Source organism: Hymenobacter cyanobacteriorum (assembly GCF_022631375.1).
In the GTDB taxonomy this organism is placed as follows: domain Bacteria; phylum Bacteroidota; class Bacteroidia; order Cytophagales; family Hymenobacteraceae; genus Hymenobacter; species Hymenobacter cyanobacteriorum.
This window is the reverse complement of the sequence record NZ_JALBGC010000005.1, coordinates 284,029-340,859: the sequence shown is the minus strand read 5'-3', so window position 1 is coordinate 340,859 and position 56,831 is coordinate 284,029. Positions and strand designations below refer to the sequence as shown.

Sequence of the window (56,831 nt, the reverse complement as noted above, 5' to 3'; positions counted from 1 at the left end):
GCCGCTGCTGCTGTGGCGGCGGGTGCGCGGCTACGAAGTGGGCCTGGGCCTGATTACGATGGTGGGCCTGTACCTGGTGAGCCAGGCCGAGCTTGACCAGCTGCTGGGTTTGGGCGTGGCGGTGCTGTCGGCAGGGTTGTCGGCGCTGTTCAGCGTGCTGAACTCGAAGCTGATTAAAACGCATCCGCCGCTGCGGCTCACGTTTTACGAGATGGCGGGCGCATGTCTGAGCATCGTGTTATTCTTCCCGGTGTATAGCCATTACTTCACCGAGGGCCAGGGCCTGCAACTGGCCTGGCACGGCTACGACTGGCTGTGGCTGCTGCTGCTGGCTGGCGTGTGCACGGTGTACGCCTTCTCCACGTCGGTGGAATTGATGAAGCGCCTCTCCCCTTTTGCCGTGAACCTGACCATCAACCTAGAGCCGGTGTACGGCATTTCGATGGCAGCCGCTATTTATTGGCTGCACACCCAAGGGCTGCTGCACGCGCCGCAGTTCAACGGCGAGCGCATGAGCACGGGCTTCTACGTGGGCACGCTGCTCATCGTGCTCAGCGTGCTGATTCATCCGCTGGTGGCCCGGCTGATGAAGGACAAAGCACCGGATTTGGAGCCGGCCGTACCGGTTTGATTTTTAAGTTAAAAGTGAAGAGTTAAAAGTTAAGGCAACTGGTTTAACTTTTAACTCTTCACTTTTAACTCTTACAGCATGCCCTGCCAAACCGTGTACTCAGCCGGCCACGTTGTAGCGGCCGGCTCCCCACTTTCCCACAGGCCGTACACCGCCGAGCCCGAACCCGACAGGCTCGCATAAGTCGCGCCGGCATCATAAAGCTGCTGTTTGATTTCGGCCAGTACCGGATGGCTGGGCGTAAGAGCCGTTTCGAAGTCGTTGCTAATGGTGTTGCGCCAAGTGCTCATCGGCTGGGCCAACGCCGCGCGCAGCGGGTGCTGCGGCAGCTGTGGAGCGATGCGCGCATACGCCTCGGCCGTGCTGATGTGCAGGTTGGGATACACCACCACGCAGCCGACACCATTCAGATTCAGGTCAATTTCCTCGAATACGTCGCCTTTCTCCACCGCCAACACGGGCTTATTCCGGATGAAAAAGGCGCAGTCGGAGCCTAGTTGCCGGGCGTAGCTTTCCAGCGCTTCCGTCGAAAGATTAAGGCTGAACAGTTCGTTGGCAGCCTTAAGCGCAAACGCGGCATCGGCTGAGCCGCCGCCCAGACCGGCCCCGATGGGCACGATTTTGTGCAGGTACAGCTGCACCGGCGGCAGTTCGGGGAAGTCGGCCTGCAGCAGCTCGTAGGCCCGCACGCAGAGGTTGGTGGCCGGGTCGCCGGGAATGGGGCGGCCGGTGAGCGTGAGGCTGGTGGACTGGCCGGCTACAGCCGGGAGCATTTCGAAGGCGTCCGTCCAGGGCAGGGGTACGAAGACCGATTCGAGGGTGTGAAAGCCGTCGGGCCGGCGCTGGGTAACATAGAGGCCGAGGTTGAGCTTGGCGTTGGGGAAGACGAGCATCCTTGAAGGGTTGAGTTTTGAGGGTTGAATGTTGAGTTGAATTTGAGTGACTCAACGCTCTCCTTACTTTCAGCCAGCAAAGTACCGAGTCCTACCTTTGTTTATGGCTGAGGCAACTCAACATTCAACCCTCAACATTCAAAACTCCTTCTACGCCCGCCACGGCAAGCGCTTGCTCGACCTGACGCTGGCCACGCCGCTGCTGCTGCTCACGCTGCCGCTGCTGGCGGGCGCGGCGGCGCTGGCGGCGGGCCAGAACCGGGGTCGCTGGCTGTTTCGGCAGATGCGGCCAGGCTGGCACGGGCGGCTGTTCACGCTCTATAAGCTGCAAACCATGACGGAGGCCCGCGACGCCACCGGCCAGCTGCTGCCCGATGCGCAGCGCCTGCCGCCGCTGGGCCGCTGGCTGCGGGCCACCTCGCTCGATGAATTGCCCCAGCTCTGGAACATTGTGCGCGGCGACCTGAGCCTGGTGGGGCCGCGCCCGCTGCTGCCCGAGTACTTGCCGCTGTACTCGCCCGCGCAGGCCCGCCGCCACGAGGTACGCCCCGGCCTCACCGGCTGGGCCCAGGTGAATGGCCGCAACGCCATCAGCTGGGAAGAGAAATTCGCTTTCGACGTGTGGTACGTCGAACATCTGTCGTTTAAGCTGGACCTAACCATTTTGTGGCGCACGGCCGGGCGGGTGCTGGGAGCCCGCGGCATCAACGCACCCGGCGAGGCCACGACTACTGCTTTTCGGGGCAGCCCGCCGCCAATTTCTTCGTAAGTATTCGCCTATGACCCAGCTTTTCTTTTCGGATTACGACATCGAATCAGCATCAACCGACGCGCGGCCTCCGCTCGTCATTGTTGGCGCGGGCGGCCTCGGACGCGAGGTGTTACTGCTCATCCAGCAAATCAACGAGGTGCAGCCCACCTGGCAGGTGCGGGGCTTCTACGACGACCGCGCGCCCGCTACGCCTACCGTGGCCGGCCTCCCCTACCTCGGCACTGCCGCCGACCTTAATGCTACCACCGAGCCGCTGGCGGTGGCCGTGGCCGTGGGTAGCTCCGCCGGGCGGGCGGGCGTAGTGGCCCGGCTCACGTCGGCGCAGCTCAGCTTCCCGCCGCTGGTGCACCCGGGCGTGGCGCTGCACCCGCGCCAACGGGTGATGCTGGGAGCCGGCTGCCTCATTCAGCAAAGCTGCGTGCTCACCTGCGACATTACCCTGGGCCGATTCGTGTTGCTGAACCTGGGCTGCACCGTGGGCCACGATGCCGAGCTGGCCGATTTCTGCTCGCTGATGCCCCACGCCAACGTGAGCGGCGCGGCACGGCTGGCCCCCGGGGTGTACCTTGGCACGAATGCCACCGTGATTCAGGGCGTGCAAGTGGGCGAAAACACCATTGTGGGAGCCGGCGCGGTCGCCGTGCGCGACCTGCCGGCGAATGTGACGGCCGTGGGCGTGCCGGCGAGGGCAATTTGATTTGTTAATGAAGAATATTAGACCGTCATGCAGAGCGTAGCGAAGCATCTAGCCCGCCACCAGTAATCATTAACGCTCTCACAATCGAGTTAGTGACTGCGGGCAAAATGCTACGCTCGGCACATGACGTGCAATTACAACCTTTACTACATGCGTAGCCAGGATTACGACCGTCTCTACCTTTCCCCGCCCCACCTCGGCCGCCACGAGCTCAACTATGTGCACAAGGCCATTGAGGACAACTGGGTGGCGCCGGCCGGGCCCAACATCACGGGTTTCGAGGCCGACATCTGCGCGGCGGTGGGCGTGCCGTACGCGGTGGCGCTGACCTCGGGCACGGCTGCCATTCATCTGGGGCTGATTTTGCTGGGTGTAGGGCCGGGCGACGAAGTGCTGTGTCCCTCCTTCACGTTCGTGGCCACGGCTAACCCCATTGTGTACCTCGGGGCCACGCCCGTCTTCGTAGATAGCGAGCCCGAAACCTGGAACCTCTGCCCCGAGCGCCTGCGCGAGGCCATCGTGGACCGCATTGCCAAGGGCAAAAAGCCCAAAGCCCTCATCTTGGTGCACCTCTACGGCATGCCGGCAAAGCTGCCCGAAATCCTGGCGTTGGCGCAGGAATTCGACATTCCTATTCTCGAAGATGCGGCCGAGGCGCTGGGCTCGGAGTGGCAGCAGCAGCCACTGGGCGGCTTCGGCCGGGTGGGGGTGTTTTCCTTCAACGGCAACAAGATTCTGACCACCAGCGGCGGCGGCGCGCTCGTGACTTACGACCGCGCCCTGGCCGAGCGCGCCCGCTTTCTGGCCACCCAGGCCAAGGACGACGCGCCCCACTACCAGCACTCCGAAACCGGCTACAATTACCGCCTCAGCAACATTCTGGCCGGCATCGGGCGCGGGCAAATGGAGCTGCTGCCCGAGCGCGTGAAGCGCCGCCGCCAAATCTTCGACTGGTACCGCGAACACCTCGCACCCCTGCCCGGCATCACGGTGGCGCTGGCCCCCGAGCCGGCAGGCAGCCGCTCCAACCGCTGGCTCACCACCACCCTCCTCAACCCGGCCGACCCCGAAGCCGCCCCCACGGCCCCTGGCGCTACGCCCGAAACCTTGCGCCTGCACCTCGAAACCCGCAACATCGAGAGCCGCCCGCTCTGGAAGCCGCTGCACCTGCAGCCCCTTTTCGCCGCCGCGCCCATGTACGGCGGCGCGGTGTGCGAAGACCTGTTTGCCCGGGGCCTGTGCCTGCCCAGCGGCTCGGCCATGACCGACGGCGACCTGCGCCGCGTGAAAGAGGCGCTGGCCGAGGCGCTGAGCTAAGCCGTGTTATTGGCGGGCTGCTAGCGCATGCGCCAACTGAATTTTCGAGTTCACGAAACCCATCCCCTCGGAGTATTTCGCAAACGTTGATTCGTAGACGAGTTTCGTAAACTTTTACTATCCTGCAACTAGCACGCATCTACTTGGTGCCGAGCGTCAGCCAAGGGTTTGCTAAAAAGAGCGTTTAATGTTCGTCCATGACAGCATTATAGCGAATGTAGGGAGGGTGATAATGCGAATGGCGCAAAAAGGCTTGCCATTGGCGCCCGTGGGTTTCCGTGATGCTGTCGGGTACGGGCAGGTCGTATAAGAAGTCGTTGCCGTCCGGGTCAAAGACGCCGTAGCGCACCACGTACCGCTCCCCCACCCGGGCCTTTTCGTCCCAGGCCCGGCCGCTGGTGTGACGAATGCCGTCCACGTCGTACCAGTAGCCGAAAAGCATCTCCCCTTTGCCGCTGCGGTACACCTTTGAGACATGGGCAATGCCGTATTTCCACCGGGCCAGCAGGCTAATTTCGGAAACGCTGCATTTCACAAAAACCATGGCAAAACCCAGCACGCATACTACCCCGAATACATCCAAGGGCGTGCGGATTTTACACTTGAACAAATTCATATCGTCATGGGCATTGGTTTAAACACCGTATCTGATTTCAATAAAAAGGTGATTTTATTTCTATTCACTTCCTACCCAAATGTAGCTGGCACGCAGCTGTAACGCACACCAACCATACGCCCGTGCCAGCCACCTTCTAAGCATACAGAAGCCGCTTGCAGGCCCGTGCAAGACACTTCGGAAAGCCGTTTTCACGCCCGTGCAGGAGGCTTTCGACATTAGGCCGGCTTGGACACACCCACCACTCTCACTTTGCCGGACTTGTTCACCTTCGCCGCCGGGAAATCAAAGAAGCTGTACACATTCTCCCTATCCTCAAACTTGAGCTCGAGCTGGGCCTTGAGGCGGCGTTGGGCGCGGGCAATGGCGGCGCGGTCGTCGGCCAAGTTCAGTTGAGTATTAGTGACGTCACCATTCTGCTGGTGCGGGCCTTTCCAATGACGACCGGCCACGAACTGACTATCAGCCCCCTCGTAAGAGCACGATTTATTTGGGTTTTGACTTACTCGTTGTGGCGCGAAGCTTGCATTTGCAGCCCGCGCGCGGCGGCAGACCCGACCGTGCCGCGCCTTTTGCCGTTTAAGTCCCAGTCAACTGCTCATTCCTATGAAAAACGTTCCCCTTTTCGCGCTGCTCCTGGCCCTGCCCTTCTCGGCCGCCCACGCCCAGACTAAAACCACCACCACGGCCAAAACCAGCACCGCCACCACCACCGCTAAGCCCGGCACCGAGCAGGTCACAGAAGTCACCGAAGACCTCGACCCCGCCACCGGCAAGGTCATCCGCCGCACCACCCGCACCACCACCGTGCCCGCCGGCACCGCTGCCGGCACCACGGCCCGCCCGGGCACCACGGTTATCAATCCCAGCACCGGCACCAGTACCCCGAGCACGACCGCCACGGTTGCTTCGGGCGTGGCCACCGACACAGCCGTGTCCGACTTTTTCCGCGAGCGCATGACGGTGAGCCGCCTCACTGCCCCGCAGCTGCTCGACACCTACACCCGCTTCCTCGACAAAGTGCGCGAAGACCGCCGCGAATGGACTCCCAACGACTGGACCCGCGCCGCCAACGTACTCAGCGCCCTCAACGGCCGCTACGAGCAGCTGCGTAGCACCTACACCCTCGACGATAAGCTGACCATCCGGGGCGTGCAAGGTGAATTCCAGGCCCTGCGCACCGCCAAGCAGATTTCCGGTTCGGTGTCGGATAAGCTGTAAGGAAGAGGGTACTAACCGAAAAAGAACGTCATGCTGAGCGAAGTCGAAGCATCTCGCGTGCAATAGTAAATGAATTACTTGCGCGGTAGAAATGCTTCGGCTGCGCTCAGCATGACGTTCTTTTTAGTAACATTCCGCCCCTACCCCAGCGCCTGGGCCAAATCCGCCAGCAGCTCCTCCACCGGCTCAATGCCCACGCTCAGCCGCACCAGCCCCACCGAAATGCCCAGCTCGGCGCGTTGCGCATCCGTCAGCGCCCGGTGCGAGGTGTAGAGCGGCGACGAGCACGACGAATCAACCCCCGCCAGCGAAGGCGCGAACGGAAACCGCTGGCTGCGCTGCATGAAGCGGTTGACGAGTTGCTCATCATCAGGCAGCCGAAACGAGAGCATGCCGCCGAAGCGCCCGCCGCCCTGCTCGGACGCCAGCTGGTTCTGCGGGTGCGCGGCCAGCCCCGGGTAGTACACCGCCTGCACGGCCGGCTGCCGGGTCAGGAATTCGGCCACGGCGAGGGCATTTTCGGAGTGGGCGGCCACGCGCAGGCGCATGGTTTTCATGCCGCGCACGCTCAGCCAGCTTTCCATCGGGCTTAGGGTGAGGCCGAATATCACGCCAATCTGGCGCAGGCGGGCCGCATCTTCGGGCGTGCGGGCTACCACGGCCCCGGCCGTTACGTCGGAATGGCCGGCGAGGTATTTGGTCACGCTGTGCAGCACGAGGTCGGCCCCGTAGCCCAGCGGCCGGGTCAGCACCGGCGTCGAAAATGTGTTGTCGACCACCAGCTTCAAGCCGTGGCGGTGGCATTCGGCGGCGGCGGCGCGCAGGTCCACCACGCGCAGCAGCGGGTTGCTCATGGTTTCGCACAACAGCAGGCGCGTGGTGGGCTGCACGTAAGCCGCCAGGTCGTAGAGGCTTTCAAACGGCACGTAGGTTACCGCAATGCCCAGCCGGCTAAGCTCCAGGTTCAGCAGCGCCGCCGAGCCGCCGTAGATGTCGGCCGCGCACAGCACGTGGTCGCCGGCCTGGCAATAGGTCAGCAGCGCCGCAAAAATGGCCGCCATGCCCGAGCCCGTGGCCACGGCGCCCGCGCCGCCCTCCCACTGCGCCACGGCCGTAGCCAGCTCGTCGGAGTTGGGGTTGCCGTTGCGCGAGTACAGGTAGCGGCTGCCCGGCTCGTCAAAGTACTGCTGCACGGCGTCGAGGTCCTCAAACTTGAATACCGACGTTTGGTAGATGGGCGTGATTTTGGGCTGAATGTTGGGCATGAGGAGTCAGGTACGGGTCGGCGACAAAGGTACTCCGCCGCTTAGCCCTCCGATGCCGGGTCGGCGGCCAATGGGGGGCGTACCACTTCTTTTTCCGCCGCCGCCAGCGCCTGCTGGTGCGTGCGGTTCTCGCGCCGGAATACTTCCATCAGTACCAGGAAATACGACACCAGCAGCGGCCCCACCACCAGCCCAATCAGGCCAAAAATCTCCACGCCCAGCACCAGCCCCACCAGCGTGACGAGCGGGTGAATGTCGCCCATGCGCTTGGCCAGCATGATGCGCAGCACGTTGTCCACGTTGATAATTACGATAAAGCCTACCAGCAGAATGCCAATGGCCTGCCCGTTGTTGCCCTGCGAAAATTGGTAGAGGGCTGCCGGCCCCCACACCAGCGGCGTGCCCAGCACCGGCAGAAACGCCATGAAAAACGCCACCACGCCCCAGAACAGCGCATCGGGCACCCCGAATATCCACAGCGTCAGCCCCGTCAGAATGCTTTGCACCAGGGCCACCACCACCTGCCCCAGCACGTTGGCATTCACGTTGTTTTTCAGCGACTCGCCCAGGTCCTCCAGCGTTTCGTTGCGGAAGGGCAGGTAGCGGTGCAGCCCCAATAGAAAATAGGTTTCCTGCATGAACATGTAGTACATCGTGAACAGCATCAAACCCACAATTACCAGAAAGTTGAGGGCGCTGCTGGCCAGCGTGGGCAGCCAGCCGCTCACCTTCGCGCCGGCTTGCAGCAGCAGCTGCCGCACGTTCAGCTGCTCGGCAATTTTGAAGCCGGTGGCTTTTTCCACTTTGTGCACCACGCCCATTATCTGGTCGGGGTTCTGGGCAAAGGCAATGAGCCGGTCGAGCAGCAGCGAGCTGAGCGAGTAGAACGGAATCACCAGCACCACCACCGTAATCAGCAGAATGCCAATTGTGACCAATCGTGCGTTCCAACGCCGCTTGTGCACCAGCGCCACCCACCACGGCCGAAACACCACAAACAGGATGCCCGCCGCCAGAAACGCCGTGAGGTATTGCGCCAGCCCCAGCAGCATCAGCACCGCCAGGCCCAGCAGCGAGGCCACCAGCAGCACATAGCGCTGCCGGGGCGTGTAAATATTCTCAACGGCCGCGAACAGATTAAACGGTTTTTGCATAAGTAAATCGAGGGCCACCGCGGCCCGGTTGCAAGGCTATACGGCCCACGCGCGTTTTGGCTGGCCCCCGCCCAAAAACCAAAAAGCCTTTCCCCAGCAGGGAAAGGCTTTTCAGCATAGCCGCCAGGCAGGTTCTACAGCTTCTGCATGGCGCTGGCGAAGCTGTCGGCCGCCGGGCCACCGTTGGGCAGCTTGCGTAGGCGCTCCTGGTAGGCCAGCGCCTTGTCCTTCTGCTTCAGTTCGATGGCCATGCGGGTCAGGTTCATCAGCGTCGACACATCGTTGGGGTCGAGCGCATCGGCCTGCTGCATCTTCTCGTACGACTCCTGGGTTTTGTGCAGGTGCGCGTAGTACACGCCCATATTGAAATAGCCCAGCGAATTCTGCGGGAAATATTCCTCCATTAGCTCCGCAATGGGCCGGCCGTTTTCCAGGCCTTTGTCGCCCGGCTGCTTCCAGTAGTTGCTGGCAAACGGCTCGATGGCGGCCGGCACAAACGCATTTTCCGGCCCGGGCAGCGGCACGCCGTCGCGCCATAGCCAGGGCTTGCCGCCGTTTTTGCGCGCCTCCAGCGTCTCCCGAATCGTCTGGAGCAGCGGCCCGGGCTGGCCCGCCATTTCGTAGCTTTTGGCCAGGCCCATGCGCATGTCCAGCCGCTCGGGGGCTAGGGAAATGCCCTGCTTCAACACCGCCGAGGCCTGGGCCATGATAGCTGGGTCGTAGCTCACCAGCACCTGCTGCGGGCGCGGCGCAGGTGCGGGCGCGCCCGCCGTTGCTGCTACTGGCTCCGACGGAACCGGTGTGCGCTTGGTGGCCTTGTTCAGCAGAAAGTTGAAGCGGGCCACGTACAAATCGGGGTCTTTCGGCGTGGCTTTCTCCCAGTCGGTCAGCACTTTCTCAGCCCCGGTCAAATCTCCCGCCTTAAAGGCCGCCCGAAACTGCTCCCGAAACCCATCGGCCAGCACCCAACTGCTCAGCCCTACCCAGAGCACCAACACCCAGAAAACTCGTTGTACCATTTTTGCAGTATGTAAAGAAGAATAAATTGTACTGCAAAGTAATGTATTCTATCCGAATCTGCACAAAAAAATCCCCACAATGCCAGGCATTGCGGGGATTTTCATCGGTAAATCAGGCGTTAAGCTGCGGCGAGCTTTACGATACCGTGCCTTCAGCCAGCACAATCACATTGTTGCGCAGCACTTCCACTACGCCGCCTTCGATGCGGATGACCTCCCGGCCACCTGCGCCGCCCGTCAGGGTCACGTCGCCAGCCTTCAGGGCGGCAATCAGCGGAGCGTGGTTGTTCAGCACTTCAAACGAGCCATCGGCACCCGGAAACTGGGCCGACGTCACTTCGCCTTCGAAAACCTTGCGGTCGGGGGTGATGATTTCTAGATGCATGTTTTGGAATGTTGAATGTTGAGTTTTGAGGGTTGAGTTAACGGAACATCCATTCAACACTCAACCCTCAAAATTCAACCCTTCTATCTATTTGGCTTCCGCAATCAGGCGCTCGCCTTTGGCCACGGCATCCTCGATGTTACCAACCAGGTTGAAGGCCGCCTCGGGGAGGTGGTCGTGCTTGCCGTCGATGATTTCGTTGAAGCCTTTGATGGTGTCTTTGATGTCAACGAGCACGCCTTTGAGGCCGGTGAACTGCTCGGCCACGAAGAAGGGCTGCGACAGGAAGCGCTGCACGCGACGGGCGCGGTTCACCACCTGCTTGTCCTCTTCGGAGAGTTCGTCCATACCCAGAATGGCGATGATGTCCTGGAGTTCCTTGTAACGCTGGAGCAACTCCTTCACGCGCTGGGCGGTGTTGTAGTGGTCAGCGCCGAGCACGTCGGCCGACAGGATGCGCGAGGTCGAGTCCAGCGGGTCAACGGCCGGGTAGATGCCCAGCTCGGCGATTTTGCGGCTCAGTACCGTCGTGGCGTCCAAGTGAGCAAACGTGTTGGCCGGGGCCGGGTCAGTCAAGTCATCGGCCGGCACATACACGGCCTGCACCGAGGTAATCGAGCCGCGCTTGGTCGAGGTGATGCGCTCCTGCATGGCACCCATTTCGGTGGCCAGCGTGGGCTGGTAACCTACGGCCGACGGCATCCGGCCCAGCAGAGCCGATACTTCCGAACCTGCCTGCGTGAAGCGGAAGATGTTGTCGATGAAGAACAGGATATCGCGGCCGGCACCGGTGCCGTCGCCGTCGCGGAAGCTCTCGGCAATGGTCAGGCCCGACAGGGCCACGCGGGCGCGGGCTCCGGGGGGCTCGTTCATCTGGCCGAACACGAGGGTGGCCTGCGACTTCTCCATTTCGGCGAGGTCCACTTTCGTAAGGTCCCAGCCGCCTTCTTCCATCGAGTGCTTGAAGGCGTCGCCGTAGCGGATGATGTTGGCTTCGATGAATTCGCGCAGCAAGTCGTTGCCTTCGCGGGTACGCTCGCCCACGCCGGCAAACACCGACAGGCCTTCGTAGGCCTTGGCCACGTTGTTGATAAGCTCCTGGATCAGTACGGTTTTGCCTACGCCGGCACCACCGAACAGACCAATCTTGCCACCCTTTACATAAGGAGCGAGCAGGTCAATCACCTTAATGCCGGTGAAGAATACTTCCGACGAAGTAGCCAGTTCTTCAAACGCCGGGGCGTTGCGGTGGATGGAGAGGGCACCCGCGCTTTTGGGCTGCTGAATGCCGTCGATGGCCTGGCCGATAACGTTGAACAGGCGGCCTTTCACGCCGTCGCCGGTGGGCATCGAGATAGGCGCGCCCATGTCGCGCACTTCGGCGCCGCGGGTCAGGCCTTCGGTCGAGTCCATGGCAATGGTCCGAACCCGGTCCTCGCCCAGGTGCTGCTGGCACTCGAGTACCACTACCTGGCCGTTGTCTTTCGTGACTTCGAGCGCGTCGAGGATGTTGGGCAGCTTCGTGTTTTCGCCCGCGAAGCTCACGTCAACGACGGGGCCGATGACCTGAGTGATTTTGCCGGTATTGGCCATTTGGTTGTATTTATGATGAAGTTAATGCTCTTTTCAGGCCGCAAAATTACGGCCCAAACCCCGGTTTTCCAACCCCAATCCATTGCAGCCGGCGCGCGCGCCTATCGGCTACCCCGGTGCACTTAGCCGGTGTAAATCAGCCTGTAGCATGTATGCGCGGCATTTCGGGCGGTGGGCGACGCATTTTTTTGCAGAAATTTTTTCGCCAAATACTTGCCTCGAATCTTTTCGGCTGTACATTTGCACTCCCAAACGGCACGTAGCCCGCTGGGAAATTGTCCGATGGTGTAACTGGCAACACGCTTGATTTTGATTCAAGAAAGTCCAGGTTCGAGCCCTGGTCGGACAACGACAACGCTCGAGTAAACGAAAAGGCGCTGGCTTCTCCAATTTCCGGAGTGGTCAGCGCCTTTCGCTTTTCTATCCCTTCAAGTTTTCACGGCCTTGCCCTCCGCCACTTTTCGCCCACCCATTCATTCTTAGCACCTTCCCCAATGAAACAGGTCAAAATATTTGCCGGCAGCGCTTCCCGGTCGCTTGCCGAAAGCATTGCCGCCGCCTATGGCACGTCGCTTGGCGACCTCACCGTGCAACGCTTTGCCGATAATGAGATGGGCCCAAGCTTCAACGAAAGCGTACGCGGCTGCGAGGTGTTTCTGGTGCAAAGCACCTTTCCCCCGGCCGAGCATCTCATGGAGCTCATGCTGATGGTGGACGCCTGCAAGCGGGCATCGGCCTACAAAGTCAACATCGTGATGCCCTACATGGGCTACGCCCGCCAAGACCGCAAGGACAAGCCGCGCGTGAGCATCGGGGCCAAAGTGGTGGCCAACATCATTCAGAGCGTGGGCACCGACCGCCTGATGACCTGCGACTTGCACGCCGGCCAGATTCAGGGCTTCTTCGACATTCCCGTCGACCACCTCGACGGCGCGACGGTATTGGCCCCGTACATCAAGTCGCTGAACCTGGAAAACCTGATTTTCGCCTCGCCCGACGTGGGCGGCGTGGTGCGCACCCGCGCCTTTGCCAAGAAATTCGGGGCCGAAATCGTGGTTTGTGACAAGATGCGCATCCGCGCCAACGAGATTGCCTCGATGCAGGTAATCGGCGATGTGAAGGGTATGGACGTGGTGTTTGTGGACGACATGGTGGACACGGCCGGCACCATCTGCAAAGCCGCCGACCTGGTAATGGAGCGCGGGGCAAACTCGGTGCGCGCGGTAATTACGCACCCGCTGCTCAGCGGCCCGGCCCACGACCGCATCCGCGCCTCGCAGCTCACCGAGCTGATTACGACCGACACCATTCCGCAGCGCGAGCACAACGACAAAATCCACGTCATTTCGCTGGCACCGTTGTTTGCGGCCGCCATTCGCAACGTGGTGACGCACGAGAGCATCAGCTCGCTGTTCGTGTAAATACGCACCTGAACGGGCCTTATTCAGAACGTCCTGCTGAGCGCAGTCGAAGCATCTCTACCGCGAAGAGTAATTGGTTACTTCCTCGGTAGAGATGCTTCGACTGCGCTCAGCAGGACGTTTCCTTTTTCGGCGTTACTCCGTCACTGTCCCTAAAACTGGCACAATTTTGTAGAACTGACTTCCCAACTGGAACTTTTTTCTGCAAACGCCATGAACAAACTTTACACTTCCGCTTCCACCCTTTTAGCCGCGCTGCTGCTGAGCGCCTGCGCTTCTTCGGTGCACATTCGGGCGCTGGCCCCGGCGGCGGTGCCAATGCCGGCCAACCTGCAAAGCGTAGCCACCGCCAACCGCATTATCCCGGAATCGCGCCGCGATAAGTTCTTTGACGTGATGGAAGGCGCTTTCACCGGCGAAGGCCCGGGCGTGGACCGCGCCGGGGCCGACGAGTGCGTGAACGTGGTAGGCCAGGCGCTGGCTAACAACAGCTACCGCTTTAAGGTGACGCAGGCGCAACTGCAGCTGCTGGGCCGTAGCCGCGAGTTTTTTCTGCCGCCGCTGGCCCCGCGCTACGTGCAGGATTTGTGCCGCCGCACGCAGGTGGATGGCCTGGTGGTGCTCGAAGCCTTCGACTCGGATATGCTGCTGAGCCACACCAACGGCTTCCGCACTTATAAAGACAAGGAAGGCCACGAGCACAAGGTGCCCACCGTGCACGTAGAAATGGTGATGAAAATTGTGACCGGTTTCCGCACCTACGGTGCGGCCCAAGGCTTCGTACTCGACCAGGCCCGGCAGGAAGACCAGTTGGTTTTCAGCGGCAATGGCGATACCTATCCTGCCGCCCTGCGCCAGTTGCCGCCGCCCGAGGAGTGCATCCGGCGGGTGGCGCAGCGGGCCGGTGATGGCTACGCCCGTCGCATCGCGCCTTCCTACATCGACCTGAACCGGGACTATTTTACTTCGGCTAAAAAAGATGCCCGCATGAAGGAAGCTGCCCAGCGCGCCGAGGCTGGCGACTGGACCGGCGCGGCCACCCTCTGGCAGCAGTCGGCCCGCCACCTCGACCCGAAAATTGCCGGCCGGGCTTTTTACAACCTGGCGGTGGCCAGCGAGGTGCGCGGCGACCTGCCCGGTGCCATTGACTGGGCGAAGAAGGCGGCTTTCACCTGTGACAATGCCCAGGCCCGCCAGTACCTGCGGGTGCTGAACGACCGCATGCAGGCGCAGGCGGTGGTGCAGGAACAACTGAAGAGCGTGCCGACGGTGAATTAGCCCGGCCGGTTTTTCTGCCTAACCCGTTGGCTTTTCGGCCGATTTAGCCCTACCTTTGCGGCCCGTTTGCGACCAACGCCGGTAGCAAACGGGCCATTTTTTATCTTCTCAAAAACCACTTTTATGAAAAGCCTCGAGATTGTAGGGTTTAAAAGAGCGAATCTCGGTAAAACGGACGCCAAGGCATTGCGCCTCGACGCTCAAGTACCGTGCGTATTGTATGGCGGCCAGGAAACCGTGCACTTCTCAGTGCCCGCCATCCTGTTCCGCGAACTGTTGTACACGCCGGAGGCGCACATTGTGGACCTGAACGTGGAAGGCACGCTGTACCGTGCCATCGTGCAGGATGCCCAGTTCCACCCCGTGAACGAAATGCTGCTGCACGTTGACTTCCTCGAGCTGCAGGATGGCAAAGAAGTGAAGATGGAAATCCCCGTGAAATACGTGGGCGTTTCGCCCGGCGTACTGGCCGGTGGCAAGCTGGTGAGCAAGCTGCGCAAAGTGAAAGTGCGTGCTACCGCCGAAAACCTGCCCGACTTCGTGGAGGTAAACATCAGCGGCATGGAGCTCGGCAAATCCATCAAAGTGGGTGCCGTAGAGCCGAAAGGCTACACCATCCTCACCAACCCAGCTGCTCCTATCGCCACCATCACCATCCCGCGTGCGCTGAAAGGCGAAATGGCCGCCAACAAGTAATTCTGAACCGCAGATTGAACGGAGTAAACGGATTGAACCGATTCTTTCATCCAACAATTTGCGCTTCAATCAAAAAGCCGCTCCAATTTTGGGGCGGCTTTTTATTTGCGCAGCAAAAGCATTGCGCAGTGCTACCCACGTAGCAGCAGCTTCTGAGCATTGACGCCGGAATCTGTGCAATCCGTTCAATCCGTTAAATCTGCGGTTCAGATGAAATTTCTAGTTCTCTGCCTGGGCAACATTGGCCCCGAATACGCCGACACGCGCCACAACATCGGCTTCATGGTGGCCGATTATCTGGCAGCTAAATTCGACGCGCCGCGCTTCGAAATTGGCCGCCACGCTTTCACCACCGAATTCAAGCACAAAGGCCACACCTACGTGCTAGTGAAACCGACTACCTACATGAACCTGAGTGGCAAAGCCGCCGCGCACTGGCTGGCCACGCTGAAAATCCCGGCCGAAAACATGGTAGTGGTAACGGATGATTTGGCTCTCCCCTTCGGCAAACTGCGCCTGAAAGGCCAGGGCTCGGCCGGCGGGCATAATGGCCTGAAAGACATTCAGGCCACGCTAGGCACTGATGTATACGCCCGACTGCGTTTCGGCGTGGATGCGAATTTCCCGAAAGGCCGGCAGGTAGATTATGTACTGAACCCGTTTTCGGCCGATGAATTAATAGAATTACCAACGCGCATTGAAAAGGCGGGCGAGGCCGTTTTAGCTTTTGGCGCAATGGGCCTGGAACGGGCAATGAATATTGTGAACGTGAAATAATTCGGGCGCTGCATTGCATAAAAAAAGGCTCGTTCGCACAATGCGAACGGGCCTTTTTTTATGCAGGCAAATAGCGGCAGCTTACGCCACGCCGCTGCCGTTGCGCACGGGCTTGCCGGGCTGCATAAGGGCGAGGCTGCCGTCGGCGTTTTCGGCCATCAGGAGCATGCCCTGGCTTTGGATGCCTTTGATTTCGCGGGGCGCGAGGTTGAGCAATACCTGCACCTGCTGGCCAATGAGGGCTTCGGGAATGAAATGCTCGGCGATGCCGCTCACGATGGTGCGCTCTTCCAAACCTAAATCGACGGTGAGCTTAAGCAGTTTTTTGGTTTTGGCTACTTTTTCGGCGGCGGTGATGGTACCGATGCGCAAATCCATCTGCCCGAAATCATCGAAGGAAATATCAGCTTTGGCCGGGGCTACCGGCGTATTGGCCAATTGGTTTTCCTTTTTGGTATCGAGCAATTTTTGCACCTGGGTTTCTACCACAGCGTCTTCAATTTTGCCGAAGAGCAACGCGGCTTCGCGCAACTGATGGCCGGCGGCAAGTGTGTCGGAACGGCCGGCGCTGGCCCAATTACCCAACTCCAGATTGAGCATGGCGGCCAGTTTTTGGGCCGATTCGGGTAGAAAAGGCTCTAGCAGCGGAGCGAGGCTGGCTGCAATTTGCAGCGCTACGTTCAGCACAGTGCCGGTGCGGGCGGCATCGGTTTTGATGAGGTGCCAGGGTTGGGTTTCGGCCAGGTATTTATTGCCGAGACGCGCCAGGTTAATTACTTCAGCTAGCGCATCGCGGAAACGGTAATTTTCAATCAGTTCGCCAATTTTGGCCGGAAATTCGGCTAATTGTGCGAAAGCATCTTGGTCGATGGGTTGCAATTCGCCCAATTCGGGTACGCGGCCCTCAAAGAATTTATGCGTGAGCACGGCACCGCGGTTCACGAAATTGCCGAGCGTGGCAACTAATTCGTTGTTGTTGCGCGCCTGGAAATCCTTCCAGGTGAAGTCGTTATCCTTGGTTTCGGGGGCGTTGGCGCACAACACGTAGCGCAACACGTCGGCCTGGCCGGGAAAATCGGCGAGGTATTCGTGCAGCCACACGGCCCAGTTGCGCGAGGTGCTGATTTTATCGCCTTCGAGGTTCAGAAATTCGTTGGCGGGCACGTTATCTGGCAAAATAAATTCGCCGTGTGCCTTCAGCATCGTTGGGAAAATAATGCAGTGGAAAACGATGTTATCCTTGCCGATGAAATGCACGAGCTTCGAGCCAGCGTCTTTCCAATACAATTCCCACTCGTTGGGGAAAGCCTCTTTGGTAGCGGAGATGTAGCCAATAGGTGCGTCAAACCACACGTAGAGCACTTTTCCTTCGGCACCGGGTACCGGGACGGGTACGCCCCAGTCAAGGTCGCGCGTCACGGCGCGGGGGTGCAGGCCCTGGTCAATCCAGGATTTGCACTGGCCGTAGACGTTGGTTTTCCAGTCATTTTTGTGGCCTTCGATAATCCATTCGCGCAGCCAGGGCTCGTATTGGTCGAGCGGCAGGAACCAGTGCTTGGTATCGCGCAAAATGGGCTGCGCGCCGCTGAGCATGGAGCGCGGGTTAATTAATTCGGTGGGGCTAAGCGAGGTGCCGCAACGCTCGCACTGGTCACCGTAGGCATTTTCGTTGCCGCAATTAGGGCAGGTGCCCACAATATAGCGGTCGGCCAGAAATTGCTGGGCTTTTTCGTCGAAATACTGCTGGGTGGTTTGCTCGATGAATTTGCTTTCGTTATTCAGCTTGGTGAAAAACCCGCTGGAAACCTCGGCGTGCGTGGCCGACGAGGTGCGCGAATACACATCGAACGACACGTTGAAATCTTTGAACGAATCGCGAATCAGGGCGTGGTATTTATCGACTACCTGCTGGGGCGTAACGCCCTCTTTCTGGGCGCGAATGGTGATGGGTACGCCGTGTTCGTCGGAGCCGCAAATAAATTTTACATCGCGGCCGGCCGAGCGCAGGTAGCGCACATAAATGTCGGCGGGCAAATACACGCCGGCCAAGTGGCCGATATGTACGGGGCCGTTGGCGTAGGGCAAAGCGGCGGTAACGGTGTACCGCTCAGGAAGAACTGACATAATAACGAGTAAGTAGGCAAGCGGAAGCGGGCGAATTATTTTCGATTAAAAAACCGGTGCTGCAATTCCGCTGCACAAAGAAACAATGAAAAAAGAGCCGAACTAAATCAACAAAAAAACCGGGCGAACCGTTTGACGCATAAATGATTTTATATTTGAGCGCGCCGAATTAAAAATAACGCGCTTTGATTGCTTCATCCTTTCTTTCCGTCACCCTTCACTAACCATTTTTTTTCAGATGAAAAAACCTGCTTCCCCGGTTAAAGCCGAAAAAACACCCAAGCGCACGCCGGAAGAAAAAGCCGCGCGCAAATCGACGAAAAAAGCCGGCCGCGCCACCGCTGAACTGAACGACGACCGGGCCAGCAAAAAAGCCAGCCAGAAGAAGTCGTTGAAATCGGCCGCCAAGCAGCTGCAGAAGGAGCTGAACAACCGCATGAACGAAGTGGTGACGCGCATCCGCAAAGAAACGAAAGCCAAGCTGAAGGAAGTGGTGAAGGAAGCAACGCGCCGCCTCGATGGCGACACGGAGCGCATGTTTGAACAAGCCCTGCACACCATTGTGCGCCACTATGATTCGGTAGCGGGCACCTCGGCTGCTGATAATGGCTCGGATGCTAGCGCCCTCAATGCCTCCGCCGGCAAAGGCAAGCGCGGCCGCAAAAAAGGCCAGACGCTGAACAAGGACGGTACTCCGCGTAAGCCCCGCACCTCGCGCGCCGACGGGCCCGACAGTGCTGCCCCTGCTACTACCCCCGGCAAACGCGGCCGCAAGCCCGGCTCGACCACAGCGGCCAAGCCTGCCACTGGCGCCAAGCGCGGCCCCAAGCCCCGTAACCAGGCTGCTCTGGCTACTGACGCAACCACTGCCGAAACCTCGGTAGCTGCGGAAGCACCAGTAGCAGCTCCGGCAACTACGTCGTCTAACAACGCGAAGAAGCCGGCTGCCAAGCCAGCTACCAAAGCGGCGCCCAAGCGCGCTGCCGCAACTCCGGCTGCCGCACCCGAGCCCGAAGCCGGCGGCCTGCTGAATTCGGCCGACAGCGCCAGCACCGGCGAGGTTAGCGAATAGCTCACCAAAGCAACCCGTATAGAAAAGCCCGCTGCCAGCAATTGGCAGCGGGCTTTTTTGTGTCGGCCGGCTGGTATTTAACGGCGGCGCGTGGTATCGAGCGGCACGGGGGCGTTATTGTTCAGGCGGCGCAGGCGGGTTTCGGGCGTGGTATTGTTGGGGTCGTCGGTGTTCACGTTTTCAATGCGCTTTTCGCGGTTGATGTCGGCGGCCTGCTCGCCGAGGCGCACGCGGTTGGGCGTGGCATCGGGCACGGCATAGCCGGTACGACTGGGCGCGCCGTTGCTGTTGTAGAGAGCGCGGCGGTCGGCATCGGTGCGCACTTCAGTGGGCACGGCGCTAGGAGCAGCCGTTTCGGAAGCCTGGTCCGAAACCGAGCAGGCGGCCAAGCTGCCGGCTAGCAGCAACACACCCAAGCTGTTATTCAGGCGAAAAAAAAAGGAGAAAGACATAGCGAAAAGCAAAACAGGCTGCCAGAATGGGCAGCCTGCTTGAAACGCGGGGCAAGGGCCTGGGGTTGGCCCGGTTAGGCGGGCAGGAACGACACGCCCACGGGCACAATGCCATCCCAGAGCACCATGCGGGCTTCGAGGCAACGGATGGCGACCTGTTGGCACTCCTGCCAGCGCGTGGGGTCGTCGCCGCATAGCTCACGCACCATTTGCTCGGCCAGGGGCGCGTGCACCTCTTCATCGAGCTCAATGTGGCGGTCGAGGTAGTATACAAACGTATCGAGCTGGCCGGGAAACCGGTCGCGCAGCTCGCCCACCAGCTGGCGGAACATGGCCGGAATCAAGTCTTCGCGGCCGAAGGTGAAGGCGGCGGCCACGGCGTGCGGCTGGCCGGAATTGATAATATCAAACGTGGTTTCGACGAACTCGCGCACCGAAGCAGGAGCCTGGGCTTCCGTCAGGGCCTGGCCCACGGTGCGGCCGGCCGCAATGGCTGCCACCAGCCGCCGGATGGGTGCGGTGTTGGCCCCGCATTCTTCCATGGCCTGCACGTATAGCTCGAAGTGACTGGTGGGACGCCCCTGGGGGTCCACGTCGGACTCCTCGCCCAGCACAATCTCATTGATGAGGCGGCGCGTAGCCGGGTTGGGCGAGGGCACCCACGGCACCGCCACGCAGGTTAAATCCCGTTGCAGAGCCTTCAGCAACGACATAAAATCCCACACCGCGAACACGTGGTGCTCCATAAAGCGCCGCAGGTCGGCCAGCGTTTCGAGGCGCTGATAGAGGCTGTTGTTGAGCAGCTGCTGGCGCGTGGGCTCCACGGCCTGGTGCAGGTACTGAATGGAATCGGTGGGATTTTCCATGAGTGAAAGAATCAAGAGAAAATAGGACTGTCCGCTACTGCTGCGCGACAGCTGCTAAAGCCGTTTCGCGCAGGTACGGGCGCTACAAACGAAAAGCCCCCCGGGTTGGATTCCCGGGGAGCTTATGAATATGAATTTTCTCAGAAAAGCACCAGGCTTTCTTTTATTTCTTCTCAAAAACCAACGCATTGCCGTCCATGCAGTAGCGCTGGCCGGTAGGCTTGGGGCCGTCGTCGAAGACGTGGCCGAGGTGGCCGCCGCATTTAGCGCATACAATCTCATCGCGGCTCATGCCGAAGCTGTTATCGGAAGCCACTTTCACGCTGGTAGCAGTAGCCGGAGCGAAGAAGCTGGGCCAGCCGGTGCCCGACTCAAACTTGGTATCGGAAGTAAACAGCAGGTTATGGTCGGCGGCGCAGTAGTAGGTGCCGGCGGCGTGGTTGTCGTGGTATTTGCCGGTGAAAGCACGCTCCGTACCCTGCTCGCGCAGGATGTAGTACTGGTCGGGCGTGAGGATTTTCTTCCACTCCGCATCGGTGTGGCGCACCGGAAACTCATTGGGTTTGCCGGTTACGGGCTGGGGCTTGGGGTAGGTTTTGCCGGTGGTGGTGCGGGCCGCGGCGGGCGTGTTGGCCGCTACGTCGCGCTTTTGCGAGCAGGCCGAATTGAGCGAAAGCACCGAAACAAGGAGGAGCAATAGGGAAAAACGCATGGTTGAGGCAAGGTTAATTGACGAGTGACCAACATACGGCGGCGGGGCCCGGTTCGGTCGGTCAGGTAGACGAAAGATGGCCGGGAACCTTACACCCCAGCTAATCGATTTAGGGCGACGAGCTTGGCTGCGCGGCGGGGTGCGGCAGCGGGGCTCGTGTTAATAGTTGAGTACCACAAGGCTTTGCGCCTTTTTATCCGTACCTTTGCACCCGCAAAACCAACCCATATGGCCAACAATATCCGGAACATTGCCATCATCGCTCACGTTGACCACGGCAAGACCACCCTGGTGGATAAGATTATCCACGCCTCTAAGATTTTCGACGCCCACCAGCAGTTCGACGACCTTATCCTCGACAACAACGACCTGGAGCGCGAGCGTGGCATTACCATCGTTTCCAAGAACGTATCGGTACGCTACAACGGCACCAAAATCAACATCATCGACACCCCTGGTCACGCCGACTTCGGCGGTGAGGTAGAGCGCGTGTTGAAGCTGGCCGACGGCGTGCTGCTACTCGTGGATGCCTTCGAAGGCGCCATGCCGCAGACCCGCTTCGTTCTTGGCAAAGCCATTGCCTTGGGTTTGAAGCCCATCGTAGTGGTGAATAAAGTAGACAAGGAAAACTGCCGTCCCGACGAGGTGCACGAGCAGGTTTTCGACCTCATGTTCAACCTCGGCGCCTCGGAAGACCAGCTCGATTTCGTGACCTTGTACGGTTCCTCGAAGCAGGGCTGGATGAGCACCGACTGGAAGCACAAAACCGACAACCTGATTCCGCTGCTCGACGCCGTTATCGAGTCGATTCCGGCTGCGCCGACCCTGGAAGGCACGCCCCAGATGCAGATTACCTCGCTCGACTACTCGTCGTTCGTGGGTCGTATCGCCATTGGCCGCGTGCACCGCGGCACCCTGAAAGAAGGCGGCAACATGAGCCTGATGAAGGCCGATGGCAGCATCAAGAAGGTGAAAGTGCGCGAGCTGCACGTATTTGAAGGCCTCGGCCGCGTGAAGGTATCGGAAGTGAGCAGCGGCGAAATCTGCGCCGTTTCGGGCATCGAAGGCTTCGACATTGGCGACACGCTGGCCGATGCCGACAACCCGGAGGCCCTGGAGCGCATCAGCATCGACGAGCCGACGATGAACATGCTGTTCACCATCAACAACTCGCCGTTCTTCGGCAAAGAAGGCAAGTTTGTGACGTCGCGTCACTTGCGTGACCGTCTGTTTAAGGAAACCGAGAAAAACCTCGCTCTGCGCGTGCAGGCTACCGATAAGGAGGACTCGTTCCTGGTGTTCGGCCGCGGCATTCTTCACTTGTCGGTACTCATCGAAACGATGCGCCGCGAGGGCTACGAGCTGCAAGTGGGCCAGCCCCAGGTTATTTTCAAGGAAGATGACAACGGCAAACGCCAGGAGCCCATTGAGTTGCTCGTGGTGGACGTGCCCGAGGAATCGGCCGGCAAGGTGATTGAGTTGGTGAGCATGCGCAAAGGCGAAATGACCATCATGGAGCCCAAGGGCGACCTGCAGCACCTGGAGTTCATGATTCCGTCGCGCGGCCTGATTGGCCTGCGCAACAACGTGCTGACCGCCACCGGCGGCGAGGCCATCATGAACCACCGCTTCGTGGACTACGAGGACCACAAAGGCACCATCCCCGGCCGTATCGCTGGTTCGCTGATTTCGCTGGAAGCCGGCCCCGGCACGGCTTATACGATTGACAAGCTGCAGGACCGGGGCTCGTTCTTCGTGGACCCGGGCGAGGAAGTGTACGGCGGCCAGGTTATCGGCGAGCATACCCGCCCGAATGACCTGACGGTGAACATTCAGAAAGGCAAGAAGCTGACCAACATGCGCGCTTCAGGCACGGATGACAACGCCAAGATTGTGCCCAAGCGTCAGTTCTCGCTGGAGGAAGCCATGGAATACATCCAGAAGGATGAATACTTGGAGGTGACGCCGAAGTCGATTCGGATGCGCAAGATTCTGCTCGACGAAAACGAGCGTCTGCGCTACGCCAAGCAGGCTGACTAATTATTCAGAATGAATGATTTTGAAGAGGGCGCGGCTTTGGTCGCGCCCTTTTTCATTTCCCAAATGTTGTTTTTTACTTTATGAATCAAGAGAATCTGAGCCGCTTCGTGCAGCTCTTTACCCTGAATGACGCGGAGGCGACCCAGCGCGTGAGCGAGCGGCTGGAACTGGTATTGCGCGACCCGGCTGCTTACCAAAAGCAGTTTGCCGAGGAGTTGGAGGAGCGTGGCATTGTGGCGGCGCTGCCGGCGCAGGAATTGCGCGATTTGGCGCTGATTGATGCGCTGCTAGCCGAAGAACTGCTCTGGGAAAGTGACTGGAAAGACCCGGCCGCCGACTTGGTTTACGGCATCAACGAAACGCTGACGCAGCAGAAGCAACCGATGCGGCTTGCGGAGCCTGCCAGCGGGCGCGCTACTGTAACCGGCCCCGAAGCGTTGGACATTGTGCAGGATTTGGCTGAGCCGGTTGGGCTGGCGGTAGTGCTGTTTACGCTGGATAGCGACTCATATGCCCTGAGCGTAGTGGCTGATGCGCAGGCCGAAGAAGCGCGTCAACTGGCGCGGGAATTGGAATTTGGGATAACCGTGTATTAGCCAGCTAAAGCCGGATAATCGATTGTGTAGCGACGGTGAGCCGTACCTTGCGAGGGCATTCTCCCCTATTCGCTTATGCTGCTGAAAAACCTGCTGAGTGCCACGCTGCTGCTGGCTGCCACCGCCGCCACGGCCCAAAACCGGCACGAATACTTACTCGATTCCAACTGGAAATTCTCGAAGGGCGACGTGCCTAATGCGGCCAAATCGGACTTCGCCGATGCCAAGTGGCAGACGGTGAGCGTGCCGCACGACTGGGCCATTTCCGGGCCATTTGATGGGAATAACGACCTGCAGGTGGTGAAGATTGAGCAGAACCAGGAGCAGAAGGCCACCCAGAAATCGGGACGCACGGGCGGGCTGCCGTTTATCGGCACGGGCTGGTACCGGCGCAAGCTGGCGGTGCCGGGCTTCGGGCCGGGGCAGCGGGCGGTGCTGGTATTTGATGGGGCGATGAGCGACCCCCACGTATTTGTGAACGGCAAAGAAGCCGGCCACTGGGCTTATGGCTACAACTCGTTTTCGCTGGACATTACTTCGCTGCTGAAACCCGGCGACGGCAACGTGCTGGCGGTGCGCCTGCAAAACCAGTCGGAAGCCTCGCGCTGGTACCCCGGCGCGGGCCTCTACCGCAACGTGCATCTGGTGGTGACAGATGACGTGCACATTCCGGTGTGGGGCACTTACCTGACCACGCCCGAAATCACGGCGGCGCAGGCCAAAGTGAACCTGAAAACGACGGTGGAAACGCCGGGCGGCAAGCCCCAGCCGCTGCGGCTGGAAACGGAAATCCGCGATGCGGCGGGCAAGGTGGTGGCTACCACCAGCACGGAACTGGCCAATGGGCTGACGTTTGAGCAGAGCCTGACGGTGCCACAGCCACGGTTGTGGTCGCCGGAAACGCCGGTTCTTTATACGGCTTCGTCGAAGCTGTATGCGGGCAAAGTGCTGAAAGACGTGTACAAAACCACGTTTGGCATTCGCTCCTTCAAGTTTGAGAAAGGCGTGGGCTTTTCGCTGAATGGGCAGGTGCGCAAGTTCAAGGGCGTGTGCAACCACCACGATTTGGGGCCGTTGGGCGCGGCCATCAACACGGCAGCCTTGCGGCGGCAACTGACTTTGCTGAAGGATTTGGGCTGTGATGCCATTCGGACTTCGCACAACATGCCCGCGCCGGAGCTGGTGACGTTGTGCGACGAAATGGGCCTGATGCTGATGGTGGAATCGTTTGACGAGTGGAAAGCGCCGAAAGTCAAGAACGGCTACAGCCAGTATTTTGATGAGTGGGTGGAAAAGGACTTGGTGAACATGGTGCACCACTATCGCAACAACGCGTCGGTGATTATGTGGAGCATCGGCAACGAGGTGCCCGACCAGAGCAACGCCAACGGCCCCATCATCGCCAAGCGTTTGCAGGACATTGTGCACCGCGAAGACCCCACCCGCCCCGTGACAATGGGCATGGACCGCTACGACGACGATTTCAAATACGGCATCGTGAACGTGGTCGACATTCCCGGCTTCAACTACAAGCCTCACCGCTATGGCGATGCCCTGGCCAAACTGCCGCAGGGCTTCCTGCTGGGTTCGGAAACGGCTTCGACGGTGAGCTCGCGCGGGGTGTACAAGTTTCCGGTAGAGAAGGCCAAGCAGAAGCAGTATCCGGACAACCAGTCGTCATCGTACGACCTGGAGGCCTGCGTGTGGTCGCAGACGCCGGACGAAGAATTTGCCGCACAGGATGAAAGTCCCAACGTGATGGGCGAGTTTGTGTGGACGGGCTTCGACTACCTCGGCGAGCCCACGCCTTACGACGAGAAGTGGCCTTCGCACAGCTCCTACTTTGGCATTCTGGATTTGGCCGGCACGCCGAAGGACCGGTACTACCTCTACCGCGCCCGCTGGAACACCGCCCAGCCCACGCTGCACCTGCTACCGCACTGGACCTGGCCCGGCCGTGAAGGCCAGACCACGCCGGTTTTCGCCTACACCAGCTACCCCTCGGCCGAGTTGTTTGTGAACGGCCAGAGCCAGGGTCGCCAGACCAAAGGAGCGTCGAACGAGCCCCAGTCGCGCTACCGCCTGATGTGGAAGGACGTGAAATACGCGCCCGGCACCCTCAAAATCGTAGCCTACGATGCCCAGGGCAAAGCTGTGGCGACGGAAGAAGTAAAAACCGCTGGCGCGCCGCACCACATCAAACTTGTATCCGACCGCACGGCCCTCACGGCCGATGGCAAGGACTTGGCCTTCATCACCGCCCGCGTGGAGGACAAGGACGGCAACCTCTGCCCCGACGCGGCCCAGTCGCTGAGCTTCGCGGTGAGCGGCGCGGGCAGCTTCCGGGCCATCGGCAACGGCGATGCAACTAGCCTAGAATCCTTCCAGAAGCCGCAGATGCGGGCGTTTCATGGGCAGCTGGTAGCTATTGTGCAGGCCGGCAGTAAGGCCGGGGCGGTGCAGGTGAAGGCCAGCAGCGCGGGGCTGCAAGCTGGTGCTGTGACCTTGCAAACCCAAACCGGCTCAGCCGGGAAATAGCCGCGGTTAACTTACGAGGCCGTGCGCTGGCGCACGGCCTCGAAGGCCAGCACGGCCCCGGCCACACTCACGTTGAGCGAGTCGATGCGGCCCATCATGGGGATGATGATGGTTTCGTCGCAGGCGGCGAGGGCAGCGGGCGTGAGCCCGTCGGCTTCGGTGCCGAGCACGAGGGCGGTGGGCTGGCGGAAGTCGCAGTCGAGGTAGGAATGCGCCTTGGGCGTGAGGGCGGCGGCGTAGCTGCGAATCCCTTTTTCGTGCAGGAAAGCGGTTATTTCGGCCATCGGTGCGGCGATGACGGGCACCGAGAACACGCAGCCGATACTGGACCGGATGGTATTGGGGTTGTAGAGGTCGGTGCGCGGGTCGCCGATGAGGACGGCATCGACCGGGGCGGCGTCGGCGGTGCGGAGGATGGCGCCGAGGTTGCCGGGCTTCTCCACGGCTTCGAGCACGAGCAGGAGCGGGTTGGCGGGCAGGCGCAGGTCGGCGAGGGTGCGGGCGGGGGTACGCAGCACGGCCAGCAGGCCGTCGGAGCCTTCGCGGTAGGCTACTTTCTCGAAGACCGGGCGGGTGACTTCGAACCACTCGGGGGCATCTTTTTTTCCAAAAAACAAGCTGCGCAATTCCGTTTCGCCGGTTTCGCCGGCCAGCTCGGGGCAGCTGTAGATGGTAGCTACCGGCACGCCGGCTTCCACGGCAATGGTAAGCTCGCGCAGGCCTTCGACCAGCGTAAGGCCCAAGGCCCGGCGCTCGGCCGATTTCTGCTGCAGCTTGAGGAGCTGCTTGATGCGCGGGTTCTGGGGGCTGCTGAGGCGGTCGAGGGGGGCAAAAGGCATGGGGCAAAGATACCGGCCCGGCGGCCGGGGCCAACCTTGCCGCCGCCCGGGGCGTAGGGCGGGCCATTACCTTCGCACCCGATGACCTTCAAATCGAACACCAAAATCATTGTGGGCTTCGCGCTGGCCGTGGGCGTGCTGCTGCTCACGGCTTCGGCCTCGTTCTGGAGCATTCGCGGGCTGAGCGTGCAAACCGACCGCGTGGAGCACTCCTACCAGGTGATGCAGGAGGTGGAAACGGTGACGGCCGTGCTCAAAGATGCCCAGGCCGGCACGCGCGGCTACCTCCTCACGGGCGACACGGTGTACCTGCGGCCTTATAGCATGGCCACCGGGCAGCTGCCCGAAGCGCTGAAACGGGTGGAAGCCCTGACCGGCGATAACCCCGTACAGGGCGAGCGGCTCGATTCGCTGCGCGGACTGGTGGAGCAGGAATTCCGCATTCTGCGCCCGCTCACCGAAACCGCGCGCAGCCGCAGCCAGGCCGAAATGCAGACGTTGCTCGATACCGACCGCCAAACGCTGCGGCAGGTGCGGCTGCTCTATGCCCGCATCAAGCGCGACGAGTTGAGCCTGCTGGCTGAGCGCAGTGCCCAGCAGGCAGTATTTGAAAAAGCCACGCCCATTGTGGTGCTGGTGTCGGCGGTGCTGGCGGTGGTGATTGTGGTGTGGCTGGTGATGAAAATTGTGCAGGAGCTCGACGACAACCGTCGCCTGCAGGCCGAGCTAGCCGCCGTGAACACCGAAGTGGCCCATCGCATTGCCCAGATTCGGGCCCTGGCCGAGCAGGTGGTGCAGGGCGACTACACGGTGCAAATTCCGGACACGGCCACCGACAACCTCGGCGGGCTGGCCGCCTCCCTCAACCGCATGACGCAGACGCTCGACGCCAGCTTCAGCGCCCTCGAAAAGCGCAACCGCGAGCTCGACCAGTTTGCCTACGTGGCCTCGCACGACCTAAAGGCCCCGCTGCGGGGTGTGACGACCATTGTGAAGTGGATTGAGGACGAGCTGGCTGCCGAACTTTCCCCCCAGCTGCGCACCTACCTCGACCAGATGAAAGGCCGCCTCAGCCGCCTCGAAGACCTGATAAACGGCTTGCTGGCCTACGCCCGCGTGGGCCGCACCACCCAGGCCCGCGAGGCCGTGGACGTGCGCCAGCTCCTCACCGAAGTAGCCGAACTGGTGGTGCCGCCCGACTTCACGCTCTCACTAGCCCCCGACCTGCCCACCCTGCCCAGCACCGACCGCCTGAGCCTGCAACAGGTGTTTACCAACCTGCTTTCGAACGCCGTGAAGTACCACCACCGCGGTGCGGGCCGCCTCGACGTGAGCAGCCGCGACCTGGGCGACTTCTACGAATTCCGGGTGCAGGACGACGGCCCGGGCATTGCGCCCGAATACCACCAGAAAATTTTCCTGCTCTTCCAGACCCTGCGCGACCGGCACACGGCCGAGAGTACCGGCATCGGCCTGAGCATTGTGCAGAAAATTATTAACGAGCAGCAGGGCACAATTCGCGTCGAATCGGCCGCGGGCCAGGGGGCCGCTTTTATCTTTACGTGGCCGAAATAACGAGACGGATTTATCCGAAATCTGACCCGTTTGGCGACTACGTAATTACTTCTGTATTTCTTTTATCTCTCTTGAATGTCGCGCTCTGTTTTATTAGTTGAAGATGATGTGTTCGACACGATGACGGCGGAAAAATCCTTCGCCAAGTTCAGCGTGCCGCACCAGCTGCACACGGCTTTCAACGGCGAGGAGGCGCTGGATTTGCTGCTCGGCCGCAACGGTACCGAGGCCCTGCGCCCGCTGCCCGAAGTCATTTTGCTCGACCTGAACATGCCGCGCATGAACGGCATCGAGTTTCTGACCGAACTGCGCGGCAACGCCGAGCTGCACCACATTCCGGTGTTCATCACCACCACCTCGGCCATGGACGTGGACCGCGCCGATGCCGAGCGCCTGGGCGTAAGCGGCTACATCCTCAAGCCTTTGGACTTTGAAACCGGCGGCGACCTGGCCGACAGCCTGAGCCTGCTGGAGCAGTTGCTGAAGTAGCCAGCCGGACCGGTTAGCATTCACCGGATATTCACGGGAACCGGCCGGAATTTGTGGGAAATAAAGTGCGTTCAGGTGCCGGGCCCACTGCGTTGGGCTTAGCCTGCAGCGTAGTACCTTGCCGGGCCCTTTCACTGCTTTTCCTGCCGTTCTCCATTCTCATGAAAATCCCTTTCGCGTTATCGGTATTGGCGTTGGTGCTGCTGGGCGGTGCCACCGCCCAGGCTCAGCCCGACGGCCCCCGCCAGTTGGGCGGGGCTCCCTCTGTGCCAACGGCACCCCGGCCGCGCCCGGTGCCGGCCCCGCGCCAGCTTGATAGCACGCCCGTAGCCCCGCCCGACAGCACCCGCCGCGCCACGATAACGGCACCGCTGTCGGCCCCTATGCCCAGCGCGCCTCCCGCCCCGGCAGCACCGGTATACGCTCCGGCTCCGGCGGGCCAGCTGCCCGGAGGCAGCCTGCGGCCGACGCGTTTTCAGGTGGGCTTAAAAAACGGCCTGGTATACAGTGCCAACGACGTAGAAACCAAAAATCCGCTCTTTGGCCATTCTTACCTGCTGCTCGATGGCCAACGAAAGTTTGAGCTGGCCGAGGTAGGGTTTTACGAGGATGAAACCGGCCATTACGTGCGCACTACGCTGCCGAATTCGTCGCGTGAGGCCACGCTGCGCCGCGAAAAAACCGGGCGCATCAGCCTGTACTCCATTACTACCACCCAGTATTCCAGCCCCGGCGGCTTTGGCTACCCGGGCTACGGATACGGCTACGGCGGCTACGGCATGGGCGGCTTTGGCTATCCCTACGGCGGCTACCGCACCGTGAAAACCGAATACTTCTCGAAAGACAACGGCCCGATTCAGAACCTGACCAGCAGCAACCTGCTCATGGCTACCCGCGACAATGCCGGGGCCCAGCAGTTGCTGTTCGATTCGCGGCGCTACCAGCACATCACCACGGCCAGCTACGTGGTGGGGGGCGGCTTGCTTGTGGCGGGCCTGCTCCAAACCCTGAGCCCGACCCGGGCCGGAATCTCGCCGCTCACTTTTGCGGCGCTGCCGGTGCTGCTCATTCCGGTGGTGTTGCAGAGCAAGCAGGCCGCCAACCAGCGCCAGGCCATTGCGCTCTACAACGCAACGCAATAGGCGGCGATTGGTGGTTTCTCAAATCGGCCCCGGCCGGCAGTGCGCTGCCTGTCGGGGCCGTTTGGCATCATGGCGGGCGCACCCGCCCGCAACTCTGCCTGCGTGGGTGCGTAGGCCGGTCCATGCCCCCTCCTACCCCGCCCGCCGATACCTCCACTGCGTTTGCCGCTCGCCAGGCCAAGGCGCTGCTGGTGCACGAGCGGCTGTGTGCCGAATACGGGGCTCCGTTCCGCTTTTTCAGCACGAAAGACCCGCTGAGCGAGCTGGTGAGTGCCCTGCTTTCGCACCGCACCAAAAACGCCGACTCGCACCGCGCCTACCAGGAACTGACCGCCACATTTCCCACCTGGGCGGCCGTGCGCGACGCGCCCACCGAGGCGGTGCAGCACGCCATTCGGGCCTGCACCTGGCCCGAGCAGAAGGCGCCGCGCATTCAGGCGGTGCTGCGCGAAATCAGCCAGCGCTGCGGCACCGATGCGCCTTGCTCGCTCGATTTTCTGGCCGAAATGCCCGTGCCCGAGGCCCGGGCCTGGCTCGAAAGCATCAGCGGCGTGGGGCCGAAAACCAGCGCGGCGACGCTGCTTTTCAGCACGCTGCGCATTCCGGCCATGCCCGTCGACAGCCACCACCACCGCGTGGCCCAGCGCCTGGGCCTCATTGGGCCGAAGGTGGGCGAAGGCCCGGCCCACAAGCTGCTCGAAGCGTTGCTGCCGCCCGGCTGGGATGCCCAACAGGTGTACGACCACCACGAGGCGCTCATGTTCCATGGGCAGAAGTGCTGCTATTTCAGCAGCCCGGCTTGCGGGCGCTGCGTGGTGCTCGACCAATGCCCGTTTGGGCAGGCCCGCATGGGCGGCCAGGCGTAGGCTATTTTTGCGGCCACATGGCCATTCTGCACCTCAAAGCCAAACCGGGCAGCCGCGTCAATCAGCTCCAGCTTGGCCCCGACGGCCAGGTAACGGTGCGGCTGAACGCCCCCGCGCAGGAAGGCCAGGCCAATGCGGCGCTACTGGCCTTCCTGGCCACTACGTTCGGCATTGCCAAAACCCGGGTTGTGCTGCTGGCCGGCCACACGTCGCCTTTCAAAAAAGTAGAGTTGCAGGCCATCAGCCCGGAGGAGATGGCCCACACCCTGGCCCGGTTTCGGGCCTGAAGCCACTGGGCGGCGGCTATTTCTTCCGCTTCCAGCGGTAGTAGCGGCGGTACCAGGGCGAGGTTTTCTTGAAGAGGCTGCTGGTCGATTCGTTCGGAAACATGTTTACCCGAAACACTTGCATGCGGTCGGCCTCGATGCTCAGGCCGCCCGTGTCGGTGGCCACGCCGAGGGCAAAGCCGGCGGCGCGCACGGCGTTTTTCACGGCTTCGTTCAGGTCGCCGAAAGGATAGGCGAAGGTGACAATCCCAGTGTTCAGCGCGGTTTCCAGCGCGGCTTTGCTTTGCGCAATTTCGGCAGCAGCCTCGGGCAGCGGCAGGGCCGTAAGCCGGGAATGCGACATGGTGTGCGCCCCGATTTCCCAACCGGCGGCCACGAACGCGCGCTTTTGCTCGGGGTTCATGATGTCGGCGCGCGGCTCGCTGGGGTCGGCCTCCACGTCCCAGCGGTTGTAGCGCACCGCAAAATCGCCGAGCAGGTACATAACGCCGCGGTAGCCGTATTGCTGCATCAGGGGCAGCAGGTTGGTGTAGTTGTCGGTGTAGCCGTCATCGAAGGTGAGGATGATGGGCCGGGCCGGAAAATCTTGCAGCGGCAGCTCACCGCTGGCGTATTTCAGGTAGTCGGCGAAGGTGATGGGCGTGAGCTGGCGCTTTTTGAAATAGGCCAGGTGCTTTGCGAAGTTGTCTTTCGTGACGTAAATCTGGTGCTTGGTGGCCAGCGGTGCATCGGGAATTTTGTGGTACATCAGCACCGGAATGTAGCCAATACCCGCCTTCTGCATGCGCGCTGCCTGGTAGGTTTCGAGTACCCGTGCGGCCACCGAGGTTAGCCTGTACTGCGCCCGCACTTGCTGTTGTAACGCCGCCGCTACCGGCCAGGGCGCCTGCAGAAAAGCCTGCGCATCGGCCAGCAACGCCGTAAAATCGACCGCCGTGCTGGCTTGCCGCGCCGAAATATCGCCGAAGTTGGAAGCCGCCGCCTGCGCAAAATTCGCCTCCGACACCAGCCCGGCGTAGCTGGCCTCGCCCAGGGCCAGCACCGGCCGGCCGGCCCCCAGCGCCTCGATGGCCACGCGGCCAGCCCCAATCACGAGCGTGGTACGGGCCAACCAGCCGGGCACGTCGGCGGTGAACCCAACCACTTCAATTCGCTCGCCGAAATCGGCTTGCAGTTGCGCCAGAGCTGCTTTACCCGCCGCTGGCAGGTGTTCCAGCTCGCCGCCGATGAGCGCCACGCGCAACGCCGGAAACTCGCGCAGCAGCACCGGAAACACCTGCGCCAGCAGGGCGGCCGCCCGCTCGCCCTTGCCGCCATTGAAGCGCCCGATAAATGCTACCCTTATTAAGGAGGAATTATCAATCTCCAATTCCTCATTCCTCACTCGCAATTTCTCATTACGCGACGCAGCAAAGGCCACGCCGTTGGGAATGGCCACAATTTTAGCCGCGTCCATCTTCACTTCCGCGATGAGGTGCTCGCGCAGGTTGTCGCAGATGGCAATCACCTTGTCGCCGTACACATCGAACAACGAAGTGGACGCGTGCAGGTGCTGGCGGCCGTGCACGGTGCTCACCAGCGGCACCGCCAGGCCGCGTAGGGCGAAGTAGCTCACCCAGCTGGCGGCCCGCGAATGGCAGTGCACCACGTCAATTTTTTCCCGCTTGACCACCTGCCGGATAATGCGCGCATTGCGCAGCCGCTGCCGGTAGCTGCGGTTGCTGATGCCGGCCCACACCAGCGTGGCCCCGGTGGGCAGCGGGTCGGCATCGGCCACTATCCATACCTGGTGGCCCTGGGCGCGGTGGGCCTCGGCCAGCTGCACGGCATAAGCCACCGAGCCCGCAAAAAACTCAGCCGAAACAACGTGAAGAATGCGCATGGCGCAAAGGTATTGCCGGGCGCGGAGGATGCGCCAGAAGGAGCACAACAGAACGGTCATGCTGAGCGAAGTCGAAGCATCTCTACCGCGAGAGTAACTTATTACTTCTTCGGTAGAGATGCTTCGACTCCGCTCAGCATGACGGTCTTCTTCCGTTCTCCTATCTCCCCTACCCCCGCGCCCGGCCGGCCACGTTGTCCATGTACTTCTGGCCGTTGCCGGTGTTCAGGAGCAGAATGTTTTCGTGGGGCTGAATTTCGCCGGTAGCCAGTAGCTGGCGGGCGGCGGTCCAGACTGCACCGCCTTCGGGGGCTACAAACAGGCCCTCGTGCTGGCCGAGGTCGCGCATGCCGGCCAGCATGCCCTCCTCGCTCACGCTCACTACCGTGCCGTTAGATTCGTGGAGGACGCGCAGCATCATGGCTTCGCCCAGCGGGTGGGGCACAGCCAGGCCATTGGCCAGCGTGGCGCGGCCCTGGTAGGCGTGGCAGTTGGACTGACGGCCTTCGTAGGTTTCGAGCAGCGGGCAGCAGTTTTCGGCCTGCACGGCCACCATGCGGGGCAGTTTTACCTCGGGCGCAAGCCAGCCGAGTTGCTTCATTTCCTGAAACGCTTTCCAGATGCCGATGAGGCCGGTGCCGCCGCCTGCCGGGTACAGCAGCACGTCGGGCAGCGTCCAGCCGAGTTGTTCGGCGATTTCGTAACCCATGGTTTTCTTGCCTTCGAGGCGGTAGGGTTCCTTCAGAGTCGAGATATCGAGCAGCGCGCCGTTGGCGTTGCGCTGGCGCACCCGCGCCCCGCAGTCGGAGATGAGGCCGTCGACCAGCTCCACCTCGGCCCCGTACCAGTAGCATTCCTCTTTGAAGGCAGCCGGCGTGTGGCGGGGCATCACCACTACCGCTTTGAGGCCGCCGCGGGCGCAGTAGGCGGCCAGCGCCACACCCGCGTTGCCGGCCGTGGGAATGATGCAGCCCTCGATGCCCAGCTCTTTGGCTTTCGATACGGCCATGCTCAGGCCGCGCGCCTTGAAGGAACCGGTGGGGTTCTGGCCTTCGTCTTTGAGCAGCAGGTTGGCCAGGTCGTAGCGAGCGGCCAGACGGGGCAGGCGCAACAGCGGCGTCAGCCCCTCGCCGAGGGTTACTTTGTTTTCTTCGTGCAGCAGCGGCAGCAGTGCGCCGTAGCGCCACATCGAGGTATCGGCCTGGTCGATTACGGCGCGGCTTAGGGGCTCATGTAGGTCGTAATCGGCCACCAGCGGCACGTTGCAGCAGGCCGAAACCCGCTGCAAATCGAAAGCGGAATATTCGGTGCCGCAGGCCGAGCAGTGCAGGGCGGCGAGGCGGGAAAGGGATTCGGAGGCGACCAGTTTCATGGGGCAAAGTACGGAATGGCCTTGCCCGGGGTATGCCGCAATGGGATGGGCATTTGGAATAGGCTATGCCTTTCCGGAATAGTATCGCCGCGTGAATTGCAGGAAATCCTTATACGGCGCGTTGTTTTCGGTGCCCTTGCGCTGAATGAAGTTGAACTCGCGCCGCAGCGGAAAATCCTTGATTTTCACCTCCGAAAACTCGCCCGAGGCCAACTCCTTCAGCACCGCCTGCCGGGGCAGAAAGGCCAGGCAGGTATCGACGCGCACGAAGTTTTTGAGGGCTTCGGTGCCGCCCAGGCGCACCCGCACCGGCAGGGCCGCCAGCTTGATGCGGTGCCGGGCCAGGGCCTCCTCCAGCACGGCCAGCGTGCCCGAGCCGGCCTCGCGCAGGGCCAGCGGCGTGGTGAGCAGGTCGCGCACTTCGAGGGTGCGCCCGGCCAGCGTATTGCCGGCGGCACACACGGCAACTACATCATCCGTCAGCAGCGGCGTGTAGGTGACGTTGCTGACTTTGTGGATGCCTTCAATAATACCCAGCTCAATCTCGTGGTCGAGCAGGGCGCGCAGGATGTTGTCGGAATTGCGGTTTTTGAGGCTGAGCTGGCGGTTGGGGTGTTTCTGCAGGTAGGCCGACACCACGGGCGGCAGCACGTAGAGCGAAATGGTGGTGCTGGCCCCAATGACGAGGTGCTGGCTGGGCGCAAAATCAGGGCTGAGCGCGCTCATTTCCTGGTGCAGCTCCTGCTGCAGCTGCTTGGCTTGCAGCAGTTTCTCGTAGAGCTTGCGGCCGGCCGGCGTGAGTTGGATGCTGCTGCCCAGGCGTTCGAACAGACCGGTTTTGTAGTGCTCTTCCAAGGCTTTCACCTGCTTGCTCACGGCCGACTGGCTGGTGAACAGCGCTTGGCTGGCCTTGGTGAAGCTCAGGCGCTGAGCTACTTCCAGAAACACTTCGTGCGGGTGCGAGAGCATAGACTAAATACGAATTATTGCACGAGGTAGAGACGCAATATTTTGCGTTTTGTCGGCCGCGCCGTTCGGGAATCGTTCGAACGTAGTCGTTCAACGAAGAGACGCAAAATATTGCGTCTCTACCCCAGCCGGCGCTGAAATGCGGCCAGGAACAAACCGACGTGGTAGCCATCACCCAGCCCATGGTGCAGGTGCACCGACACGGGCATTTGCAGCCTGTTGCCTTCCGAAAAAACCTGGCCGAAAGATATTTTGGGGCAGCTGTCGGGGTGCGAGAAGCTGCGGGCGTGCGAGAGGCTGGTGAAGCGCACCCACGGCAGGGCCGAGCAGTGCACGGTATCGGGCCGGCCGGTAGTGTCACTCAGGCGCAGGCCGGTGCTGGCCTGCACGGCCGCAATTTCGGTCTCGGCCGCGGCAATGAAGCCGGGCAGCGTGTCGTTTTGCTCGATGAAGGAGAAGGCGAACGTGTGGTCGGGCCGGCCGAGGGTGGCGGAGGCGTGAATGCGGTCGTACAGGTAGACCTGGCCGTTTTCGACGCGGTAGCGGAAGGCTTCGACTTCGTTGGCGGCCTCCAGGGCGTGGTAGAGGTAGTAGAGGAAAAACGATACGCCCAGCCGCTTGGCTTCGGCCTGCGCCGCCGTGCAGTCCACGTTGGCCGTGAGGCCGAAGAATGGTTCTTCAAAGGCCGAGAAGAAAGCAAAATGCTCGCGGCGCGGCCAGGTTTCGAGGTCAATCAGGTGCTTCATGGCGTGCAAAGGTCGGTAGCTTTGCGGGGTTGAGCGAGGTATCTGGCTGACGTAGGGGCGGGGCCTGCCCCCGCCCGCCGTTCGCGCCGCCAATTGACGCCACCATTCAACGACGGGCGGGGGCAGGCCCCGCCCCTACATCTGCAATGCCATGCCCACGCAAACCTTCATCGCCTTCGACGCCGACGACACGCTCTGGCCCAACCAGCCGCACTTCGACCACGTCGAAGCGCAGTTGCTCCAGATTCTGGCCCCGTATGCCGACCACGCCACCATCAATGCGCGGCTCTACGATGTGCAGCGGGCCAATATGCAGCTGTTCGGCTACGGAGCAAAGTCGTTCATGCTCTCAATGATTGAGACGACCATTCAGCTTTCGGGCGGCGCGGTGGTGGGCTCGGAAATCCAACGGATTCTGGATTTGGGTAAGGACTTGCTGCGCTTCGCCATCGAGCCGCTGCCCGACGTGGTGGAGGTGCTAACCGAATTGAAAGAGCGCGGCCACAAGCTCATTCTGCTCACCAAAGGCGACCTGTTCGACCAGGAAAGCAAAATTGCCCGCTCCGGCCTCGGCGACTTTTTCGACTACGTCGAAATCGTGAGCGAAAAGGACGTTCCTACTTATCGGCGCCTCTTCGTCCGCCTCGGCGCCACACCGGAGAATTTCGTCATGATTGGCAACTCGCTGAAATCGGATATTCTGCCGGTGGCGAAGCTGGGTTTCCCGGCCATCCACGTGCCCTACCACGCCAACTGGATTCACGAGCACGTGCCGGCCGAGCTGCTGGCGGGCGTTGAGTTTCGGGCGGTGGAGCGGCTGCGCGAGGTGCTGGAATTGGTGCATTAATCTGTAGAGACGCGACACTTCGCGTCTCGGCGCCCGCACCTGCCTTACAGCGTCGTTCAACGCCGAGACGCGAAGTGTCGCGTCTCTACAATTCTAGACCTGCTATTTCCACAATGCCAGACTGGACCGACCTGCGCTATCTATTAACCGGCAACCAGCGCCAGCAACGCGCCTATTCGTTGCTGCAAGCGCTAAACCTCTGGCCCGTCCTAGCCGATTTCAAGCCCGTGCTGGCCGGCACCATTCCGTTAGGCATTGATATTACGGGCAGTGATTTGGACGTGCTATGCGAAGTAGCGCCTGCCGAAACGCAACGCTTCGGCGGGCTGCTGCAGCGGCACTACGGCCGCCGGACTGGCTTCAAATTGATGCAGCACACCATTAGCGGCTACCCATCCATCGTCAGCAGCTTCCGCTACCGAGGCCGCGAAGTGGAAGTATTTGGGCAGGCATTGCCGACGGCGCAGCAAAATGGTTTCCGCCATTTGCTGGTGGAGGCTGCCGTGCTGGAAGCCGGGGGCGAAGCGTGGCGACGGGCCGTGCGCCGCTTGAAAAAGCAGGGCCTGAAGACGGAGCCCGCGTTTGCTAATTTATTGCAATTGCCCGGCAACCCGTACGCGGCCTTATTAGAGCTGGAGGGGAAATCTATTGCTGAATTGCAAGCATATATGGCCCGGCATTCCACTATTCGCAACTGGTAAAGCAGCCCGCCGCGCGGTCCAATACCGTTGTGCTTTTCGCGTTGCAATAAAATCCGGGCTTCTGCCTACCTTCCGGCGCATTTCCACTCCCCCCTCCCCCATGCTGGCCCGTTACCGCTTTTTGCCCCTGCTGCTGATGCTGCTGGCGGCCGCCTCGTGCTCGAAAAAAACCGCCCAGGAGCAAGCCGCCGAAACGGCCCAGACCGACGGCGACGAAATCGACCCGTACTCCAACCTGGTTTTCACCTTCGATGAAAAGGTGGTGGACGAGGCGCAGCAAAACCGCTGGGACACTACGCGCTACGTCACGTTTTCGCCCAATATCCGCGGCAAGTTCAAGTGGACCGGCGACCGGGAGCTGACGTTTTCGCCCTTGGAGCCCTTCCGGCCCAGCACCGTTTTCTCGGCCAGCCTGCGGCCTGAGACGCTGCCCAGCGACAAGCAGAAGCTGGCCCTGAATCGGCCCAAGTTCCACACGCCGTATCTGGATATGGCCGCGCCGCAGGTGTTCTACGGCAGCTCCAAGCGGGCGGCGGGCACGGCGGAATTGAAGGCCAACCTCGTGTTCAATTACCCCGTGCGGCCCGCCGATGTGAAGTCCCGGCTGAAAGTGACGCAGGACGGCAAGCCCGTAGCCGTAGAAGTAAACTCCGCCGAGCCGGATGCGCTGGTGGCCGTGACGTTCATGCAGGACGTGCGTCAGGGCTCGCCTGTGCAGATTGATATTGCGCCCGGCCTGCGCCCCGCTACCGGCACCAAGCCGACGGACAAAGTCCTCACCGCCCAGGCCGAAATTCCCGACCAGAGCCTGCTGGAAGTGCGCGAGCTGACCGGCTCCCTACTCAACGGCCAGCCGGTGGTGACGCTGCTACTCAACCAGCCCGTGAATGCCTCCGACATCCAACCCAACCTCACGGTGAAGCCCGCCGTGGCCTTTTCGGTAGAGGCGTTGGAAAGCGGCTTTGCGCTGCGCGGCGGCTTTGAAGTGGGCAAAACCTACCAGATTTCGCTGGCGGCCGGTACGCGCGGCGCGCTGGGCGGCAGCTTGAATCAGGAGTTTAGCCAGGCGGTTTCGTTTGGCGATGAGCGGCCGAGCTTGAGCTTCACCAGCAGCGAGAAGGCCATGTACCTGGACGCGCTGGGGAACCGGAATCTGGGTTTGCGCATCAACGAAGTGGCCAAGGTGAAGGTGACCATCGCCAAGGTCTACGCCAACAATATCCAGCAGCTGATGCGCGGCGAAAAGCAGTACGGCTACCCCGAATACGACGAGGACGAGCCCCGCGAATCGAACACCGACGAAAACGGCGACTACATCGACCGCAGCTTCCAGTATTACGACACCGAGAACATCGGTAACGTACTGTCAGAGCGCACTATTTCCGTGGATGGCTTGGCTAAGGAAAACGGCCTGCGCCTGCTCAATCTCAACCTGAAAGACCTCGAATTTCAGGGTCCGATGAAGGGCCTGTACGTCATTCGGGTGCAGGATACCGAGCGCCAGTGGCTGCAGGTGAGCAAGCTGGTGGCTGTGACGGACCTCGGCCTCATCGTGAAGCAGGGCGCGACAGGCGGCACGGTGGTATTCGCCAATTCCATCCGCACCGCCGAGCCGCTGGCGGGCGTGACGGTGAACCTCGTGAGCTCGAACAACCAGGTGATTGGCACGACTACCACGGACAAATCTGGCGTGGCGCAGTTCGACTCGGCGGCGAGTATGAAGCGCTTCACGCTGGGCATGATTACGGCGGTGAAAGATGCCGACTTTTCCTTTCTCGACTTAACCAAAAGCCGGGTTGAAACCTCGCGCTTTGAGGTGGGCGGGCTGACGTCGAACGCGGCGCATTACCAGGCGTTTTTGTACGGCGACCGCAACCTGTACCGGCCCGGCGATACGGTGCGGACCAACACCGTTATCCGCACCGAGGACTGGAAAAGTCCGCCCTCGGGCCTGCCGATGAAAATCCGTCTGCTGCTACCCAGCGGCAAGGAATACAGCAGCTTGCAGCAGAAACTGAGCGCGGCGGGCAGCTTCGAGAGCCGCTTCATTCTGCCGCCCACCATCATGACGGGCCTCTACACGATGGAGGTGCTGACCGGCAACGACGTGCTGCTGACCTCGCGCCAAATCAGCGTCGAAGAATTCATTCCCGACCGCATGAAGGTGACCGTGACGGCCGCGCCCAAAACCGTAAAACCGGGCCAGGACGTGACGGCCAGCATCACGGCCGTGAACCTCTTCGGCCCGCCCGCCGCCGACCGCAAGTTTGAGGTCGAATTCTCGCTGAAGCAGAAGGTTTTCTCGGCCCCGAAATTTCCTGACTACAGCTTCACCATCAACAGCGGCGAAAAGCGCCGGACCACCAACGACGACGGCGAATCCAGCGAAAGCGCCCTCACCTCGCGCTTCGAGAAAACCGTGCGCGAAGGCACCACCGACGCCGCCGGCCACGGCACCGCCGCCTACACCGTCCCCGATTTCCACGACCTCGGCACGCTGGAAGGCGTGGCCTTCGCCACGGTGTTCGACGAAACCGGCCGGCCCGTGAACCGCCTCGCCACCTTCGACGTGCAAACCCAGGCCACGATGTTCGGCATCGGCAACCTGCCCGACCTCATTAGCACCAAACAGGCCCTCACGGTGAAGCTGCTGGCCCTCACGCCAGCCGGCAAACCGACCTCGGCGCAGGCCGACATCAAGGTGGTGCGCAAGCTCTGGGAAACCGTGCTGGAGCGCCAGGGCGGCCGATACGTGTACAATTCGCAGCAGCGCGACCAGGTGATTTTGAGCCAGAGCCGCGCCGTGGGGGCCGAAACCAGCTTCAGCTTCACCCCCATCTACTCGGGCGAATACGAGGTGCGCGTGAGCCGGCCGGGCGCCAGCAGCTACGTCACGCAGCGGTTTTACGCCTACGGCTACGGCGATACCCAGGCCAATTCCTTCGAGGTGAACAACGAGGGCGAAGTGACCATCGAGGCCGACAAGCCCAAGTACGAACCCGGCGAAACGGCTAACCTGCTGCTGAAATCGCCCTTCGCCGGCCGCATTCTGGTGACGGTGGAGCGGGCCAACGTGCTCGACCATTTCTACGTGACCACCGACGGCAAGGCGGCCGAGGTCAAAATCCCCATCAAAGCCGAGCACGTCCCCAACGTGTACGTGACCGCCACCGCCGTGCGCGCCCACACCGCCCAGGACCGCCTGCCCCTCACCGTGGCCCGCGGCTTCTTGCCCCTGACCGTGGAAAAGGCCGATTCGCGCCTCGCCGTGGCCATTGCCGCGCCCGCCGCCAGCCGCTCCCAGACCTGGCAAACCGTGGAAATCACCACCGCGCCCCGCGCCCAGCTCACCCTGGCCGTGGTAGACGAAGGCATTCTCCAGCTCAAAAACTACCAGACGCCCGACCCGCATGCCTACTTCTACCAGAAGCGCGCCCTCGAAGTGTCGGCCTTCGACGTGTACCCCTTCCTGCTGCCCGAACTCGGCACCAGCAGCAGCGGCGGCGACGCGGCCGACATGCGCAACCGCACCAACCCCGTGCCCAACCGCCGCGTGAAACTGGTCTCGAAATGGAGCGGCGTCCTCACCGCCGACGGCGACGGCAAAGTGCGCTACCGGGTGCGCGTGCCGCAGTTCAGCGGGGCGCTCCGCATCATGGCCGTGGCCTACAAAGACGATGCATTCGGCTCGGCCGAATTCACGATGAAGGTGGCCGACCCGGTGGTAATTTCCACGGCGCTGCCCCGGTTTATGAGCCCGGGTGACACGGCATTTGTTAGAATGATTTTAACCAATACAACCAACAAACCGATTACGGGTTACGCTGGATTTAAAGCTGGCGACATTTCCAAAAATGTGGAATTGAACAATCGGCCGTGGGAAGGAATCAAGGACAGACTGACTATTTCTATTCCGCTTGCGCCTACTCATTCTAGTGATTTTTTGCGCAATTATGCTGGTGGCCACGCCATGTTAAAAATCACAATACCGCCTAATTCAGAGCAAGTAGTCACTGCTCATTTGGTAGCTCATGGTGTAGGAATTGGCAAATTTGTTAGCGGTATTTCAGTTGATGACCAGGGCAAAAAAACAAGCTTCTTTTATACCGAAACCGTCGAACTCCCAATTCGCCCCGCCGCCTCGCTCGAAAAGCGCACCGGCAGCGGCGTGATTGCCGGCGGGGCCACGCTCCCACTCAACCTGAAAACCGATTTCCTGCCCACCTCGCTCAGCAGTAGGCTTGTCGTGAGCCGCTCGCCGCTCACGGAGTTCAGCAAGGATTTGCGCTACCTGCTGCAATACCCCTACGGCTGCCTGGAGCAAACCGTGTCGGCCGCCTTCCCGCAACTCTACTACGCCGATTTGGCGGCCACTTTGCAGCAGAAAACCGGGGCCGCCGCCAAGGCCCAGCGCTACAACCCGAACTACCACGTGCAGGAAGCCATCCGCAAGATTGAGGCGATGCAACTCTACAACGGCAGCCTTAGCTACTGGCCGGGCGGCGACTACGACAACTGGTGGGCCACCGCCTACGCCGCCCATTTCCTGCAGGAAGCCCAGCAAGCCGGCTTCGCGGTGAATAAATCCGTCCTCGACAAGGTGCTGAAATACCTGGCCTTCCGCCTCAAAAAGCGCGAAACCGAGCCCTATCAATACTTCGACGTCAGCAACATCGCCCGCCAGCGCACCATCGCGAGCAAGGAAATCGCCTATTCGCTCTACGTCCTCGCCCTGGCCGGCCGCCAGGACCCCGTGGCCATGAACTACTACCGCGCCAACCGCCCCCTGCTCACCGAAGATTCCCGGTTCCTGCTCGCCTGCACCCAGAGCCTGCTCGGCAACCAGCGCGCCTTCCGCGAGCTGCTGCCCACCAAGTTCGGCAGCGAGCGAGCCGCCCGGCGCGCCCTCGACGGCTCGTTCTACTCCCCCATCCGCGACGAAGGCCTCATCCTCAACGCCCTCGTCAGCACCGACCCCAACAACCCGCAAATCCCCGGCATCGCCCGCCAGCTCAGCCGCCAGATGAAGCAGGCCTACTGGCTCAGCACCCAGGAAAGCGCCTTCGCCCTCCTCGCCCTCGGTAAAATAGCCCGCCAGAACGCCAAAAGCACCGCCACCGCCACCCTGTTCATCGACGGTAAACCCGCCGGCAAATTCGATGGCAAAGACCTAACGCTGCGCAACGTGGCCAACCGCAACGTCAGCATCCGCACCGCCGGCAAGGGCAGCCTCTACTACTTCTGGGAAACCGAAGGCATCTCGGCCAGCGGCCAGGTGAAGGAGGAAGACTCCTACCTGAGAGTGCGCCGCCAGTTCCTCACCCGCGACGGCGCCCCGCTCGGTACCCCCACCTTCCGCCAGAACGATTTGGTGGTGGTGAGAATTTCTATCGAAGCCGGCGACGCGGCCGGCGAAATTAAGAATATCGCCATCACGGATTTGCTGCCGGCTGGCCTGGAAATCGAGAACCCACGCATCGGCGCTCTGCGTGAGTTAGCTTGGGCGAAGGATGCCTCAACACCCGATTATTTGGACGTGCGCGATGACCGGATTAACCTGTTCACCACTGCCACGAGCACTCCGAAGAACTTCTATTATCTGTGCCGGGCGGTGTCGAAAGGCACGTTCAAGCTGGGTCCGGTGAATGCCGATGCGATGTACAACGCGGACTACCACAGCTACAATGGGGCTGGCGTGGTGCGCGTACGGTAGAGACGCAATATTTTGCGTCTCGTCGTTGAACGATAACGCCTGAACGACTCGCGTTGAACGAACGGTAACGCGCCGTTCGGACTAACAACCAAACAACATCAGCAACGACGAGACGCAAAATATTGCGTCTCTACACCGCCATGAAAGACACCAATGGCCTGTACAATGCGCGGTACCGCATCAACTCCGCACGCCGAATGGGTTATGACTACAGTCAGGCTGGCGGCTATTTCATCACCATTTGCACCAAAAACCGCGAGCACTCTTTTGGTGAAATTCATCCCGCTACCGATGCGCTAACCGACGCTTATTTAATTGGCAACGAACTGGCCGTGCGGACGTGGAATTGCTGGCAGGAAATCCCACAGCATTTCCCTTTCGTCGAGCCAGATGCATTTGTAGTGATGCCTGACCACGTGCACGGCATTCTTTTCATCAATCGGACTGCTGATTATGCGGAACGACCAGAAACCCGTTTCGGTCCGCAATCCGATAATCTGGCCTCCATTATTCGCGGCTTTAAAGCCTGGGCCACGCGACAAGGAATTAACTTTAATTGGCAACCGCGCTATTACGACCGGATTATCCGCAATGAACTGGAGTTGGAGAAAATTCGCGACTACATTCAGGGCAACCCCAATCGGTGGGAGGCTGAACAGCAGAATGAGCTTAGTCTTTTCCGGTGAGGCGGGCGGCGCGGTGCCGATTGTTCAACGACATCGTTCAACGACGAGACGCAAAATATTGCGTCTCTACCTCATTCTGGCGTTGCCCTTCTTCGCCTTTCTGCTTGACCGCCTGTTCCCCCTGCCGCCCGCGCCGCGCTACTCCCCCATCGTGCTGGCCGCCGATGGCACCGTCCTCCACGCCTTCCTGAACCCCACTCAGAAGTGGCGCATGAAAACCGAGTTGGCCGAGATAACGCCCGCGTTGCAGCAAGCCATTATTAACAAGGAAGACCGGTATTTCCGCTACCATTTCGGCGTAAATCCGGTGGCCATTATACAGGCTGTCGGCCGGAACATTTTCCGCAAAGGCCGCACCACCGGGGCCAGCACCATCACCATGCAGGTGGCCCGCCTGCTAGAGCCAAAAGAGCGCACCTTCGGCAATAAACTACTGGAAATGCTGCGCGCCACCCAGCTGGAGGCCCATTACAGCAAAGCCGAAATTCTGCAACTCTACCTGAATCTGGTGCCCTACGGCGGCAACATCGAAGGCGTAAAATCGGCTGCGCTGCTCTATTTCCAGCAGCCGCCAGATTATCTGTCCTTGGCTCAGACTGTAACATTGGCCATCATCCCCAACCAACCGCGCGTGCTGGTGCTGGGCAAGAACAACGACCGGATTCTGGCCGAGCGCAACCGCTGGCTGCGGCAGTTTCAGCAGCAGCACTTGTTTCCGAATCAGGATATTGAAGACGCCATCAATGAGCCCCTTGATGTGCAGCGTCACGCCGCGCCCACGCTGGCCCCGCATCTGGCGCGCCGGCTGGTGTCACAGTTCCCCAACCAGCCCATTATCCATTCTACACTATGCCGTAACCCACAGGCCAAGGCCGAAGACCTGACGAAAAACTACGTACGCCGCCTGCACGAGCTGGGCATCACCCAGGCCGCCGTTCTGGTCGTGAACAACCGCACTCGCGCCGTGGAGGCCTACGTAGGCTCCGCCGATTTTGCTGATGCCGCCAGCAATGGGCAGGTCGATGGGGTGCGCGCCATTCGCTCGCCGGGCAGCACCCTGAAACCGTTTCTGTATGCGCTGGCGGTGGATAAGGGAATCGTGACGCCGAAGCTGAAGCTGCCCGACGTGCCCACCAATTTCAGCGGCTTTAGGCCCGAGAATTTTGACAAAAGCTGCGCCGGTGAAGTGACCGTGGAGCGGGCGCTGACCTATTCGCTCAACATCCCTGCGGTGCGCGTGCTGGCTGATGTGGGCGTGCCGGTTTTCACCGATAAGCTGCGCGAAGCCGGTTTTAAAAGCGTGGCGAAAGCCGCGCCGCGCCTGGGTTTGAGCACGATTCTGGGTGGTTGCGGAGCGACATTAGAGGAACTGACGGGGCTATACGCTTCACTAGCTGATGGCGGAGCTTATCAGCAACTGCGCACTATTACATCAATCGAGAAAAAAACCTTAGCCCTTAGAAATCAACACTCAACACTTCTCTTCTCCCCCGCCGCCGCCTTTCTCATCACCGACATCCTCGCCCAGCGCACCCGGCCCGACCTGCCGATGGGCTACCAGAACAGCCGCCACCTACCCAAAATTGCTTGGAAAACCGGCACCAGCTACGGCCGCCGCGACGCCTGGAGCATTGGCTACAACCAAGACTATACCATCGGCGTGTGGGTCGGCAATTTCAGCGGCCAGGGCAGCCCGGCGCTAACGGGGGCCGACGTGGCTTCGCCCCTACTCTTCGACCTGTTCAATACCCTCGCTTACAACTCGCCCAACCGCTGGGCCGTGCCGCCCGCCACCCTCGATTTCCGCCTCGTGTGCGCCGAAACCGGCCTTGTGCCCGGCGAGCATTGCTCCAATCAGCTCATCGACTACTACCTGCCCGGCACGTCTTCGGCCCGGCACTGCGAGCACCAGAAAGAAGCCCTAGTCTCAGTCGATGGCACGATTTGCTACTGCCGTGCCTGCGTGCCGGCAGCCGGTTTTAAACGGCAATTATTCCCGAATCCGCTGCCGGAAGTTTTGGCGTTTCGGGAAGCGCAGGGGCTGCCATCGAGCCGGCTGCCGCCGCACAACCCGGCCTGCCGCCTCGTGCGCAACGAAGAGGGCGCGGGCGCAGCCCTGGCTATTACCTCTCCGCTCGACCACGCCGAATACGTGCTTGACCGCAAGGACAAGCAGCAGATGCTGCTGAGCTGTGCGGCCGGCAGTGAGGTGCGCCAGGTGTTCTGGTATGTGAACGACCGGTTTCTGCGCGCCGCCTCGGCTACCGAGCGGGTGTTCTTCCGGCCGCCCAGCGGCGCAGTGAAGATTTCGTGCGCCGACGACCACGGCCGCAACGTCGATATTCAACTGCAGGTACAGGAACTGTAGCCGGCGGCCAAGCCATCGGTTCATGCGCGCTTCAGAAGCGGGGCCGATTTTGCGCGTTCATTATTCTCTACAAGCGTATGGCCCTTCTGGTGCTCGTCCGGCACGGCGAATCGACAGCCAATCTGGCTAATGTATTCACGGGCTGGCTCAACGTGGCCCTGAGCCCGAAAGGCGAAGAGGAAGCCCTGGTGGCGGCCGAAAAGCTGCGCGGGTTTCACTTCGATGCCGCGTATAGCTCCGACCTGCTGCGGTCGGAGCGCACGCTCGACCTGATTGTGTCGCGGCCTGCCTGGGCTACTATTCCGGTGCACCACGTGGCGGCCCTGCGCGAGCGCATGTACGGCGACCTGCAAGGCCTGAACAAGGCCGAAACCGCCTTAAAATACGGCCAGGCCCAGATTGATATCTGGCGGCGCAGCTACGCTGTGGCTCCGCCCGGCGGCGAAAGCCTGCAGCAAACCCAGGCCCGCGTGGTGAAATTCTACGACGCGGAAATTGTGCCGCAGCTGCGGGCAGGGCGCGATATTCTCCTCGTGGCGCACGGCAACACGTTGCGGGCGCTGCGCATGTACCTGGAGCAGCTCACGCCGGTGCAGGTCGAGTCGCTGGAAATCGTGACGGGCGGCGTACATGTGTACCGGTTCGGCGCCAATATGCAGCTGGTGGAGTCGCAGAATCTGTAGCCGCTTCTGCGCTGGCGGGAGCCCGGAATTTTCGCGCTCAATCGCGCCACAAGCATCATTTAGCGCATTCCTGCACAAGCCAACCAGCTCCCTTCCGGGACGCCGGCAGAGCCTTAGCAAGGCAGGTGTAACATCCTGCGAGGCTTTTTGCCGTTTAAGCAGAGCCATTGGCGCTTTTTGCTTACGCGAACTCCGAACCCCTTTCTGCTATGGGACTTCACCCCGTAAAACCCCTGCTGCTACTCCTGCCGCTGCTGCTCGGCGGCAAAATGGCTGCAGCGCAATCCAAAGTGGCCGTTTTTGCCCACGGCCAGCCCGGCACCGCAGCCTACGAGCAGTTCAGCTTCTGGACGGCCAATGGCCAGCGGACGGACATCTACTACCGCTATGGCAAGGCGCGCCGGGAGGTGAAGCTGCGCTACGCCGGGCCGGTGGCGGCGGGTTTCAGGGTGCAATTTTCGAATGGCCACTTGCTGACGGTGGTGCCAAACGGCGAAACCCTGCGCGTGAGCGACGCGAAAACCTCGGTGCCGAAACGCTTTGCCTGGGAATACGAAGGCCCGATTAATGGCATCGGCACGTTTTGCCGCGAGTGCGCGGCCGATGCGAAAGAGGCCATGCGCCTCGTTCGTGCGTATTACCTGAAATAGCCTTTTCCGGTCCCCAGTCGGGCCGGGGCTGCGGCTGCGTTTTCGGCTTGGCTGCAATGCCGGCTTTGTTTTCCATTCTTCAATCACACCGCATCAGCGGCTGCGCGCTGCGCGGGCGGCTGTTGTTTCGCATTTCCACTTATGGGTCCTCAGTTCCTTTTTGCCACCGGTATCGAAAACAGCAACCCCACCATCCAGAACGGCCGGCACCGGGTAGATGAGCTGGAAAAATGCAACCACTACCAGCTCTGGCAGAAGGACTTTGATTTGGTGGATGAGATGGGCATTAAGTTTTTGCGCTACGGGCCGCCCATTCACACCACGTTTCTGGGGCCGGGCAAGTACGACTGGAGCTTTGCCGACGTCACGTTTCAGGATTTGCTGCGCCGCAACATCGCGCCCATCGTCGACCTGTGCCACTTCGGCGTGCCCGACTGGATTGGCAACTTTCAGAACCCTGATTTTCCGGTGCTGTTTGCGCAGTATGCCAAGGCGTTTGCGCAGCGGTTTCCGTGGGTGCAGCTCTACACCCCGGTGAACGAGATGTACATCTGCGCCGTGTTTTCGGCCCGCTACGGCTGGTGGAACGAACAACTGAGCGACGACCGGTCGTTTGTCAACGCCCTCAAATACATTGTGAAGGCCAACGTGCTGGCCATGGCCGCCATTCTGGAAGTGCGGCCCGATGCCATTTTCATTCAGAGTGAGTCGTCGGAATATTTCCACGCCGAAAACCCGGCCGCCATCGGCCCGGCCGAAACCATGAACTCCGAGCGGTTCCTGTCGCTCGACCTCAACTACGGCCGCCGCGTGAACTCCAGCATGTACGAATTCCTGATGGACAACGGCATGACCCGCGAGGAGTACCACTTCTTCCTGAGCACCAAGATGAAGCGGCATTGCATCATGGGCAACGACTACTACTATACCAACGAGCACCGCGTGCGCGCCGACGGCAGCACCTCGGCCTCGGGCGAAGTATTTGGCTACCACGTCATCACCACGCAGTACCACGACCGCTACCGCCTGCCCGTGATGCACACCGAAACCAACATCTGGCAGGGCCCCAACGGCGACGAGGCCGTGAACTGGCTCTGGAAAGAGTGGGCCAACGTGCTGCGCGTGCGCAACGACGGCGTGCCCATGGTGGGCTTCACCTGGTATTCCCTCACCGACCAGGTGGACTGGGACAGCGCCCTGCGCGAAAACAACGGCCGCATGAACCCCGTGGGCCTCTACGACCTCGACCGCAACATTCGCCCCGTAGGCCAGGCCTACAAGCAGCTCATCGCCGACTGGAGCCAGGTGCTGCCCGCCCAGAGCGTGTGCCTGCAAGTTCCCATCGTGATGCCTCGGGAAAGCAACGAAGCCTGGGCCAAAGAGCAAAAAGCCGACGTGAAAGCCGCCAGCGCCGACACCTCAACCGCCCAGGCTAATTCCTCGACGGTTGATGCGGCCTGATTCCACGTTGTCATCCTGAGCGGAGCGAAGGACCTTATCAGGTTTGAACAATTTATTCGAGCGTGATAAGGTCCTTCGCTCCGCTCAGGATGACAGACGTTTTCAATGAATTCCTTTCTCCCCCCCCCATTCTTCCGTCCCCATGCCACTTCGCTTCCAGGATAAAGTCGTTCTCATTACCGGCGGGGCCAGCGGCATCGGTCTGGCCGCCGCCAAACGCTTCGCTGCCGAAGGCGCCCGCGTAGTGCTGGCCGATTATAACCAAGCCAACCTTGATGCGGCCGTGCCCGAAGTGCGGGCCGCCGGCGCGCCCGACGTACTGGCCAGCCTCTGCAACGTGTCGGTCGAAACGCAGGTGGCCGCGACGGTTGGTGCCACACTGGAACGGTTCGGCCGGCTCGATGTGGTGGTGAATAACGCCGGCCTCATGCAATTCAAAGCCCTGGAGGAGCTGACCGGCGACGACTGGCTGCGCATTCTGAACGTGGATTTGCTGGGGGCTTTCTACTTCACCAAGCAAGCGTTTCTGCACATGAAACCCGGCGGCAGCATCGTGAACGTGGCCAGCGTGCACGCTGTCGAAACCAGTCCGCTGGTGGCGCCTTACGCGGCGGCGAAGGCGGCCATGCTTTCGCTCACCCGCTCGTCGTCGCTCGAAGGCAAACCCAAGGGCATCCGCACCAACGTCATCCTGCCCGGCGCCATCGATACGCCCATGCTCTGGGACAACCCGAACGTAAAATCCGGCGTCGAAGTCATTGACAAAGCCGACGTGGGCAAGCCCGAAGACGTGGCCGCCATCATCGCCTACCTGGCCTCGGATGATGCCGCTTTCGTGCAGGGCGCCGAAGTACGCATCGACGGTGGCCGGCTCGACCGGCTATAGCTGAGTGAAGAGTTAAAAGGGAAGAATTAAAGCCGTTTTATGTTCGAGCTCTTCACTTTTAACTCCTAACTTTTAACTCCGATAATCCGGCACGGCGCTTGTAATACGGCCAACAACTCCTGATTCCCTCGCGCCATGAAAAAACTTGCCCTCGCCGCCCTGCTGCTCGCCACCACGTTGTCGGCCTCGGCCCAGATTCGCTTGCCTAACCTGGGCGGCATCAAACTGCCCGGTGGCATCACGCTTCCCGGCAGCAGCACCGGCAGCACTTCCAGCGGCACCCGCGTGGGCAACCTCAGCAACTCCGAAGCCGCCAGCGGCCTCAAGGAAGCGCTGTTACAAGGCATCGGCAAAGGAGCCGACCAGGCTTCGCAAACCGATGGCTTCTACCTCAACCGGCTCATCCGCATTCCCTTTCCGCCCGATGCCCAGCGCGTGGCCACTACGTTGCGCAGCATTGGCTTGGGCAGCCAGGTCGATAAGTTCGAGCTGAGCCTGAACCGCGGCGCCGAAGATGCCGCCAAAAGCGCCAAGCCCATTTTCATCTCGGCCATCAAAAGCCTCACGTTTTCGGACGTCTGGAACATTCTGACCGGCCAGAAGGACGCCGCCACGCAGTTTCTGAAGCGTACAACTTCGACCCAGCTGGTAGCCGCCTTCTCCCCCATCATGCAGAAAAGCCTCGACCAAGTGGGCGCCACGCGCTACTACACTCAGCTGGCCGGTACCTACAACCAGCTGCCGCTGGTGCAAAAAGTGCAGCCCGACCTGAACCAGTACGCCACCGGCAAAGCCGTTGATGGCCTGTTCACCCTCATCGCGCAGGAAGAGGCCAACATCCGCGAAAACCCCGTGGCCCGCACCACCGAGTTGTTGCGCCGCGTGTTTGGCGGCCGGAGCTAAGTGAGGAAGGCTACAACGAGCAACAAAGGAACGTCATGCTGAGCTTGCCGAAGCATCTCTACCGCAAGAGTAAATAAATTACTTCCTCAGTAGAGATGCTTCGGCAAGCTCAGCATGACGTTCTTTTACTAACTGGGCCGACCTAAAAAGTGGCGTATGTTTGCGGCCCTTTATCCGCAATCGTACGCCACTTTTTTTATGCCCACTCTCACCATTGGCAGCCTTGCCGAACTCGAAGCGCACACCGGCCAGGAGCTGGGCGTGTCCGGCTACCACACCATCACGCAGGCCCAAATCGACCAGTTTGCCGCCGCTACGCTCGATTTTCAGTGGATTCATACCGACGCCGCGCGGGCCGAAACCGAGTCGCCGTTCAAGGCCACCATCGCGCACGGCTACCTCACGGTGTCGCTGCTGCCCTACCTCTGGCAGCAAATTGTGGCCATCGAGAACCTGAAAATGCAGGTGAACTACGAAATCGAAAATCTGCGCTTCAACCAGGCCGTGACGGTGAACAGCGCCGTGCGCTTGCGCGCTAAAATGCTGTCGGTGGCCAACCTGCGCGGCATCGCCAAAACCCGCATCGAAGTCACGCTGGAAATTGAGAACGTGAAGAAGCCCGCCTACACGGGCGTGGTAACGTTCTTATATCATTTCCAGGAGGCGTAATACTGCTGCATACCATAAGCATTTGCATTAAAACGGCCGTCACGCGTTGCGTAACGGCCGTTTTGGTAACGTTGCTGGTCTGGCAGGCAGCCTACGCCGCCATTTCCGGGTATTCATCGCCGGCATACACCGGCTCCATGTCCTTTTCCTCGTCCTCAGTAAATAGTCGCGAGCGAATGAGAAACCGCACGCCGAGCGGGATTTCCAGCGAGAAGCTCGCGCCTCGGCCCTTCACTACATCGACGGTGAGTTGGGTGTGTTTCCAGTATTCGAACTGGCTGGCGCTCATAAAAAAGTCGCAGCCGTAGATGCGGCCCAGCCACACGTCGTTGCCGCCCACCCGAAACTCGCCCTTGGCAAAGCACATGGGCGAGGAGCCGTCGCAGCACCCGCCACTCTGATGAAACATAAGCGGGCCGTGCTCATCGCGGAGCAGGTCGATGGTGGCTTCGGCGGCGGTAGTAACGAGGACGCGGGGCGTGGGCATGGGCAGGATTTAGCAGGAATGAGCTGAAAGCGTTTCGGTCAGGTAATTATTGCCGCTTACGGCGAAAGGTGTATACGATGCCCGTACGGTCTTCGCGCACTTGCACTTGCTTATCCGGCGCAACGGTGCCCGAGCCGGGGCGACTGCGCCACTGGTAGGCCAGCTGGCGGCTTGCATCCCAGTAGTAATGGTGATTCCCGGTGCTGGCGATGCTGTTTTGCACGGCGTTGGGCATGGGGTCGACTTGCGGCGCTTCGCCGAAAGGCGTGGCTTCCGGCTGCGCTTCGGCTTTCTCCTTGTTCCAATCCGGGTTTTTGGCGCCGGGCACGGGTAAGAGCTGGGCATGCGCAACCGACATTCCACACCCTAATACGATGAGTAGCAACTGGCTTTTCATACAACGAACGTAATGGTTTTGTGTATGACGCGGCAGCCACCAAAAGGATGCTTATCGACTTAAATTAGAATGTCATGCCAAACTCACCAAAGCATCTATATCGAGCGGCTTAAACCAACGAAACGGCTTACTGCGGCGGTAGAGATGCTTCGGCTTCGCTCAGCATGACGTCCTGTTTTTTCAGCAGGCGCTGGTTCAGGGCCTAGAAGAAGCCCAGTTTCTGCTGGCTGTAGCTGATGAGCATGTTCTTGTTCTGGCGATAATGCGAGAGCATCATCTTGTGGTTTTCACGGCCGAAACCCGAGGCTTTGTAGCCGCCGAAGGGTGCGCCGGCGGGATAGTCGTGGTAGCAGTTCACCCACACGCGGCCGGCCTGGATGGCGCGGGGCACCTCGTACAGCTCGTGCGCGTCGCGCGTCCACACGCCGGCTCCGAGCCCGTAGAGCGTGTCGTTGGCAATTTCGATGGCTTCTTCCATCGTTTTGAAGGTGGTGACGGACACCACCGGGCCGAAAATTTCCTCCTGGAAAATCCGCATCTTGTTGTGCCCCCGGAACATGGTGGGCTGAATGTAGTAGCCCTCGGCCAGCGCACCGTCGGCCTGCGAGTAGGCCTCGCCGCCGGTCAGCACCTCGGCCCCTTCGGCCTTGCCGATTTCGAGGTAGCTCAGGATTTTTTCGAACTGGTCGTTGCTGGCCTGCGCGCCCATCATCGTATTCATATCAAGTGGGTTGCCGAGCTTGATGGCTTTCACGCGCTCAATCACGCGGGCAATGAAATCGTCGTAAATATCTTCGTGCACCAACATGCGCGAGGGACAGGTGCAGATTTCGCCCTGGTTCAGCGCGAACATCACCGCACCTTCAATAGCTTTGTCGAGGAAGTCGTCGTCGGCATCCATCACCGATTTAAAGAAGACGTTGGGCGACTTGCCGCCCAGCTCCATCGTCACCGGAATCAGGTTTTCCGAAGCGTACTGCATGATAAGGCGGCCGGTGGTCGTCTCGCCCGTGAAGGAGGCCTTTTGGATGCGCGGCGACGAGGCCAGCGGTTTGCCGGCTTCGAGGCCGAAGCCGTTCACCACGTTGATAACCCCGGGCGGCACCAGGTCCTGAATCAGTTCCATGAGCACCATGATGCTGGCGGGGGTTTGCTCAGCGGGCTTCATCACCACGGTGCAGCCGGCGGCAATGGCTGGGGCCAGCTTCCAGGTGGCCATCAGCAGCGGGAAATTCCAGGGAATAATCTGGCCGATGACGCCCAGCGGCTCCTGAATATTGAGCGACAGCGTGGTAGCATTCAGCTCGGTGGCGCTGCCTTCTTCGGCCCGAATCACGCTGGCGAAATACCGGAAGTGGTCGATGACCAGCGGCATGTCGGCGTAGGTAGTTTCGCGGATGGCCTTGCCGTTCTCGACGCATTCCACGGCGGCGAGGTGGGCGAGGTTTTCCTCGATGCGGTTGGCAATTTTGTTGAGGATGTTGCTGCGCTCGGTGGCCGAGGTTTTGCCCCAGGTTTTGAAGGCTTCGTGGGCGGCGTCGAGGGCTAAATCAATGTCTTCCTTGGTGCTGCGGGCTACTTTGGTGAAAACTTTGCCGTCGATGGGCGACGGGTTTTCAAAGTATTGGCCCTTCACGGGCGCGACCCATTTGCCGCCGATGAAATTGTCGTAGTGCGATTTGAACTGGGGGCGGGCCACCACAGTGGTGGTTTCTTCGAGGGTTTCAGCCATGGCTTTGTGAGGATGGGAATTAGGTGAACGAAAGATGCTGTAAAGGTCCCCGATTCCTGTGCCGGACGGTTGTGGTATTATCGCAAAGAGTGCCGAAATTGTCGCAACTTGCCCTACCATCTTCGTGTTGGGAGTGGGTACTCCCTCACCTCATTCTTTCCGCCATGCCCAGCCGCGTTCATTTGCCTACTGCCGTTGCCCCGCTCGCGCTCGAACGCCTGCATTCGCTGGTCGAAAACCGGACGGTGTACAACCTGGAAGGCTTCGAGCTGAACGTGTTCGAAACGCACCGCGCCGCCCACCGCGTGCCCCTGCGCCTCGAAGGCCTGGCCCTAACCACCATGCTGCGCGGCAAGAAGGTGATGCACCTGCCCGGCCGCGAAGCGTTCGACTACCTGCCCGGCGAAAGCGTGGTGGTGGACAAGGACGAGCTGATGGAAATTGATTTCCCCGATGCCTGCCTGTGCCAGCCCACGCAGTGCCTGGCCGTAGCCATCGCTCCCGATACCATCCGCCACACGGTGGATTTGCTGAACGAACGATACCCCAAGGCCGAGCCCCATCAACCCTGGGCCATCGAAGGCCCCGAATACGCCCACCTCACCAACACGCCCGAGCTGACCGATACGCTGGGCCGCCTGGTGGCCGTATCGCGCACTTCCGACATCAATAAAGATGTACTGGCCGGCTTCACGCTGCAGGAGCTACTGGTGCGCCTGATGCAGACGCAGGCCCGCCAACTCATTTTCCACGACTACGCCCGGCACCTCACCACCCACCGCTTCGCCGCCGTGGTGGGCTACATCAAGGACCATCTGTCGGAAAACCTGACCATCGACAAACTGAGCGCGCTGGCCTGCATGAGCAAGGCCACGTTCTTCCGGGTGTTCAAGCGCGAGTTCGGCATTACGCCGGTCGAGTACATCATCCGCGAGCGGCTGGGCGAGGCCAAGCGGCTGCTGCGCCACCCGCTGGCCAGCGTGGCGGAAGTGTGTTTGCGGGCGGGTTTTAACAACCTGTCGTACTTCCAGGCACTGTTCAAGAAGTATGAGGGCGTGACGCCGGGGGTGTATAAGAAGGATATAGCGCGGACTTTGTAGTCCGCGGCCCTAGGCCATTCCACTCGCGGACTACAAAGTCCGCGCTACAGCTAAAACACCACGCTGTACGGCACATCGGCTAGGCCGCGCACATCCTCGTGCAGCTCCACGCCCAGGATTTCGTGCACGTTGGCGCGAATGCGGTTGGCCATTTGGGTGAGCGGCAAGTCATTGCTGTCTTTGCCGAACGGGTCTTCAATTTCGTCGCCAATCATCTCCACGCCCAGCAGCGCGTAGGCCCCGAACATGGTGATGGGCACCGTGAGCCACTCGTAGGTATCGAGCAGGTTGAAGGGCATGGTGAGGATGAATACCGTGATAAAGCCTTTGATGAAATAGCTGTAGGAAAAGGGAATGGGCGTGCTTTTGATGCGTTCGCAGGCCCCGGCCACGTCGAGCAGGGCCTCGTGGTGGCGCTGGATGGTGAGGAGGTGCGTGGGCAGGATGATTTCCTCGCGCAACAGCTGTTCGTAGAATTCCTGCAGCATAGCCGCCAGGCGCGAGGGCACGTGCCGCACGGTTTGCAGGTGGTCGATGAAACCAGGCTCAACGGTTTCCAGCTTTTCGAAGCGGACGCCGTTGCGCAGGTGGCCATCGAGGGCAATGGGAAAGTTGGCAAGCAGGCGGGCGAGGTAGGCGCGGTGGGCATGGTCATCGGCCGGCAGGCGGGCGTGGAGCAGCACGGCCAGGTTGCGGCAGTTGTTCACGAGCTGGCCCCAGAGGCGGCGGCCTTCATAAAAACGGTCGTAGGCCGTGTTGGTCCGGAAGGCCAGCAACAGGCTAAGCAGGATGCCCAGAAACGAGAAAAACTCCTTGTCAACGGCCACGTTCATGCGCTCGAAGCGAATGACGAGAGCCGTAACAATGGTGGCATAAATGCCCACAAAGAGCACCCGTTTCAGCAGCAGGCGGATAATGCCCGAGGAGCGCAGGTGGCGCAGGGCCTCCCACCAATCGGTCGATTTGTAGACAATCATAAGCGCGGGGGGCGCGGCCAGGTGCTGCGCCAACGCGGCCGAAATTACGCTTCGGAATATTGGATGGCGACTATTTCCACCACTTCCTCCTGCGGCCCCAGCTTTAGCGGCACCTGCTGCTTGAGTTTCGCGCCCTGCACGGCCCGGGCAATGGGTGCCACAAAAGCCACTTTGCTTAAGGCGATGTCGGCCTCGTCTACGCCCACGATGGTGAATTTGCGCTCGAAACCCAGTTTTCCACCGCGCACGGTGCGCAACGTGACGGTGGC

Annotated in this window: 52 protein-coding genes and 1 tRNA gene (2 of these 53 only partly in view); 31 read left to right on the top strand and 22 right to left on the bottom strand. The window is 60.8% G+C overall.

The genetic code is table 11. The features are described 5' to 3' along the window. On the top strand, positions 1-631 hold the 3' portion of the coding sequence (locus MON38_RS19335) for a DMT family transporter (protein WP_338423788.1). Its footprint begins 317 nt before the window's first position; 631 of the gene's 948 nt are visible here — the last part of the coding sequence; its start codon lies off the left edge, out of view; its stop codon occupies positions 629-631. A 71-nt stretch (positions 632-702) separates the two neighbouring features. Here the strand turns inward: MON38_RS19335 and ispE are convergent, their stop codons facing one another. After that, the gene (gene ispE, locus MON38_RS19330; protein WP_241937807.1) at positions 703-1,524 is read right to left on the bottom strand and encodes a 4-(cytidine 5'-diphospho)-2-C-methyl-D-erythritol kinase; all 822 of its coding nucleotides are present in this window, start codon (positions 1,522-1,524) and stop codon (positions 703-705) included. Positions 1,525-1,627: 103 nt separating this feature from the next. On the opposite strand from ispE, the gene MON38_RS19325 reads away from it, so the two are divergent. The 3 genes from MON38_RS19325 (at position 1,628) to MON38_RS19315 (ending at position 4,310) form a co-directional block, all read left to right on the top strand. Next, positions 1,628-2,293 (top strand): sugar transferase, encoded by a 666-nt coding sequence (locus MON38_RS19325; RefSeq protein ID WP_241937806.1) that lies wholly within the window; start codon positions 1,628-1,630, stop codon positions 2,291-2,293. 10 nt (positions 2,294-2,303) lie between these two features. After that, the gene (locus MON38_RS19320; protein ID WP_241937805.1) at positions 2,304-2,993 is read left to right on the top strand and encodes an acetyltransferase; all 690 of its coding nucleotides are present in this window, start codon (positions 2,304-2,306) and stop codon (positions 2,991-2,993) included. A gap of 150 nt (positions 2,994-3,143) precedes the next feature. After that, positions 3,144-4,310 (top strand): DegT/DnrJ/EryC1/StrS family aminotransferase, encoded by a 1,167-nt coding sequence (locus MON38_RS19315; RefSeq protein ID WP_241937804.1) that lies wholly within the window; start codon positions 3,144-3,146, stop codon positions 4,308-4,310. 184 nt (positions 4,311-4,494) lie between these two features. Here MON38_RS19315 and MON38_RS19310 read toward each other — a convergent pair whose 3' ends face one another. Beyond that, complete coding sequence (locus tag MON38_RS19310; RefSeq protein ID WP_241937803.1) at positions 4,495-4,926, bottom strand: hypothetical protein; 432 nt, start codon at positions 4,924-4,926, stop codon at positions 4,495-4,497. Positions 4,927-5,144: 218 nt separating this feature from the next. Next, positions 5,145-5,312, bottom strand: a complete 168-nt coding sequence (locus MON38_RS19305) for a hypothetical protein (RefSeq protein ID WP_241937802.1) — start codon at positions 5,310-5,312, stop codon at positions 5,145-5,147. A gap of 220 nt (positions 5,313-5,532) precedes the next feature. Between MON38_RS19305 and MON38_RS19300 the strand changes: the two genes are divergently transcribed. Further along, positions 5,533-6,147, top strand: a complete 615-nt coding sequence (locus tag MON38_RS19300; protein WP_241937801.1) for a hypothetical protein — start codon at positions 5,533-5,535, stop codon at positions 6,145-6,147. A gap of 140 nt (positions 6,148-6,287) precedes the next feature. Here the strand turns inward: MON38_RS19300 and MON38_RS19295 are convergent, their stop codons facing one another. The 5 genes from MON38_RS19295 to atpD all read right to left on the bottom strand — a co-directional run bounded on the left by MON38_RS19295 (position 6,288) and on the right by atpD (position 11,563). Next, positions 6,288-7,412, bottom strand: coding sequence for a trans-sulfuration enzyme family protein (locus MON38_RS19295; protein ID WP_241937800.1), 1,125 nt, complete (start codon positions 7,410-7,412; stop codon positions 6,288-6,290). Positions 7,413-7,453: 41 nt separating this feature from the next. After that, the gene (locus MON38_RS19290; protein ID WP_241937799.1) at positions 7,454-8,566 is read right to left on the bottom strand and encodes an AI-2E family transporter; all 1,113 of its coding nucleotides are present in this window, start codon (positions 8,564-8,566) and stop codon (positions 7,454-7,456) included. 134 nt (positions 8,567-8,700) lie between these two features. Next, a complete protein-coding gene (locus MON38_RS19285) occupies positions 8,701-9,585 on the bottom strand; it encodes a tetratricopeptide repeat protein (RefSeq protein ID WP_241937798.1) in 885 nt (294 codons plus the stop codon). A gap of 136 nt (positions 9,586-9,721) precedes the next feature. Continuing rightward, on the bottom strand, positions 9,722-9,970 hold the full coding sequence (gene atpC / locus MON38_RS19280) for an ATP synthase F1 subunit epsilon (RefSeq protein WP_241937797.1): 249 nt from the start codon (positions 9,968-9,970) through the stop codon (positions 9,722-9,724). Between the two features lie 87 nt (positions 9,971-10,057). Further along, entirely contained in the window at positions 10,058-11,563 is a 1,506-nt protein-coding gene (atpD, locus tag MON38_RS19275; RefSeq protein WP_241937796.1) for a F0F1 ATP synthase subunit beta, read from the bottom strand. Between the two features lie 276 nt (positions 11,564-11,839). Here atpD and MON38_RS19270 point away from each other — a divergent pair. From MON38_RS19270 to pth, 5 genes are all read left to right on the top strand, one after another. Beyond that, positions 11,840-11,912 (top strand) — tRNA-Gln (locus MON38_RS19270). A gap of 145 nt (positions 11,913-12,057) precedes the next feature. Beyond that, the gene (locus MON38_RS19265; RefSeq protein WP_241937795.1) at positions 12,058-12,984 is read left to right on the top strand and encodes a ribose-phosphate pyrophosphokinase; all 927 of its coding nucleotides are present in this window, start codon (positions 12,058-12,060) and stop codon (positions 12,982-12,984) included. 213 nt (positions 12,985-13,197) lie between these two features. Then, positions 13,198-14,262 (top strand): DUF6340 family protein, encoded by a 1,065-nt coding sequence (locus MON38_RS19260; protein ID WP_241937794.1) that lies wholly within the window; start codon positions 13,198-13,200, stop codon positions 14,260-14,262. 123 nt (positions 14,263-14,385) lie between these two features. Next, entirely contained in the window at positions 14,386-14,958 is a 573-nt protein-coding gene (locus tag MON38_RS19255) for a 50S ribosomal protein L25/general stress protein Ctc (RefSeq protein WP_241937793.1), read from the top strand. A gap of 210 nt (positions 14,959-15,168) precedes the next feature. Then, positions 15,169-15,735 (top strand): aminoacyl-tRNA hydrolase, encoded by a 567-nt coding sequence (gene pth / locus MON38_RS19250; protein WP_241937792.1) that lies wholly within the window; start codon positions 15,169-15,171, stop codon positions 15,733-15,735. A gap of 81 nt (positions 15,736-15,816) precedes the next feature. Here pth and metG read toward each other — a convergent pair whose 3' ends face one another. Next, entirely contained in the window at positions 15,817-17,859 is a 2,043-nt protein-coding gene (gene metG / locus MON38_RS19245) for a methionine--tRNA ligase (RefSeq protein WP_241937791.1), read from the bottom strand. A 238-nt stretch (positions 17,860-18,097) separates the two neighbouring features. On the opposite strand from metG, the gene MON38_RS19240 reads away from it, so the two are divergent. Continuing rightward, positions 18,098-18,931 carry an OmpH family outer membrane protein gene (locus MON38_RS19240; protein WP_241937790.1) on the top strand — a complete coding sequence of 278 codons (834 nt, stop codon included), beginning with the start codon at positions 18,098-18,100 and terminating at the stop codon, positions 18,929-18,931. Between the two features lie 77 nt (positions 18,932-19,008). Here the strand turns inward: MON38_RS19240 and MON38_RS19235 are convergent, their stop codons facing one another. From MON38_RS19235 to msrB, 3 genes are all read right to left on the bottom strand, one after another. Continuing rightward, positions 19,009-19,383: a hypothetical protein gene (locus MON38_RS19235; RefSeq protein WP_241937789.1), complete on the bottom strand. Its 375-nt coding sequence runs from the start codon at positions 19,381-19,383 to the stop codon at positions 19,009-19,011. 74 nt (positions 19,384-19,457) lie between these two features. After that, positions 19,458-20,249 (bottom strand): DUF3050 domain-containing protein, encoded by a 792-nt coding sequence (locus MON38_RS19230; protein WP_241937788.1) that lies wholly within the window; start codon positions 20,247-20,249, stop codon positions 19,458-19,460. 163 nt (positions 20,250-20,412) lie between these two features. Then, positions 20,413-20,961: a peptide-methionine (R)-S-oxide reductase MsrB gene (gene msrB / locus MON38_RS19225; protein ID WP_241937787.1), complete on the bottom strand. Its 549-nt coding sequence runs from the start codon at positions 20,959-20,961 to the stop codon at positions 20,413-20,415. A 228-nt stretch (positions 20,962-21,189) separates the two neighbouring features. On the opposite strand from msrB, the gene typA reads away from it, so the two are divergent. The 3 genes from typA to galB all read left to right on the top strand — a co-directional run bounded on the left by typA (position 21,190) and on the right by galB (position 26,135). Beyond that, positions 21,190-23,001: a translational GTPase TypA gene (gene typA / locus MON38_RS19220; RefSeq protein WP_241937786.1), complete on the top strand. Its 1,812-nt coding sequence runs from the start codon at positions 21,190-21,192 to the stop codon at positions 22,999-23,001. Between the two features lie 80 nt (positions 23,002-23,081). Further along, positions 23,082-23,597 carry a DUF6630 family protein gene (locus MON38_RS19215; protein WP_241937785.1) on the top strand — a complete coding sequence of 172 codons (516 nt, stop codon included), beginning with the start codon at positions 23,082-23,084 and terminating at the stop codon, positions 23,595-23,597. Between the two features lie 75 nt (positions 23,598-23,672). Continuing rightward, on the top strand, positions 23,673-26,135 hold the full coding sequence (gene galB / locus MON38_RS19210) for a beta-galactosidase GalB (RefSeq protein WP_241937784.1): 2,463 nt from the start codon (positions 23,673-23,675) through the stop codon (positions 26,133-26,135). Positions 26,136-26,146: 11 nt separating this feature from the next. On the opposite strand, the gene MON38_RS19205 is transcribed toward galB, so the two are convergent. Next, positions 26,147-26,974 (bottom strand): TrmH family RNA methyltransferase, encoded by an 828-nt coding sequence (locus tag MON38_RS19205; protein WP_241937783.1) that lies wholly within the window; start codon positions 26,972-26,974, stop codon positions 26,147-26,149. A gap of 81 nt (positions 26,975-27,055) precedes the next feature. Between MON38_RS19205 and MON38_RS19200 the strand changes: the two genes are divergently transcribed. The 5 genes from MON38_RS19200 to MON38_RS19180 all read left to right on the top strand — a co-directional run bounded on the left by MON38_RS19200 (position 27,056) and on the right by MON38_RS19180 (position 31,333). Continuing rightward, positions 27,056-28,549 carry a sensor histidine kinase gene (locus tag MON38_RS19200; RefSeq protein ID WP_241937782.1) on the top strand — a complete coding sequence of 498 codons (1,494 nt, stop codon included), beginning with the start codon at positions 27,056-27,058 and terminating at the stop codon, positions 28,547-28,549. A gap of 75 nt (positions 28,550-28,624) precedes the next feature. Beyond that, positions 28,625-29,038 carry a response regulator gene (locus tag MON38_RS19195; RefSeq protein ID WP_241937781.1) on the top strand — a complete coding sequence of 138 codons (414 nt, stop codon included), beginning with the start codon at positions 28,625-28,627 and terminating at the stop codon, positions 29,036-29,038. Positions 29,039-29,199: 161 nt separating this feature from the next. Next, positions 29,200-30,180, top strand: coding sequence for a hypothetical protein (locus MON38_RS19190; protein WP_241937780.1), 981 nt, complete (start codon positions 29,200-29,202; stop codon positions 30,178-30,180). A 122-nt stretch (positions 30,181-30,302) separates the two neighbouring features. After that, positions 30,303-31,046 (top strand): endonuclease III domain-containing protein, encoded by a 744-nt coding sequence (locus tag MON38_RS19185; protein WP_241937779.1) that lies wholly within the window; start codon positions 30,303-30,305, stop codon positions 31,044-31,046. A gap of 17 nt (positions 31,047-31,063) precedes the next feature. Next, positions 31,064-31,333 (top strand): DUF167 domain-containing protein, encoded by a 270-nt coding sequence (locus MON38_RS19180; RefSeq protein ID WP_241937778.1) that lies wholly within the window; start codon positions 31,064-31,066, stop codon positions 31,331-31,333. Positions 31,334-31,349: 16 nt separating this feature from the next. Here the strand turns inward: MON38_RS19180 and MON38_RS19175 are convergent, their stop codons facing one another. From MON38_RS19175 to MON38_RS19160, 4 genes are all read right to left on the bottom strand, one after another. Next, the gene (locus MON38_RS19175; RefSeq protein ID WP_241937777.1) at positions 31,350-33,215 is read right to left on the bottom strand and encodes a polysaccharide deacetylase family protein; all 1,866 of its coding nucleotides are present in this window, start codon (positions 33,213-33,215) and stop codon (positions 31,350-31,352) included. Between the two features lie 169 nt (positions 33,216-33,384). Further along, positions 33,385-34,587, bottom strand: a complete 1,203-nt coding sequence (locus MON38_RS19170) for a threonine synthase (protein WP_241937776.1) — start codon at positions 34,585-34,587, stop codon at positions 33,385-33,387. Between the two features lie 63 nt (positions 34,588-34,650). Then, positions 34,651-35,556, bottom strand: coding sequence for a LysR substrate-binding domain-containing protein (locus MON38_RS19165; RefSeq protein WP_241937775.1), 906 nt, complete (start codon positions 35,554-35,556; stop codon positions 34,651-34,653). A 119-nt stretch (positions 35,557-35,675) separates the two neighbouring features. Continuing rightward, positions 35,676-36,302 carry a chloramphenicol acetyltransferase gene (locus tag MON38_RS19160; protein WP_241937774.1) on the bottom strand — a complete coding sequence of 209 codons (627 nt, stop codon included), beginning with the start codon at positions 36,300-36,302 and terminating at the stop codon, positions 35,676-35,678. 151 nt (positions 36,303-36,453) lie between these two features. On the opposite strand from MON38_RS19160, the gene MON38_RS19155 reads away from it, so the two are divergent. The 11 genes from MON38_RS19155 (at position 36,454) to MON38_RS19105 (ending at position 51,869) form a co-directional block, all read left to right on the top strand. After that, positions 36,454-37,149, top strand: a complete 696-nt coding sequence (locus MON38_RS19155; RefSeq protein ID WP_241937773.1) for an HAD family hydrolase — start codon at positions 36,454-36,456, stop codon at positions 37,147-37,149. Positions 37,150-37,262: 113 nt separating this feature from the next. Then, the gene (locus tag MON38_RS19150; protein ID WP_241937772.1) at positions 37,263-37,850 is read left to right on the top strand and encodes a DUF4269 domain-containing protein; all 588 of its coding nucleotides are present in this window, start codon (positions 37,263-37,265) and stop codon (positions 37,848-37,850) included. A gap of 100 nt (positions 37,851-37,950) precedes the next feature. Next, entirely contained in the window at positions 37,951-43,563 is a 5,613-nt protein-coding gene (locus MON38_RS19145) for an alpha-2-macroglobulin family protein (protein ID WP_241937771.1), read from the top strand. 140 nt (positions 43,564-43,703) lie between these two features. After that, positions 43,704-44,249 carry a transposase gene (locus MON38_RS19140; protein ID WP_241937770.1) on the top strand — a complete coding sequence of 182 codons (546 nt, stop codon included), beginning with the start codon at positions 43,704-43,706 and terminating at the stop codon, positions 44,247-44,249. A 58-nt stretch (positions 44,250-44,307) separates the two neighbouring features. Next, the gene (gene pbpC / locus MON38_RS19135) at positions 44,308-46,617 is read left to right on the top strand and encodes a penicillin-binding protein 1C (protein ID WP_241937769.1); all 2,310 of its coding nucleotides are present in this window, start codon (positions 44,308-44,310) and stop codon (positions 46,615-46,617) included. A gap of 77 nt (positions 46,618-46,694) precedes the next feature. Beyond that, positions 46,695-47,300, top strand: coding sequence for a 2,3-bisphosphoglycerate-dependent phosphoglycerate mutase (locus MON38_RS19130; protein WP_241937768.1), 606 nt, complete (start codon positions 46,695-46,697; stop codon positions 47,298-47,300). 209 nt (positions 47,301-47,509) lie between these two features. Next, entirely contained in the window at positions 47,510-47,950 is a 441-nt protein-coding gene (locus tag MON38_RS19125; RefSeq protein ID WP_241937767.1) for a hypothetical protein, read from the top strand. A gap of 141 nt (positions 47,951-48,091) precedes the next feature. Then, positions 48,092-49,411, top strand: a complete 1,320-nt coding sequence (locus MON38_RS19120; protein WP_241937766.1) for a family 1 glycosylhydrolase — start codon at positions 48,092-48,094, stop codon at positions 49,409-49,411. A gap of 142 nt (positions 49,412-49,553) precedes the next feature. Further along, entirely contained in the window at positions 49,554-50,297 is a 744-nt protein-coding gene (locus MON38_RS19115; protein ID WP_241937765.1) for an SDR family NAD(P)-dependent oxidoreductase, read from the top strand. 135 nt (positions 50,298-50,432) lie between these two features. After that, the gene (locus MON38_RS19110; RefSeq protein ID WP_241937764.1) at positions 50,433-51,200 is read left to right on the top strand and encodes a DUF4197 domain-containing protein; all 768 of its coding nucleotides are present in this window, start codon (positions 50,433-50,435) and stop codon (positions 51,198-51,200) included. A gap of 198 nt (positions 51,201-51,398) precedes the next feature. After that, positions 51,399-51,869 (top strand): MaoC family dehydratase, encoded by a 471-nt coding sequence (locus MON38_RS19105; RefSeq protein WP_241937763.1) that lies wholly within the window; start codon positions 51,399-51,401, stop codon positions 51,867-51,869. A gap of 91 nt (positions 51,870-51,960) precedes the next feature. On the opposite strand, the gene MON38_RS19100 is transcribed toward MON38_RS19105, so the two are convergent. The 3 genes from MON38_RS19100 to MON38_RS19090 form a co-directional block, all read right to left on the bottom strand. Further along, positions 51,961-52,356, bottom strand: a complete 396-nt coding sequence (locus MON38_RS19100; protein ID WP_241937762.1) for a DUF779 domain-containing protein — start codon at positions 52,354-52,356, stop codon at positions 51,961-51,963. Positions 52,357-52,402: 46 nt separating this feature from the next. Then, entirely contained in the window at positions 52,403-52,753 is a 351-nt protein-coding gene (locus MON38_RS19095; RefSeq protein WP_241937761.1) for a hypothetical protein, read from the bottom strand. A gap of 202 nt (positions 52,754-52,955) precedes the next feature. Beyond that, on the bottom strand, positions 52,956-54,485 hold the full coding sequence (locus tag MON38_RS19090) for an aldehyde dehydrogenase family protein (protein WP_241937760.1): 1,530 nt from the start codon (positions 54,483-54,485) through the stop codon (positions 52,956-52,958). Positions 54,486-54,649: 164 nt separating this feature from the next. On the opposite strand from MON38_RS19090, the gene MON38_RS19085 reads away from it, so the two are divergent. After that, on the top strand, positions 54,650-55,585 hold the full coding sequence (locus MON38_RS19085; protein ID WP_241937759.1) for a helix-turn-helix transcriptional regulator: 936 nt from the start codon (positions 54,650-54,652) through the stop codon (positions 55,583-55,585). A 50-nt stretch (positions 55,586-55,635) separates the two neighbouring features. On the opposite strand, the gene MON38_RS19080 is transcribed toward MON38_RS19085, so the two are convergent. Next, positions 55,636-56,562, bottom strand: coding sequence for a bestrophin family protein (locus tag MON38_RS19080; protein ID WP_241937758.1), 927 nt, complete (start codon positions 56,560-56,562; stop codon positions 55,636-55,638). Positions 56,563-56,606: 44 nt separating this feature from the next. Then, a protein-coding gene (locus MON38_RS19075) for a GreA/GreB family elongation factor (RefSeq protein WP_241937757.1) crosses the window boundary here: on the bottom strand, positions 56,607-56,831 show its end. It continues 300 nt past the right edge of the window; the window shows 225 of its 525 coding nt (coding positions 301-525); the start codon falls outside the window, past its right edge; its stop codon occupies positions 56,607-56,609.

Coding starts and splice junctions, on each gene's coding strand:
- ispE (WP_241937807.1), bottom strand. CDS start 1,524: ATGCTCGTCTTCCCCAACGCCAAGCTCAACCTCGGCCTCTATGTTACC.
- MON38_RS19325 (WP_241937806.1), top strand. CDS start 1,628: ATGGCTGAGGCAACTCAACATTCAACCCTCAACATTCAAAACTCCTTC.
- MON38_RS19320 (WP_241937805.1), top strand. CDS start 2,304: ATGACCCAGCTTTTCTTTTCGGATTACGACATCGAATCAGCATCAACC.
- MON38_RS19315 (WP_241937804.1), top strand. CDS start 3,144: ATGCGTAGCCAGGATTACGACCGTCTCTACCTTTCCCCGCCCCACCTC.
- MON38_RS19310 (WP_241937803.1), bottom strand. CDS start 4,926: ATGAATTTGTTCAAGTGTAAAATCCGCACGCCCTTGGATGTATTCGGG.
- MON38_RS19300 (WP_241937801.1), top strand. CDS start 5,533: ATGAAAAACGTTCCCCTTTTCGCGCTGCTCCTGGCCCTGCCCTTCTCG.
- MON38_RS19295 (WP_241937800.1), bottom strand. CDS start 7,412: ATGCCCAACATTCAGCCCAAAATCACGCCCATCTACCAAACGTCGGTA.
- MON38_RS19290 (WP_241937799.1), bottom strand. CDS start 8,566: ATGCAAAAACCGTTTAATCTGTTCGCGGCCGTTGAGAATATTTACACG.
- MON38_RS19285 (WP_241937798.1), bottom strand. CDS start 9,585: ATGGTACAACGAGTTTTCTGGGTGTTGGTGCTCTGGGTAGGGCTGAGC.
- atpC (WP_241937797.1), bottom strand. CDS start 9,970: ATGCATCTAGAAATCATCACCCCCGACCGCAAGGTTTTCGAAGGCGAA.
- atpD (WP_241937796.1), bottom strand. CDS start 11,563: ATGGCCAATACCGGCAAAATCACTCAGGTCATCGGCCCCGTCGTTGAC.
- MON38_RS19265 (WP_241937795.1), top strand. CDS start 12,058: ATGAAACAGGTCAAAATATTTGCCGGCAGCGCTTCCCGGTCGCTTGCC.
- MON38_RS19260 (WP_241937794.1), top strand. CDS start 13,198: ATGAACAAACTTTACACTTCCGCTTCCACCCTTTTAGCCGCGCTGCTG.
- MON38_RS19255 (WP_241937793.1), top strand. CDS start 14,386: ATGAAAAGCCTCGAGATTGTAGGGTTTAAAAGAGCGAATCTCGGTAAA.
- pth (WP_241937792.1), top strand. CDS start 15,169: ATGAAATTTCTAGTTCTCTGCCTGGGCAACATTGGCCCCGAATACGCC.
- metG (WP_241937791.1), bottom strand. CDS start 17,859: ATGTCAGTTCTTCCTGAGCGGTACACCGTTACCGCCGCTTTGCCCTAC.
- MON38_RS19240 (WP_241937790.1), top strand. CDS start 18,098: ATGAAAAAACCTGCTTCCCCGGTTAAAGCCGAAAAAACACCCAAGCGC.
- MON38_RS19235 (WP_241937789.1), bottom strand. CDS start 19,383: ATGTCTTTCTCCTTTTTTTTTCGCCTGAATAACAGCTTGGGTGTGTTG.
- MON38_RS19230 (WP_241937788.1), bottom strand. CDS start 20,249: ATGGAAAATCCCACCGATTCCATTCAGTACCTGCACCAGGCCGTGGAG.
- msrB (WP_241937787.1), bottom strand. CDS start 20,961: ATGCGTTTTTCCCTATTGCTCCTCCTTGTTTCGGTGCTTTCGCTCAAT.
- typA (WP_241937786.1), top strand. CDS start 21,190: ATGGCCAACAATATCCGGAACATTGCCATCATCGCTCACGTTGACCAC.
- MON38_RS19215 (WP_241937785.1), top strand. CDS start 23,082: ATGAATCAAGAGAATCTGAGCCGCTTCGTGCAGCTCTTTACCCTGAAT.
- galB (WP_241937784.1), top strand. CDS start 23,673: ATGCTGCTGAAAAACCTGCTGAGTGCCACGCTGCTGCTGGCTGCCACC.
- MON38_RS19205 (WP_241937783.1), bottom strand. CDS start 26,974: ATGCCTTTTGCCCCCCTCGACCGCCTCAGCAGCCCCCAGAACCCGCGC.
- MON38_RS19200 (WP_241937782.1), top strand. CDS start 27,056: ATGACCTTCAAATCGAACACCAAAATCATTGTGGGCTTCGCGCTGGCC.
- MON38_RS19195 (WP_241937781.1), top strand. CDS start 28,625: ATGTCGCGCTCTGTTTTATTAGTTGAAGATGATGTGTTCGACACGATG.
- MON38_RS19190 (WP_241937780.1), top strand. CDS start 29,200: ATGAAAATCCCTTTCGCGTTATCGGTATTGGCGTTGGTGCTGCTGGGC.
- MON38_RS19185 (WP_241937779.1), top strand. CDS start 30,303: ATGCCCCCTCCTACCCCGCCCGCCGATACCTCCACTGCGTTTGCCGCT.
- MON38_RS19180 (WP_241937778.1), top strand. CDS start 31,064: ATGGCCATTCTGCACCTCAAAGCCAAACCGGGCAGCCGCGTCAATCAG.
- MON38_RS19175 (WP_241937777.1), bottom strand. CDS start 33,215: ATGCGCATTCTTCACGTTGTTTCGGCTGAGTTTTTTGCGGGCTCGGTG.
- MON38_RS19170 (WP_241937776.1), bottom strand. CDS start 34,587: ATGAAACTGGTCGCCTCCGAATCCCTTTCCCGCCTCGCCGCCCTGCAC.
- MON38_RS19165 (WP_241937775.1), bottom strand. CDS start 35,556: ATGCTCTCGCACCCGCACGAAGTGTTTCTGGAAGTAGCTCAGCGCCTG.
- MON38_RS19160 (WP_241937774.1), bottom strand. CDS start 36,302: ATGAAGCACCTGATTGACCTCGAAACCTGGCCGCGCCGCGAGCATTTT.
- MON38_RS19155 (WP_241937773.1), top strand. CDS start 36,454: ATGCCCACGCAAACCTTCATCGCCTTCGACGCCGACGACACGCTCTGG.
- MON38_RS19150 (WP_241937772.1), top strand. CDS start 37,263: ATGCCAGACTGGACCGACCTGCGCTATCTATTAACCGGCAACCAGCGC.
- MON38_RS19145 (WP_241937771.1), top strand. CDS start 37,951: ATGCTGGCCCGTTACCGCTTTTTGCCCCTGCTGCTGATGCTGCTGGCG.
- MON38_RS19140 (WP_241937770.1), top strand. CDS start 43,704: ATGAAAGACACCAATGGCCTGTACAATGCGCGGTACCGCATCAACTCC.
- MON38_RS19130 (WP_241937768.1), top strand. CDS start 46,695: ATGGCCCTTCTGGTGCTCGTCCGGCACGGCGAATCGACAGCCAATCTG.
- MON38_RS19125 (WP_241937767.1), top strand. CDS start 47,510: ATGGGACTTCACCCCGTAAAACCCCTGCTGCTACTCCTGCCGCTGCTG.
- MON38_RS19120 (WP_241937766.1), top strand. CDS start 48,092: ATGGGTCCTCAGTTCCTTTTTGCCACCGGTATCGAAAACAGCAACCCC.
- MON38_RS19115 (WP_241937765.1), top strand. CDS start 49,554: ATGCCACTTCGCTTCCAGGATAAAGTCGTTCTCATTACCGGCGGGGCC.
- MON38_RS19110 (WP_241937764.1), top strand. CDS start 50,433: ATGAAAAAACTTGCCCTCGCCGCCCTGCTGCTCGCCACCACGTTGTCG.
- MON38_RS19105 (WP_241937763.1), top strand. CDS start 51,399: ATGCCCACTCTCACCATTGGCAGCCTTGCCGAACTCGAAGCGCACACC.
- MON38_RS19100 (WP_241937762.1), bottom strand. CDS start 52,356: ATGCCCACGCCCCGCGTCCTCGTTACTACCGCCGCCGAAGCCACCATC.
- MON38_RS19095 (WP_241937761.1), bottom strand. CDS start 52,753: ATGAAAAGCCAGTTGCTACTCATCGTATTAGGGTGTGGAATGTCGGTT.
- MON38_RS19090 (WP_241937760.1), bottom strand. CDS start 54,485: ATGGCTGAAACCCTCGAAGAAACCACCACTGTGGTGGCCCGCCCCCAG.
- MON38_RS19085 (WP_241937759.1), top strand. CDS start 54,650: ATGCCCAGCCGCGTTCATTTGCCTACTGCCGTTGCCCCGCTCGCGCTC.
- MON38_RS19080 (WP_241937758.1), bottom strand. CDS start 56,562: ATGATTGTCTACAAATCGACCGATTGGTGGGAGGCCCTGCGCCACCTG.